Source organism: Capnocytophaga sputigena, assembly GCF_002302495.1.
In the GTDB taxonomy this organism is placed as follows: domain Bacteria; phylum Bacteroidota; class Bacteroidia; order Flavobacteriales; family Flavobacteriaceae; genus Capnocytophaga; species Capnocytophaga sputigena.
In genome coordinates this window covers 461,372-519,042 of record NZ_CP022379.1, presented here as the reverse complement: position 1 = coordinate 519,042, position 57,671 = coordinate 461,372, and the positions used below count along the sequence as shown (strand labels likewise).

Genomic DNA, 57,671 nt, shown 5'->3' with positions numbered 1-57,671 from the left:
TAACGCAATCGGTGTATTACTATATGACTTATCCCACTGCTGAAATAGAGCTTTATATCACAAGTAAAATTTCTGAAATAGAGCACCTTTTAGCAGAAACTGAAACGCTTTTTGAAGTGCTTAACCAACTCAAATCACTCACCGATGAACTGAATACTCTTGCAAAAGATACTCAAAATTGTGAACAACAAAGCCAGAAATACTTTCAGCAGTTGCAAAATTTGCAACTTTCGGCTGCTTGGCTCAATCTTTGGCAAACAGATATTGCACAATTTCAAAATAAAGTTACCACAGCTAAAACCAATTGGGAAACACATTCGGCTTGTCTCGAAAAATACAAAAAACGCCTTGCAGAACTCACACAAGAGCGCACAGAGCTTTCTTCTTCGGCTCAAGCGCTCCAGCAAGAACTCACTGAATTGACAGAACGTATTACTAAAGAGCAAATTCAGTTGCAAAAAATGAAAGAAGAACGTAACAATTTGTTAGAAGGAAAATCGGCTCAAGAGGTAGAGGCTACTTTTGAGAAACAAATAAATGAATTAACATCTCGGTTGGAGCAAAACCAACAGCAATACAATGCTATTTTGCTAAAACTGACAGCTAATGAAAAGACTTTAGAAACCTTAACAACGCAACAACAGCAATCGCAAACTCATATAACTGAGGCAACTCTTACAATAGAAGAATGGCTTACTGCTTACCCTTCTGAGCAAATAGACTTTATAAGAAGAAATATGCTAGAGTGGGCAAATCGCTCTCACGAATGGTTACAATCAGAAAGGCAAGCTCTTCAATCGTTAAACGAGCGCATAGCCCAATACAATACTATTGCTACAGAAAAACAGCAAGCTCTTGAACAATTAAAAGAAAAACGACCACTTGACCTTACAGAAGAAGCTACCATACAGCAATTGGCAGCTCAAACAGCTGAAGAAGATACACTACGCGAGGCTGTAGTTACTCAAAAAAGCAGGCTTCTAACTGATACTCAGCAGCGCGCTACCGCTGCAACATTGCATAAAGCTAAAGAAGAAAAGGAAAAACTCACCCATCGCTGGAGTTTGCTCAACGACCTTATAGGAAGTAGTACAGGTAGCACATTCCGCAAGTACGCTCAGGAATATACTCTTGATATGCTTTTGCAATACGCCAATGTACAAATGCGCTACCTCAATAGGCGTTACACTTTGCAACGTATTCCTAATTCTTTAAGTTTGCAGGTAGTAGATAACGATATGGGTGCTGAGGTGCGCTCGGTTTATTCACTTTCAGGAGGAGAATCGTTTTTAGTATCTCTGGCTTTGGCTTTAGCACTTTCCTCACTCTCATCTACTAAAATGAATGTAGAAACCCTCTTTATAGACGAAGGTTTTGGCTCCTTAGACTCCGAAACGCTTTCTGTAGCCATAGATGCATTGGAGAGCCTACAAAATCAAGGGAAGAAAGTAGGGGTTATCTCTCACGTACAAGAAATGGTAGAGCGCATTGCTGTGAAAGTAGTGGTACAAAAGAAAGGCAATGGAAAGAGCAGTATAGTTGTTACTGTTTAGTTGTTAGAAGGTAAGAAAACTACTTCAAAAATTTTACTCCAATTCTTACCCGTAATGAAAAAAGTTTGACGCTTAGGGTGATAGGCAATGCCATTGAGTACATCCACATCAGGAGTTTGCTCTACTTTGCTTTTAAGTCCGCGTACATCTACTACACCTTCAATAGCGCCATTTTCGGGATTGATAATCATTATGCCGTCCTTTAGGAAAGTATTGGCATAAATCTTTCCGTTAGCAAATTCTAATTCATTAGCATAAGTGTAGAGCGATTTATTAGTGCAGAGTTGTAAACTATCAATCTCGGCATAAGTTTCGGGATGGAGTAACCAAATTTTTTCACTACCATCACTTTTGTAGAGTTTGTCTTCTCCATTATGGCAGAGACCCCAACCTTCTTTACTTTTGCCATAAGTGAAGGTCTTCTGAAAGTTTAAATCTTTGTCATATACCATTCCTACTTGTTCTCTCCAAGTGAGTTGCAGTATTTTACCTTTAAAAACAGTAGCACCTTCGCCAAAGTATGAAGGTTGTAAAGGTACATTTTTATAAACTTCCCCTGTAAACGGATTCCATTTGCGTATAGATGATTCGCCGTATTGCCCTGTACTTTCCACAAGCGTATCACCTATGAATTCTAATCCTTGTGTATAAGCCTTCTTGTCGTGTGCATACTCATTGATGATTTTGTATGTATAGATTTTAGGAGCATCTTTAGCTAATAACAATAGTTGTTTTTGTACGGTGTACTGCTGTCCGTTAGTAGTATGAGCAGTAACTTTTAGTTGCTGTTTGCCTAACGGCAGAAGAGCGTGCAGTACGATAGTATCACCTTGAGCTTCTAAATGCTGTTGATGAAATTGAAAAGAAGTTTTGGTAATTGCCTCACTGAATTTTGGGTGTGTGATTTTCACCACAAGGGTGTCACCTAAGTGGTATTCTTTCTTTTTAGGAAAGATTTCTATGTTAAAATCCTTGCCGTCATTAGGCGTGTTTTTGCAAGCTACCACTGCTATTGTAAGCAGGATGAGGTATAAAAATTGTGGAAATGTAGTCATAAAATGTTATCTTTTGCTCTGGAAAATATAAGTAATAGTACCTGTTTGTTCTTTTTTGCCACTCACCGCATTGAATTTAGCTTTTTGAGCGTAGAGTAATGAGTTTTCTAATAGACAATCATCGGTAGTTGTGGAATTAGCTCTATCAATAGCTGTTTTAGTCACACGTCCTGCTTCGTCCACAGTGATACTTACCACCACTTTTCCATTGCGCTCACAAGTAAACACAGGATTTGGTATATTTCCTACTCTACCAGCTAAGGCGTATTTTACTAAAGTGTTTTTATTTACTTTGTCACTTATTTTAGGAGTATTAGTTGTGCTTTGCAAACTGTGATCGGTGATAATGAGGTCGCCTGCCATTTTTTGGTTGGCTACTAATTCTTCTTTGGCAGCTGCCATCTCCTCGGCAGCTCGTTCAGCCATAATTTCGTCTAAAGTTTTGAAATCATCAGTGTGTTGTAAGGAAGCATCAGTTTGGTTGTAGGCATTAGTAGTGAGTTTGGCATTGTTAGTAGGAACATCAGTATTTTGTTCAGTTTCTTCAGGTTGTGGAGGCTCTTGAGGTAAATCCTTGGGGGTAAGAGCCATTTCAATCATTATTTCTTTCTTTTTCCCGTGTAATTGTATTATTGTAAGAGTGAGTACCGTACAAAAGAGTATGAGCAAAGTGAGAGTAATTGCCTTATCGGTATTAGTAAACATTCTCATAAAAGAACGTATTTCATACTGTAATCCGGAAGTTTTTTGGGCTTTTCTTCTTGGAAATATAACTTCCATATTTAGCTCACCAATAGGGTGAGGGGGAGGTGTATCTTCACGTTCAAACTGACTGTTGATGGTTTTATTGTGATCGGCAAAACGATCGTTGAGAACTTTCTTTTCTTGTGGTTCACCTACCACAGTAGTAAGGATAATAGGAGGAAGGGGGTGTTTCCTAAGGTCAGGAATATGAGCACTTACAAACTCCTCAGGACTTATGGCATCACTTACTGAAAAATCACCTATTTTGGTGCGTCGCAAAGCAGATAGATAGCCTCCAGATCCTAAGGCTTTACCGAAATCGTTTGCTAAAGAACGTATATAAGTACCCTTACTGCATACCACCTCAAAATGCAGTTCAGGAAACTGACTTGCATCAATAGTGAAATTGTGAATGTAAATAGTGCGCTGAGGTACTTCTATTTCTTTGCCATCGCGAGCAAATTCGTAGAGGCGTTTGCCATCTTTTTTGATAGCCGAAAATACAGGTGGGGTTTGCACAAGCTCGCCCATAAACTGTTTTCGAACTTGTTCTATCAGTTCAGGAGTGATATGGTCAGTAGGGTAGCGAGCATCTATTTCGGTTTCCATATCGTAGGAAGGGGTAGTAGCTCCCAAGGTGATAGTACCCGTATAGGTTTTTACAGCATCTTGTATTTCAGTGATTTTTTTTGTAAATTTACCGGTACAAATCACCAATAAACCAGAAGCAAGCGGGTCTAATGTGCCCGCGTGCCCTATTTTTATTTTCTTGAGTTTGTAATGCTTGAGAATTGCCCATTTGATTTTGTTCACCGCTTGAAACGACGACCATTGTAGGGGTTTATCAATAAGCAAGATACGACCTTCTGAAAATTCTTCTGGAGTTATCATACTATTCACTTTTCACGATTCATTTTTCAGTTCCATAGAACTTCTCGCCTATGCGTATTTTCTCTCTACCATTGGCAACGCGCCATTTGTTGGCATCGCGCAATGAGAAAGCACAGCCACAATACTCTTGCTGGTAGAACTTTTCACTTTTACAGATTTCCATATTGCAGGCAGAGCCTCCGTTTTTGCGCCAATTGTAGTCCCAGTAAGTAAGACCTTCATACTTGTTAGCAGCGTTTTTGCCTGCTTCATTCACTTGGTTGAGGTCTTTCCAGCGTGAGATACCTAAAGAAGTAGCAATGGTATCAAAGCCATTTTCGTGAGCATACAAAGCGGTGCGTTCCATACGCATATCAAAACACATTGCACAGCGGCTACCGCGTTCGGGTTCAAATTCCATACCTTTGGCACGAGCGTACCAGTTATCGGTGTCATATTCAGCATCTACAATAGGTACACCATATTTTTCGGCAAAACGAATATTTTCGTCTTTACGGATTTCGTATTCTTTTTTAGGGTGGATATTAGGGTTGTAAAAAAATATAGTAAAGTCTATCCCCGATGCTTGAATAGATAGTATAATTGAGCCTGAACAAGGCGCACAACAAGTGTGTAACAATAATTTTTTGCCATTGTTAGGCAATACAAGATTCTTGTGAACTAATTCCATAGTATTTTGAGTTTTCTTTTAAAGGGCGCAAAAATACAAAGAAATCACAATATATCAAGATTCAGGGGGATACATTTGTTTGAGAGCATTCACATATACTTCTGCACCTTTGCGTTTAAAGCCCTCGTTTTCATAAAGTTTAATGGCAGCTTCATTGGTAGGTGAAGTAAAGAGCAATATTTCGCCTAAGCCCAATTCTTTTCCTTTAGTTATCAGCTGCTGAATGAGTTGTGTGCCTATTTTTTTGCCACGTGCAAATTCATCTACCACTACATCTTCTATCCAACCTTTGTAGCCTGAAATCACTCTGTAGATAGCCATAGAAGCCATTCCGTGTAGGCGACCATCTTCTATATAACCTACTACATAAGGAGCTTGAGCTTCATCATTAAAAAGGTTTGATAAGGGTTGCTGGTAACGCCTGCTCAACAATGAGAACAAGCGAGCGGCATCTTTTTCAATGGTTGGGGTAATGTTGCTTTTGTTTAAAAATGTGATCATACGATTTAGTTTAAAAAATAGGTTCGTCACCATAGTTGAGTTTAAATTCTCGTTTTACTAATTTTGTCTTCCTTTTCTATCTCCTAACCCCTAAGACCAAAGACCTCATTTCTCCTTGCAATTCCTCGGATTTTTCTCCTGCTATTTTAGCAAAGTCTTCACCTTTAGAAGCATAGATAATACCACGTGAAGAGTTGATGAGCAGTCCGTAATGTTCATTCAGTCCATAGTGACAAACTTCTTCTAAGCTACCTCCTTGTGCGCCAACTCCAGGGACTAATAGAAAGTGTTCAGGGATAATTTGGCGTATTTCTTTTAAGAATTCAGCTTTGGTTGCACCTACTACATACATTAGGTTTTGGCTGTTTTGCCAAGTGAGTGAGGTGCGTAATACTTTTTTGTACAATTCCTCATCACTGAGTTTCTGAGTTTGGAAATCAAAAGCCCCTTCATTAGATGTCAGTGCTAAGAGGATGGTGTGTTTGTTTTCAAAAGCTAAAAAAGGTTCTACTGAATCTCTGCCCATATAGGGGGCAACAGTCACACTATCGAATTGCATATCCTCAAAAAAGGCTTTGGCATACATACTTGAGGTGTTGCCTATATCTCCGCGTTTAGCATCGGCAATGGTATATATCTCGGGGTGGTGGCGGTTGAGATAGTCAATTGTTTTTTTTAAGGCGCGCCACCCCATTTCACCATGTGCTTCATAGAAAGCTGTATTAGGTTTATAGGCTACTGTAAAGCGGTGGGTAGCTTCTATAATTGCCTTGTTGAATGCAAAAATAGGATCTTCCTCCTCAAGCAAATGAGGAGGAATTTTAGTCATATCAGTATCTAAACCCACACATAGTAGTGATTGTTTAGCTTTGATTTGCTGGATGAGTTGCTTAATAGTCATTTTCTTCTATACGGGTAATTTCACGTTCATAGAAAGCGATAGCTTCTTCTATAAGGTTCTCACTTTCAGCTTCTAATTCTTTAGTGTCCTCTTCGTCAAACTCTTCAAGCCATTCAACTTCGTCGTTATCTAAATTCAATACGAAGCGTGGATACTCTAAATGCACTACAAACATAGCGTTAGGCATATCGGTGTTGTCACCTAAAATAAATTTTGGGAAGTTACTCATTTTAATTCTTTTATTAGTTCAATAGCTTTAGCTACCCCCTTAGAGGCAACGTCTTTAATTACAGTAATATTATCTTTACTGCTGATACTTGGGCGCGGGTCTACATAATATATAGGAGTGCCTTCTTCAGCACAATTCATCAGTCCAGCAGCAGGATACACTTGCAGTGAAGTCCCTACAATAAGTACTATATCAGCAATTTCAACTTCTTCGGCAGCCTTTACAATCATTGGTACATCCTCGCCAAACCACACGATATGAGGTCGCAATTGAGCTCCACTGGGGCTTAGGTCATCCACTTTGATATCTTTGGTACAGTCATAAAGCGTGTAAGGATCGTCTACCCCACGCATTTTTAAGAGTTCACCGTGCAAGTGGATAATATTGGTGCTGCCTGCACGTTCGTGCAAATCGTCTACATTTTGCGTGATAACTATCACATTATAGTCTTTTTCAAGCTCGGCGAGCAATAGGTGAGCAGGATTAGGTTGCACATCTTTTAGCTGTTTGCGCAAACCGTTGTAGAAGTTCAACACTAATTCAGGGTCTTTCTTAAAACCATAAGGGGTTGCCACTTGTTCTATGTCGTGTCCTTCCCACAAGCCATCGGCATCGCGAAAGGTTTTCACGCCGCTTTCAGCACTGATACCAGCCCCTGTAAGGACTACTATTTTCTTCTTTTTCATTGGTAATGTTAGTTATAAATTATGAAAATACTTCAAACTTCCCGTTTCTAAAAACGAATTTCTTATCACTGATAATATGATCCCCTCCACTATATATATCACTGATAACCGATTCTAGTTTTGCCAAACCTTCTGTATCTTCACTGCCACAAACTACCAATACATCGCGTGCAGGAACTCCTATTACAATCTCTCCTTCTACTGGAAAATTCTCTTTTGTCCATATATCCGTTAGAAGAATAAGGCTTGCTTCATAATTGCCATCTGCTATTAGAAAAATGAGATGTTCATCAGCTTGTGCTTCTATTTCTAAGGTGTTAGCTAAATTGTTGAGAGCCAACTCTCGTAGTGCTTCAATACTCATCCCTAACTCCTCAAAGTCCGAAGTAGACAAAGAGCCTATACTATCCCCATCATCTACCCCGTAAAACACATACAACTCATCGTTATACTTCTCATATACCATTGGTAACTCTTCAGCTTCTGGCACTATACTCTTCAATTTCTTTATATAGATTGTATCTTTGATTGTAGGAAAAATGCAATCAGTGATTGTGGTTGCTTCCTCAGACTTGTATATTCTAATCAATGGAGCGAGATATTTGTCTAAAATATCATTTAAATCATTTGGGTTGCTTAAATATTCATTAAAACAATTATCCAAAAAATGTTTTACTTCTCGCTGGTCATCAGGGGTTGTTGTGCTTACCTCCAATGCCGCTGTGCTATTTATAGTAATATCGGGGAAAGTCTCTCTCAAAGCATCGATATATAGCTGAGTAAACTCTTGTTCGTTCATTAGGTTTGTCATAACAATTAACAGATTAGAAAATTACTAGATAAAAAAAGTCCCTTTCTTATTAAGAAAGGGACTTTTTAGTGCAATTACTTTTTGTTTACTGATTCAGAAAGTTCAGTCCCAGCTTTGAATTTTACTACTTTCTTAGCAGGAACTTTGATAACTGCACCAGTACGAGGATTTCTTGCATCTCTCGCCTCTTTCTTAGTTACTGACCAAGATCCGAAGCCTACGATAGCTACCTTTTTACCTTGTTTAAGGCTCTTTTCAACGTTTGAAAAGAACGCTTCTACTGCTTTTTTAGCATCAGCTTTTGTTAAGCCAGCTTCTGCAGCAATTGCATCGATTAATTCTGTTTTGTTCATATTATAAATTGTATAATATAGTTAACTTGGTACAAAGGTAGTAATATATTTGTTTATGGCAAACATAAAACAAAAAAAAATGCAGTTTTAGTAAAAAATTAACATTTCAAACACTTTTTTCCCTATTTTCTTTGCTCATTGCAGCTTTTTTTCCTACTTTTGCACCCTCAAAAATAAAGTAAATAAGGTTCTTATAAATTATGCTTACACGACGACATATTAGGGCTAAAGTGATGCAATCAGTCTATGCAATGCAGCAAAGCCAAAGTCAGGATTTAGACAAAGAATTGAAATTCTTGCAAAATAGTGCTAATGAGATGGAAAATCTCTATCTTTTGTTAATGGCACTTCTTACAGAGCTTCATTCTTTGGCAGTAAATCAGTATGAAGTAGCACAAAAAAAATACTTAGCAACTCCTGCTGACAAACTGTTGCACCAAAAAATCAAAGACAACGAACTGCTTTCACTGATTGCTACTAACGAGGCGTTACAAAAAACTATAGTCGATGCTCATATAAACTTTTGGAATATCCAAGAAGAATATGTGAGAACGCTCTATAAACGTATTGTGGAAAGCGATATTTACCAAGCCTATAGTAAGCAAAAAGCAAGTTTTGAAGCTGATAAAAAATTTTTAATTGAAATTTTTGAAGAATTCATAGCTCCTGATGAAGGACTTTATGAATATATAGAGGACTATAACCTTACGTGGATGGATGATTTTCCTATTGTAAACACCTTTATAGTAAGAGAATTTAAAAGTTTACGCCCGAATCCTCCCGAAAAGTATTTTACTCCTCCTCTCTACAACAACAGTGAAGAAAAAGAGTTTTTAGTAGATTTGCTAAAGAAAACAGCTCTTAACGATGCTAAACTCAAGAGTTTTGTAGAAGATAAACTCACCAATTGGGACAAGGAACGCGTGGCAGTGTTAGACCTTATTCTTTTGAAAATGGCTATTTGTGAGTTTTTGCACTTCCCAAGTATTCCTGTGAAAGTAACTATCAACGAGTACTTAGAGCTTGCTAAAGAGTATTCTACTGCTAAAAGTAGTTTGTTCATCAATGGGGTACTGAATGTAGTACACAAGGAACTCAGTGAAAAAGAACTTATTAAAAAGATTGGACGAGGACTTTTGTAAGTAATAAAATAAAAAAAAACTAAAATTAAGTATATATGCAAAATTTGATGAGCAACAATTTTTTGATTATCGCATTGATGATTGTGGTAATGTATTTTCTAATGATTCGTCCACAAGCAAAGCGACAAAAACAAGAAAAAAACTTCATACAATCAATGAAGAAAGGCGATAAAGTAATTACCAAAGGTGGTATGCACGGTCGCATTGTAGAACTTACCGACGATACTTGTGTGATTGAAACCCTTGCAGGTAAAATAAAATTCGAGCGTTCGGCTATCTCTATGGAACTTTCTATTAGATTGAGAGACAATAAAAAAGAAGTAGAGAAAAAAGAAGCATAATGCTAAAAAATACTCACAAAAAAGAGTGTATCTATTTTTGTAATAGATACACTCTTTTTTTATACAGTTTTAGGAGTTACAATTAATTTGTAGAGAACAATCTTGCGAAGAAACTTTTGCGTTGCATCATACTTTCTTCTTCAGGATGTTCTTCACTGAAAATTTCATCGGAAATTTCATAGTCACCAAAGTTACCTTCAGTGTGATGAGTATTAGATACAGGTTCAAACACGATATCTTGATGAGAAACACCTTCAGTGCGTCGATTTTCATCTAAAATATCCATTATGTATTCGATGTACGATTTGCCCTGTTTTTCTAAGAATCCTTTCAAATAACGATTGCTAAGTTCCATGCCTCCTATCTTTTCAAGTTTAAGGAGTGTTTGGTATAAAGGTTCTATATGATCCGTAATCACATACTGAGGCACTGCACGACGGCGTGCCATAATAGTTACTACTTCACCCATAATATTTCTACCCACCTCAAAATCGGTGATTACCCAATAGTATTCGCCAGATTTTGCTAAGTTTTTGATGATGCCGTGAAAGTTTCTACCTGCTAAAATATTATCCCAAGTAACCTTAAATATAATTTTTGGCATATCGGGGTGGCGGATAATATTGTGAGGTTTCCCAAGCAATTCATCTGCTGAATAGCCACAAATGTCTATGAACGTTTGGTTTACGTCAGTAATAGTACCATACTTATCAGTTGTACTGATAATAGTCTTTGTCTTGTCCCACACAACTTCTCTGTTGATAGGAGTAGGTCTGTTTGTGATTTCTTCTGACATAATTTCTATAGATTATATTCAACGCCACAAAAGTAAGAAAAAAATATTATAAAACAAAATGCATATCGAACTTTTTTGTGTGAAATATAACGTTTTCTTTGTAAATATTTGATAATCAAATGGTATGTTTTTTTATTCTATAGTAATTTTAGAGCAGATTATTTGTAGTTCACAATTATTTACTATCTTTGCGCCGAATCATTCTAAATAAGCATCTTTTATGAAAAGACTTTTATTTGTTATTGCAATACTTCTAATAGGGAAGATCCACGCACAAGAAAATGTTTTCCTCACTAATGAATATTGGAAACAAAAACCTTCAGTGGCTCAAGTGGAACAGGCTATCAATCAAGGTAATAGTGCTACCGCTTTTAATAGCCGTGCTTTTGATGCAACAACTTTGGCGATCTTAAATGGAGCACCCTATGAAACTATTGCTTATCTTATTGATTTAGAGGGTAATGGAGTAGATAAACTGACTCACGACAAACGCACTTACCTCTTTTGGGCTGCCTATCAGGACAATGTGCCCGTGATGGAATACCTTCTCAAGAAAGGAGCTAAGGTGAATATTACTGAATCACATCAACTTACCCCTTTGTTATTCGCCGCTGTAGGAGGGAGAAGCAATAACGCAATTTATGAATTGTTACTGAAACACGGCGCTAACTTAAAAGATACTAATGCCGATGGTGCAAATGCCCTTTTGCTGTTACTCCCTCACCTCAAAGACCTTAAAGAAGCTGATTATTTTGTAAAAAAAGGACTCAAACTTACTGCTACCGATAACAAAGGTAATAACGCTATTTACTACGCAGCAACAACGGGTAATCGCCCTATAATTGAGGCTCTGATGAAAAAGAAAATTAATGTTAAAAACCTGAATAACAAAGGTGAGAGTGCTATTTTTGGTGCCGCTCGTGGTGCTAAAAGAAATTATAACAAACTTGATACTTTCCTATATTTAGAACAATTGGGGCTTTCACTTAATCAAAAGAATAAAGATGGACTTTCTCCTCTTTTTGTGTTAGCTGAAAAGAACAAAGATGAAAAAGTGATTAATTATTTCTTAGAAAAAGGAAATGATGCCAATCAGCTTGATAAAGAAGGAAATAACCCATTGATGAAATCAGCAATCAGCAATAATATATCTGTAATAACAGCTTTACTCGCCAAGACCAAAGATATCAACACACAAAATAAACAAGGATTATCGGCTTTGACCTTTGCAGTAGAGAACAATACCCTTGAGGTAATAGATTTTTTACTCTTAAAAAATGCCGATGTTCAAGTAGTAGACAAGGAAGAAAATACACTTTATCACTACGCTGTGAAACGCGGTGATATAAAAATTTTAGAAAAACTTTCACTCTATCCTATCAATATCAATCAAAAAAATAGCAATGGTCTTACCCCTCTACAAATGGCTGTGATGACCGCTAAAAATTTAGATGTGGTAAACTTCTTGCTCAGCAAAGGAGCTGATAAAAATCTCACTACCGATTTGGGTGAAACAGTTTACGAATTGGCTCAAGAAAATGAAGCCTTAAAAGGAATGAATGTAGAATTTTTAAAATAAAAGAAAGAAGATGAAAAAGAAACTCTTACTTACTGTAGCTGTGGTAGTTGCCTTGCTTACAGTTTCATTTGTCGCTCAGCAAGCTACTGCTAAAAAATACAAATGCCTTATCCAGCTTACTAACTACAAAGGGGAGGGGGCTTATATAGTAGCTTCACTCATCAATCCACAAGGAAAATATGAGCAAACATTGCAAGTATTAGGTGATGACCCCGAATGGTATGATGATCTTACTGAATGGTGGAAATTTTATGGCAAACGCCAAACAATTGATGGGATTACAGGAGCGACCATCAGTGGGGGAGAACGCGCTGTAAAGGTGCTCACCCTTGATGAGAATAAGTTTGACAAAGGGTATAAAATACGCTTTGAAACAGCAGTAGAAGATGACTATTACTATGCTAAAGACGCTGAAATAGAACTCAAAAAAGAAAACCTTAACACTAAAGTTGAGGGTAAAGGCTATATACGTTACGTTAGACTGATGCCTAATTAGTGACTAAAGTAATATTCGAGTACTTTTAGTTTAAAAATGTACTGATATTTAGCTTTTATCACATCATTTTGAGCATTTTCATATTCGTATTTAGATTGATTGAAGTCAAAAGTATTCATTAAGCCTACATTGTGTCGTTCTCGTGCATAACTAAAAGATTGTTCTTTAGCTTGAGCTGTTTTTTCACTTGCTTCGTATAGTTTTTTGGCATTAGCAGCATCGTTGTAGGCTTGATAGATATTTTTTTCAGTACTCAATTCAGTTTGTTCCTTTGCTAATTGCATTTTCTGTAAGGCTAATTTTTGAGTTTTAACATTACTAAGTACAGAAAAATGATTAAAAATAGGAATATTGAGCGATAAACCAGCGTACATACCTTTGTTAGTATCAAGCTGTTTCCAGAAATCCATTACTTGGTTCTTACTCCATCGCGAACTATAACCCCATTGCGCAGAAAGGCGAGGCCAAAAAGCAGACTGACTTAAGCGCAAACTACTTTCAGCTAATTTCACATTGGCAGTTGCTAATTTCACTTCACCCATTATCTCTTTAGCACTTTGGTAAATTTCTTCAGGAGTTTTGTTTAGTATATCGGCTACGGGAACTTCAAATGTGTTATCAGCTACCTCAAAATCTTTGTAATTCTTCAGTAAAAGCAGTTGAGCTAATCCCATTTTTCCGATGAAAAGAGCGCTTTCTGTTTCTATAATTTTCTGCTCAAGCGAAAATAGTTGAGCTTCACTATCATAAATATCACCTTTGGGTAATGACCCCGCATTGATGAGTTCACGCGTACGTGCAACGCTTTCTTTTGATATTTCTAATTGTGCTTTTTGAATTTTGATCTTTTCTTTGTTGCTCAATACTTCAGTGTAAGCGTTGATAATCATTAAGATAATCTCATCTTTCTTCATATCCAATTGGTATTGAGTTGCCAATTGTTTACATTTTGCTTGTTGTAATTTACGCCAATTTTGTAAGCCTGAGAACAGAGGCATTGACATACTGATACCTCCTGAAGCCGATTCAAAAGTAGTGTTTTCAAACTGATTGCTCACAGGATTGATATTCTTTCCTGTATTCCAATTATAAGCTGCTTCACTGTTGATAGAGGGCAAAAAGTTAGCTTTTGTTTGCCATACTTCTATATCAGTGGATTTCAAGTCTATTTCCGATTGTTTAATAGAAAGGTTGTGCTCTTTGGCATACGCTATGCAATCGTTGAGCGTCCAAAGTTTCTGAGCTACTGTTGAAAAAGGTAGCAAGCAAAGTAAGAAGAGTGTTTTTTTCATCATTTAATATATTCGATAGGTTTAGCCCTTTTACATACAATTACAGCTATGTGTTCCTCGTTGTCTTCATCTTTTCCCGTAAACGAAAGAGTGAGAATTTTACCTTTTATCAGGAAAGTGTTGTTTAAATCACTTTCTTCTTTGCGGATAATGTGATTGCCCTCTACGGTATAGAAATCTTTATTACTGTTGAGAATTACACAATTACCATTGTATTTTTTGTAGTAATTTTCAATAATTTCGTTTTTAGTGAATATAAAAGTACTCTGCTTTTCACAATCGTTGAGGGTAATCTCTAAGTTGTCTAAACTTTGAGATTCAATCGTCCACGAGCCTATGAGATCGTCGTGGCGGATGCTTTCCTCTTGAGAAAAAGCGGGTAAAAAGCTAAAAAGTAGCGAGATAGCAACGAATAGTTTATATATAGTACTCATAGAAATGATATTGTGAGTACAAAACTACAAAATAATTCTGGATTGACAAATTATTTTATATCTTTGTCGCGTAAAATCAGCAAATTGACAAATTGTTAAATCGAAAAATCTACTATGAACAAATATCTTTTAGAACGTTACCCACTTGTGTGGAATACTCGCTTGCTCCCAATGTTAGCTCTTGCGAGCGGTGGACATATCTTCTTTATCTTATTAGGTTGGGCAGCAAAAAATGAAAACTTTAATTACTATGCTTTTAATGCTATAATGGCAGATTTTATAGGGATGCCATTATTGTTACATCTTGTTATCTCTATATTGTTGTTAGTAGTTTGGTTGCTGTATCTCAGTAGAAACAACGCTTTCAAGCATTTCTATCCTTTCTCTGAAGAAAAACTTTTCTTGCAATGGATACTTTATTTTCTTATCGTTTTCGCCTCAGTATCCTTTGTTCTGTCCTATGCGATTGTAAAAGGCTTAGGAAAGTACCCTTTTAGCAATACTTCTGATGTGATATACCTATTGAATTTCCTTTTGATTATTACTTTTGCTATAGCAACACTTGTATACTGTGTGCGTATTACCAATGTACAAATTCTGCTGTTTACTATTGTTTTTATAGGGGTTCTTTCAATTATATTATCTTTTATAGGTAATAAATTGTTGTTTTTATTGGTTTATGCAACACTTGTATATATTTCTGTGAGTAAGGAAATTCACATACCAAAGAAGTTTATAGGCGTTGTGGTAAATACAGTGCTTCTTTTTTCGTTTATGGTAATGTACTATGTAGTTGATAGTATTATGGAGAATATGTTATTAGATAGGTCGCGCGATGGGTTTTCTAACAAAATTTTTTGTATATCCTTCTGTTTAACTTTGGTGTTTATAGGTTGCTACACAAGGGTAATACAACGATGGAAAGCAATAGCAGACTGAAGTAATACTTTTCTATAATTAAAATTACTGACATATTGTCAGTTTTGAAAATAAGTTTGAAAATACTGATAATAAGTTGTTTAATTTAATTTTTGTTTAAAATATAAAGAAGTTATCCCGACAGAAAGTTTTTTGTAGCTGTCATTTTGTCAGTTAAAACTATTTGGCATAACTCTTGTCTTTCTCTTGTTGAAAATGTTTAACCCAAATTGTTAATTGAAAGATATATGAACTTTAATAATTTTACTATCAAAGCACAAGAAGCGGTACAAACCGCTCAACAAATTGCCCAACAATATGGGCATCAGGAATTGCAAAACGAACACTTCTTCAAAGCTATTGAGCAAGTAGATGAGAACGTATTGCCTTTCCTATTCAAAAAATTGAATATCAACCGCGAGCAGCTAAATAAACAGTTGGATGCAGCCTTACAAGGTTTTGCAAAAGTAAGCGGTGGCGATATGGGGATCTCACGTGATGCAAGCACTATGCTCAACGAGGCTGTAAATATCGCAAAAAAATGGAATGACGAATATGTGTCTTTGGAACACCTTATATTGGCTATCTTCAAATCAAACAGTAAAATAGCTCAAGCACTCAAAAACCAAGGCGTGAGTGAAAAAGAGTTGGAGAAGGCTATTCAAGAATTGCGTAAAGGTGAACGTGTAACTTCAGCATCAGCCGAAGATACTTATAATTCACTCAACAAATACGCCAAAAACCTCAATCAGTTAGCCGATAGTGGCAAACTTGATCCTGTGATTGGTCGTGATGAGGAAATACGCCGTGTGTTACAAATCCTTTCTCGTCGTACCAAAAACAACCCTATGTTGGTAGGTGAACCAGGGGTAGGTAAAACTGCTATCGCTGAAGGCTTAGCTCACCGTATTGTAAAAGGCGACGTACCTGAAAACTTAAAAGATAAGGTGATTTACTCTTTGGATATGGGTGCTCTTATCGCTGGTGCGAAGTATAAAGGTGAGTTTGAAGAACGACTCAAATCGGTAGTGAAAGAGGTGACCTCTTCCGATGGTAATATCATTCTATTTATAGACGAAATCCACACCCTTGTAGGTGCGGGTGGGGGAGAAGGTGCGATGGACGCTGCCAATATTCTAAAACCTGCTTTAGCGCGTGGTGAACTTCGTGCTATTGGAGCGACAACCCTCGATGAGTACCAAAAATATTTTGAGAAAGATAAGGCTCTTGAACGTCGTTTCCAAAAGGTAATGGTAGATGAACCAGATACTGAGAGTGCAATTTCTATCCTTCGTGGTATCAAAGAAAAATACGAAACTCACCATAAAGTGCGTATTAAAGATGAGGCGATTATCGCGGCAGTCGAACTTTCTGAACGCTATATCACCAATCGTTTTTTGCCTGATAAAGCTATTGACTTGATGGATGAGGCAGCTGCAAAACTCCGTATGGAAATCAATTCTAAACCTGAAGAGTTGGATGTGCTTGACCGTAAGATAATGCAACTCGAAATAGAAATTGAGGCTATCAAACGCGAAAAAGACGAGGAAAAGCTAAAAATGCTTTATGTAGATTTAGCAAACCTTAAAGAAGAACGCAACGCAGTGAATGCTAAATGGCAGAGCGAAAAAAGTGTGATAGACGAGGTACAAGCAACCAAAGAAGCTATTGAGAAATACCGTTTAGAAGCCGATAGAGCTGAACGCGAAGGCGACTATGGTAAAGTAGCCGAATTGCGCTATGGTAAAATCAAAGAAGCAGAAGATAAGTTAGCGGAATTACAAAAGAATTTAGATAGCAAATCTCACGAAAATGCTCTTGTAAAAGAAGAAGTGACAGCTGAGGATATTGCCGAAGTTGTAGCAAAATGGACAGGTATACCCGTAGCTAAGATGTTACAAGGTGAACGCGAAAAACTCTTGAACTTAGAGAAGGAATTGCACCGCCGTGTAGTAGGTCAAGAAGAAGCTATCGAGGCAGTTTCCGATGCCATACGCCGTAGCCGTGCAGGTTTGCAAGACCCACGTCGTCCTATAGGCTCTTTCCTTTTCTTAGGAACTACAGGGGTAGGTAAAACGGAACTTGCTAAAGCCTTAGCCGAGTATCTATTCGACGATGAAAATGCAATGACGCGTATAGATATGAGTGAATACCAAGAAAAACACGCTGTGAGCCGATTGGTAGGTGCGCCTCCAGGATATGTGGGTTATGACGAAGGTGGTCAGCTTACTGAAGCTGTGCGTCGCCGTCCGTATTCTGTAATCCTTTTAGATGAAATTGAAAAAGCTCACCCCGATACTTTCAACATCTTGTTGCAAGTGCTTGATGAAGGTCGTCTTACTGACAACAAAGGTCGTACTGCCGACTTTAAGAATACAATCATCATTATGACTTCTAATATGGGTAGTCAAATCATTCAGGAAACTTTTGAAAAATATCCTAATGATACTGAGCGTGCTATCGATGAGTCTCGTGATGAAGTCTTACAGCTCCTCAAAGAAACTGTACGTCCGGAATTTTTAAACCGTATAGACGATATTATAATGTTTACACCACTCAATGCTAAGAATATTCGTAGCATTGTGAAGTTGCAATTGCAATCGTTATTCCGTATGGTTGCTAAAGAAGGCATTTTGCTCGATGCTACCGATGAGGCTATTGATTACTTAGCACAAAAAGGATTTGACCCTCAGTTCGGAGCACGTCCTGTAAAACGTACAATCCAAAAAGAAGTGCTCAATAAACTCTCCAAAGAAATATTGAGCGGTACGGTACAACGTGATGCAGTCATCTTATTAGATGCTTTTGATAACCAATTGGTATTTAGAAATCAAAAATCAGAGAATAATTAACAAGGAATTAGGAAATTTAGGAGTTAGTTGTCAGTCATTAGTAGCAATGGCTAACTCCTAAAACCTATCTCCAATCTTTAACTCTGACAATTTGTCAGTTTTTAGTCCTTTGGCACAATCATTGACTAATAACTGATGAAAATATAAATAAATGTTGAACTTAAAAAACGATAATTAATTAATATGAGTAAGATTATAGGTATTGACTTAGGAACCACAAACTCTTGTGTTTCTGTAATGGAAGGTAATGACCCAGTGGTAATTACCAATGCCGAAGGTAAACGCACAACTCCTTCAGTGGTAGCTTTTACCGAAGGCGGTGAAATAAAAGTAGGTGACGCTGCTAAACGTCAGGCTGTTACCAACCCTAAAAACACGATATATTCTATCAAACGTTTTATGGGTAACAAATTTTCAGAATTAGAAAAAGAAATCGCTCGTGTACCTTATAAAGTAGTACGTGGCGACAACGATACCCCTCGTGTGGATATAGACGGACGTTTGTATACCCCACAAGAAATTTCAGCTATGATTCTTCAAAAAATGAAGAAAACTGCCGAAGATTTCTTAGGACAACCAGTAACAAGTGCAGTAATCACTGTACCAGCTTACTTTAACGACGCTCAACGTCAAGCTACTAAAGAAGCTGGAGAAATCGCAGGTTTGAAAGTAGAACGTATCATTAATGAGCCTACAGCTGCTGCTTTGGCTTACGGTTTGGATAAAGACCATAGCGATCACAAAATTGTTGTATTCGACTTTGGTGGTGGTACACACGACGTGTCTATCTTGGAACTCGGCGATGGTGTATTCGAAGTATTAGCTACCGATGGTGATACTCACTTAGGTGGTGATGACGTAGATGAAAAAATCATCAATTGGTTGGCTGAAGAGTTTCAAAAAGAAGAACAAATCGACCTTCGTAAAGATCCTATGGCATTGCAACGTCTTAAAGAAGCTGCTGAAAAAGCTAAGATTGAACTTTCTTCAACTACTGAAACTGAAATCAACTTGCCTTATATCACAGCTACAGCCTCAGGACCTAAACACTTGGTACGTAAACTCTCTCGCGCTAAATTCGAACAACTCATTGATGACCTCGTAAAACGTACTATTGAGCCTTGTAAAAAAGCGTTGGAAAATGCGGGTCTCACTGTAAGTGATATCAACGAAGTAATCTTAGTAGGTGGTTCTACACGTATCCCTGCTGTACAAGATGCTGTTGAGAAATTCTTTGGTAAGAAACCTAATAAGAGTGTGAACCCTGATGAGGTAGTAGCCATTGGAGCAGCTATTCAAGGAGGTGTACTCACCGGTGATGTGAAAGATGTATTGCTCTTGGACGTTACCCCACTTTCTTTAGGTATCGAAACTATGGGTGGTGTGATGACCAAACTCATCGATGCAAACACTACTATTCCTACCAAGAAATCACAAGTGTTCTCCACTGCTACCGACAATCAGCCAAGTGTAGAAATTCACGTATTGCAAGGAGAGCGCCCAATGGCACACGATAATAATACCATCGGTCGTTTCCACTTAGATAATATTCCACCTGCACCACGTGGTGTACCACAAATTGAGGTAACTTTTGATATCGATGCCAATGGTATCATCAACGTATCAGCAACCGATAAAGGTACAGGTAAATCTCACAATATCCGTATAGAAGCCTCTTCAGGTCTTTCTAAAGAAGAAATTGAAAAGATGAAACGCGAAGCTGAAGCCAATGCTGAAGCTGATAAACAAGCGAGAGAAAAAGCTGAAAAACTCAACGAAGCTGATGCGATGATTTTCCAAACCGAAAAACAATTGAAAGAGTTTGGTGACAAAATCCCAGCTGATAAGAGAGGAGCTATTGAAACAGCACTTGGTGAACTCAAAACAGCTTTCGAAAGCAAAGAGCTCCCAGCAGTAGAAGCAGCTCTCAGCAAAATCAACACTGCTTGGCAACAAGCCTCTGAAGATATCTACAAAGCACAACAAGGAGGTGCAGCACAAGGACCAAATCCTAATGCAACCAATCCTTTTGGTGATGCAAATCCATTCGGCGGACAACAAGGTGGCAACAATGGTCCCGATGTCCAAGATGTAGACTTCGAAGAAGTTAAATAATAAAAACAATAATAACACCCCCATTTGATAGAAATTATTAGATGGGGGGTATTTTTTTAGTCTATCAAAATTATATACTTTTACATCACTACACTTTCGTAAAGTCTTGAACTTTGAAGTATGCTCTGTAGGAACGTATCGTATACGCCCAAAAATGTTTGCAAATCACCCTCTCAAAACTTCTTTTTCGTGCAAATTCGTGTGATTCGTGGGCGACTTTCAATTGTTTTTACATTACAAAGGATTGTTTTCCTTCGGGGGAATGGAGGTTTTTTTATACAAATGCGTAATCTAAATTAAAACCGTGCAATATGTAAAAGATTTTTAATCTATATAACTATTTAATTTACAGACTGCTATCTCCTGTCTCCTAACTACTATCTCCTTTTTATTCAAAAAAGTTTTGCTATTTCAAAAAATAGTTATACCTTTGCGCCCTGAATATAAATAACACATTAATAAATAGAGAAAAAATGGCAAGAGTTTGTGACTTAACAGGCAAAAAAGCATTGGTGGGCAACAACGTGTCGCACGCAATGAACAAAACTAAACGTAAATTTAATGTAAACCTCCGTACAAAACGTTTCTTCATCCCTGAAGAGAATCGTTGGATTACCCTCAAGGTTTCAGCAGCTGCAATTAAAACTATTGATAAAAAAGGTATCTATGCAGTGCTACAAGAAGTAGAACGTAACGGATATATTAACTAAATTTTAAAACAATACTAAAATGGCTAAAAAAGGAAATAGAATTCAGGTTATTTTGGAGTGCACAGAGCATAAAGAATCTGGTCTTCCAGGAACTTCACGTTACATCACTACCAAAAACAAAAAAAATACACCCGATAGATTAGAGCTTAAAAAGTTCAACCCTATCCTTAAAAAAGTAACTGTTCATAAAGAAATTAAATAATTAAAACGTTATGGCAAAGAAAACAGTAGCAACCCTACAAGGTAAATCTAAAAAGCTTACTAAAGCTATCAAAATGGTGAAATCACCTAAAACAGGTGCTTACACTTTCGTAGAAAGCGTAATGGCTCCTGAACTTGTTGATGAATTTTTGAAGAAGAAATAATTAAATTTTCTCTATTTTTATCATATCTAAAAAAAGCTGTCGTGAGACGGCTTTTTTGCATATATAAACTTTTTTATTACCTTTGCACTCATATCTAAATATATACAATAAGTTATGGCATTCCAATTTCTAAAAAATATCTTTTCTAAAGAAAAGAAAGAAACCTTAGATAAAGGCTTAGAAAAATCTAAAAATAGCTTCTTCGACCGTTTAGGAAAAGCGGTTATGGGAAAATCTAAAGTAGATGATGAGGTGCTTGATGACCTCGAAGAAGTCCTCATTGCCAGTGATGTAGGTGTGAATACTACACTTAAAATTATCGACCGTATTGAGGCACGTGTGGCTAAAGATAAGTATTTAGGGACTTCTGAACTTAATACCATTCTCCGTGAAGAAATAGCAGGTCTCCTTTCCGAAACACATACCGGTGAAGCAACTGATTTTATTCTCCCAGCCGACAAAAAACCTTATGTGATGATGGTTGTAGGCGTGAATGGTGCTGGTAAAACCACTACTATAGGTAAGCTCGCAAGTCAGTTCACTAAAAAAGGTTTGAAAGTAGTATTAGGCGCTGCTGATACTTTCCGTGCTGCTGCAATCGACCAATTGCAAGTATGGGCTGACCGTACAGGGGTACCGATGATCAAGCAGCAATTAGGGAGCGACCCTGCTTCAGTAGCTTACGATACGCTGAGCTCTGCCGTAAAACAAAATGCCGATGTGGTGATTATAGATACGGCAGGGCGTTTACATAACAAAATCAACTTGATGAACGAGCTTTCAAAAATCAAGCGAGTGATGCAAAAAGTATTGCCAGATGCTCCTCACGAAGTGCTCTTAGTGCTCGATGGCTCTACAGGACAAAATGCTTTTGAACAGGCTAAGGAATTTACGAAGGCTACGGAGGTTACCTCTTTGGCAGTAACTAAGCTTGATGGCACGGCTAAAGGCGGTGTTGTAATAGGTATTTCCGATCAGTTTCAAATTCCTGTGAAATATATAGGAGTAGGGGAGGGAATAGACGATTTGCAAATCTTTAATAAATACGAGTTTGTAGATTCCTTCTTTAAAGAATAATAACTTTCTTTGATAAATAAAAAGAATCATTTTACACAATTCCTTATGAAAGTCTCAAGATTTTCAGAAGATATGTCTAATGTAGAATGATTCTTTTTTAGCTTTAAAAAAATAGACTTTATTTTTTTGTAAAGAATTATTCGTATATTTGTCGCCAATTTAATAAAACTAACTAATATTATTTAGATATGTCAAACGACATCCGCATTCGAAAAGGGTTGGACATACATTTAGAAGGCGAAGCTGATAAAACTACACAACAGCTTCCTCTTGCTGCTTTGTATGGCATTAAACCCAGTGATTTTCACGGTGTTATTCCTAAGCTTTTATTGCGTGAGGGTAATGAAGTGAAAGCAGGTGAAGCACTGTTCTTTTCAAAGAGTGATGAGCGTGTTTTGTTCCCTTCTCCAGTAAGTGGTACTATCAAGGAGATTGTACGTGGTGAGCGTCGCAAAGTGTTGGAAATACACATTGCACCAGCCCAAGAACAAACCTTCAAAGACTATGGAAAGAAAAATGTAAACGAGATGCAGGGCGAAGACATTAAGGCTCACCTCCTTTCTTCAGGTTGCTGGCCTTTTATCAAACAACGCCCTTACGACGTGATTGCCAATCCCGACGGAAAGCCTAAAGCTATTTTCGTGTCGGCTTGCAAAACCAATCCGCTCGCTCCCGATTACGACTATGTGCTGAAAGGCAAAGAACAAGCGCTGCAAACAGCTCTTACTGCCTTGTCTAAACTCACCACAGGTAAAGTACACGTGTCTGTATTTAAAGACAGTTCGTTGTCACCTTTCCGCAACCTTAAGGACATCGTGGTGCATAATGTGTCTGGACCTCACCCTGCTGGGAACGTCAGCACTCAAATCGCACAGATTAGCCCTATTAACAAAGGTGAAGTGGTATGGGTAGTAACTCCTCAAGATTTGGTGGTGATAGGTGAACTCTTCCTCACCGGTAAATTAAACCTTACACGTACAGTTGCCCTTACAGGTGCTTGCATCGAAAAACCTCACTATGTTACAGTACTCGCTGGTGCTCAAATCAGTGGTGTTGTAGGTAGCCAAGTGAAAGATGCTGCTAATACTCGTGTGATCAGTGGTGATGTGCTTACTGGTACACAAGTGAGTGAAACAGGATTTTTAGGTTTTTACGACGATCAAATTACAGCTATTCCCGAAGGAAATGATTATGATTTGTTCGGTTGGGCAAAGCCTATAGCCAACAAAATTTCACTTACACGTTCGCTTACCTTCTCTTGGTTAAATCCTAAGAAAAAATACAACTTGAACACTAATACCAATGGTGAACACCGCGCTTTTGTGGTAACAGGTATGTATGAAGAAGTTTTCCCGTTAGATATTTACCCTATGCAACTGCTCAAAGCCTGCTTGTATAAGGATTTAGACGAATTGGAAAACTTAGGAGCTTATGAAGTAGCACCTGAAGATTTTGCTCTTACTGAATTTGTATGTGTCTCTAAACAGCCACATCAACAAATCATCAGAGATGGACTTGATTTAATGATGGCAGAATTAGGCTAATAGTTTATAAATAAGAATTTTAACTTTTTAACGATGAGATATACAGAAGAACAATACAAAGCGCAATTTGAAGAGACAGACCCAGTAGGGTGGGAGGTTATAGATGAGGCTTTATTGAAGGTTTATCCTGAGCAAGAGCCCCGCCATTATGGTCCTATTCTAAAATATATGTTGGGAGGTGAAGACCCGCTTGATGGTATCAGTATCTACGACAACCACGAGCAAACTTTCCATCGTCATATAGTTTCTTACGGAATGAGTGAGTTGTATTATTCTCCTGAAAGTGCTGAAAATGAATTTAGTGGTTGGGGCTTTGAGTTTACTTTCCGCATTGTACCTTTTGAAGAGGATAAAGATGGGGAAGGAGCTAAAAACGAACCTTCTTGGGCTATGAATGTAATGCAGAATTTAGCGCGTTATGTATTCGAAAGTAAAAAATGGTTTGAAGCCTATCACTTTATTCCAGCTAACGGACCTATACGTTTGGAATGCGACACCAAGTTAGTAGGGATAGCCTTTGCCCCTGACCCTCAGTTGGGCACTATTGAAACCCCTAATGGCGAAGTAGCTTTCTTACAAATGGTAGGGATTACACAAAAAGAATTGGATTGGCTCTATGAAGATCCTACTACTGATAGAGTAGAGGAGCTCATTAATAAAATGAGAGAAGACAATCCATTGCTCATCACAGATTTAAAAAGAGAAAAGTCTTATGTGTAATGGCAAGACCAGCAACGAAACAAGATTTAGAGTTTTTAGCTAAAGAAAATTACCAAAAGTTACTTTCTTTGATAGAAACACTACCTGAGAAGCAGCAAGAAGATTCCTTTCCAGAAGGTACAATGAATAGAAATATTCGCGATGTTATAGGACACTTATATCATTGGCATTTATTATTCCTAAATTGGTATGAGGTAGGAATGCGAGGTGAGAAACCTAAAATACCTAAAGAGGGTTATACTTTTTCTGATACTCCTAAACTCAACCGAGAAATATGGGAACAATGTCAAAAAGTATCACTTGCTGAGATACTCCCTCTTTTTGAAGCTTCTCATAATAAAGTGTTTCAACTTATACAGAAACACTCAGATGAAGAGCTTTTTACCAAAAAGAAGTATCATTGGACGGGTACAACCTCACTTGGCTCTTACTTAGTTTCGGCAACATCAAGTCATTATGATTGGGCTTTAAAACTAATTCGCAAATCAATAAAAAGAAATAATTAACTTATTCATTAAGAAAATGAGTTTAAAAAGTAAATTAAATACATTAAAAGAAAAGTATAAAGGAACCAAAATGGAGACAACTTTCAATGCGCTCCACACTTTCCTCTATACGCCTAATGAGGTAACTCACGGAGGTACCCATATTAAGGCTGCCGACGACCTAAAACGAACAATGAATATGGTGGTTTTAGCACTCATTCCTTGTTTGATTTTTGGTATTTTCAATACAGGTTACCAGCACGAAGTGGCTTTTGGTCACTTAACGCATCCTGCGGAAGGCTTAGCTTTCTGTAGTGGTGATTTTTGGAGCTGGACAAACTTCTGTATTGGTTTTATAAAAGTACTTCCTTTAGTAGTAGTTTCGTATGTGGTAGGTTTGGGCATAGAGTTTATCTTTGCTACCATCCGCGGTCACGAAGTAGAAGAAGGATATTTAGTAACTGGTATGTTAGTGCCTCTTATCGTTCCAGTAGATATTCCACTTTGGATGCTTGCAGTAGCAGTAGCCTTTGGAGTAATCATTGGTAAAGAGGTATTTGGGGGTACAGGTATGAATATCTTAAACCCTGCGCTTACCATTCGTGCCTTCTTATTCTTTGCTTATCCTACTTCAATGACAGGAGATAAAGTATGGGTAACAGGCGTATTAGGTCGTTCAAAAGAAATCGCAGCAGGAGCAAATTTAGATGCGGTTTCAGGAGAAACTATCTTAGGTAACTTGGCACAAGGGCACTCAATTCACTACACCGATTCTGACCTCCTTTTCGGGTTTATTCCAGGTTCAGTAGGTGAAACTTCTACAATTCTTATCCTCTTAGCAGGTTTATTCCTCATCTATACCAAAATCGCTTCTTGGCGTGTAATGGTGAGTATGTTTGTAGGAGCTTGGGTAATGGGATTAATTTTCAATGCTTTATCGCCAAATATGGTAGGCACTTCATTCCACGCTATTTGGAGTATACCAGCTTATCAACACTTGCTCATTGGAGGTTTAGCATTTGGAGCTGTATTTATGGCTACCGACCCAGTAACCGCAGCACAAACCAATACAGGTAAGTATATCTACGGGTTCTTAGCAGGTTTCATTGCTATTGCTATCCGTTGCTTCAACCCTGCTTATCCTGAAGGGGTAATGCTCGCTATCCTATTGATGAACGTACTAGCTCCTACTATCGACCACTTTGTAGTACAAGCTAATGTATCTCGTCGTAAAAAACGTTTAAAAACAGTTACTAAAACCGCATAAATTATGGCAGTAAAAACAGAAAGTAATTCGTATACAGTGATTTTCGCCATTATAATGGTGGTAATCGTAGGAGCTTTGCTCGCTGGTATTTCATCAGCATTGAGCAGTGATATCAGTAACAATAAAAAGTTAGAAAAGAAACAAAACATTCTCTACGCTATGGGCGTAAATCACAACCAAGGTGAGCTTGGAGGAGGTAAAGTAGAGTTTCTTTCTACAACTGATGCTGAAAAAGAGTTCCCTAACTATGTGAAAGAACAATACCTTATCAAAGGAAATACCGCTGAGAAAGTAGAAGGTGCAAACGACCTTATCAACTTCAACGGTCATCGTGAAGGTTTACCTCTTTACGTAGGTGAAAAAGATGGAGCTACCCTCTATATAATTCCCGTAAGCGGACGTGGTTTGTGGGATGCTATTTGGGGATATATAGCTGTAGATAAAGACCTTATCGTACGTGGTGTTTTCTTCGACCACAAAGGTGAAACTGCTGGTTTAGGAGCTAACATCAAAGAACGTTTCTTTATGGACGACTTTATCGGGGAACATTTATTGGATGCCGCAGGTAACTTCCAAAGCATTCAAATTTCAAAAAGCAATGGTGATCCTGAAAATAAACGTAAAGAAGATGGGAAAATTGATGCTATTGCAGGAGCTACCCTTACTGGTAATGGAGTGCAAGCGATGATAAGCGATGGCATAGAGCCTTATATATCCTATATTAAAAGTTTAAACAAATAAGAGACTATGGGACTATCAAAAAAAGATACAAAATTAGTAACTGACCCTCTATGGGATAACAACCCCGTAACGGTACAAGTGTTGGGTATCTGTTCTGCTTTGGCAATTACAGCCCAACTGAAAGCCGCTATCGTAATGAGCCTTTCCTTTACCTTTGTACTTGTAATGGGTAACGTAACCATTTCTTTGCTTAGAAATGTAATACCACCTAAAATCCGTATCATCGCTCAGCTAATTGTAGCAGCTGCTTTGGTAATTGTGGTGGACTTTGTGCTTAAAGCCTATGTGTACGACCTTAGCAAACAGCTATCGGTATATGTAGGGCTTATCATCACCAACTGTATTTTGATGGGACGTTTTGAGGCGTTCGCCTTGGGTAACCCTCCAGGAAAATCGTTCTTAGATGCTATTGGTAATGCAGGTGGTTATTCTATCGCTTTGCTTATCGTTGCTTTCTTCCGTGAACTATTAGGTTCTGGTACTTTGCTTGGCTTCCAAGTATTAGGCGACCCTATCAAAAAAACAGGAGCTTATGCATTAGGCTATGAAAACAACGGTTTTATGTTGTTAGCACCTATGGCTTTGGTAACCTATGGTATAGTAGTTTGGGTACAACGCTCACGCAACAAAGCCTTGATAGAAGACAGTCATTAATCATTTAAAAAGAAAAGAAAATGTTAGAATATTTAACACTGATTTTTAAATCAATATTCGTTGAGAATATGATTTTCGCTACCTTCTTAGGTATGTGTTCGTACTTGGCTGTATCTAAAAAAGTATCTACTGCCATAGGCTTAGGAGCTGCCGTTATCTTTGTACAAACCCTTACTGTACCTATGAACTGGCTACTTAATGAGTACATACTCAAAGAGGGTGCTTTGCGTTGGTTAGGCGAAGAGTATGCTAATTACGATTTGAGCTTCCTTACTTATATCTTGTTCATTGCTACGGTTGCTACAATGGTACAGTTGGTAGAGATTATAGTAGAGAAATTCTCACCATCTTTGTATAACTCATTGGGTATCTTCTTACCTTTGATAGCGGTAAACTGTGCTATCTTAGGGGGATCTCTCTTTATGCAATCACGTGCTGAAGTAATTCACTCATTTGGTCTTTCAGTAGCCTATGGAGTGAGTTCAGGATTAGGTTGGGCTATCGCTATCTTAGCATTGGCTGCTATTCGTGAGAAAATACGTTATTCACACGTGCCTGCACCTTTGCGCGGCTTAGGTATCACCTTCATCACCACAGGTCTTATGGCTATCGGCTTTATGAGCTTTGGTGGTATGCTTACAGGTGGTAGCAGCAAAAAAGAAGAAGCTAAAGAAGCTCCTAAACAAGAGACTACTATCCAACAAGAAGTTAAAACTGATAAATTAGCTCATAACACAAAAGATTTAAGCAATGATATTAGCAAGTGAAATATTAACAACTATTGCAGTAACGGTGATAGGATTATTAGTTGTAATCCTATTGTTGGTTGCTATTTTGCTTTACGTAAAACAGAAACTAACACCATCAGGACCTGTAAAAATTACTATCAATAACGAAAAAGTAGTTGAAGTGCCTCTTGGAGGTTCACTGCTCTCTACTTTAGGTAACGAAAAGATTTTCTTGCCATCAGCTTGTGGTGGTAAAGGGTCTTGTTTACAATGTGAATGCCACGTATACGAAGGTGGGGGAGAAGCACTCCCTACCGAAACTCCTCACTTTACTAAAAAAGAATTGAAAGAAGGAGTGCGTTTGGCTTGCCAAGTGAAAGTAAAACAAGATATGAAAATTGGGGTGCCAGAACAAGTGTTTGGTATCAAGAAATGGCAAGCTACTGTAGTGCGTAACTACAACGTTGCCTCTTTCATCAAAGAGTTTGTGGTAGAAATCCCTGAGGATATGGACTATAAACCAGGGGGATACATCCAAATTGAAATCCCACCTTGTGAGGTAAAATACTCCGATATTGATATCACTGCACACCCTGTAGAACACCCAGGTGAACCCGATAAGTTCAAAATGGAATGGGATAAGTTCAAACTATGGCCATTGGTGATGAAAAACCCAGAACCTGCTGAACGTGCCTACTCTATGGCTTCTTACCCTGCCGAAGGTCGTGAGATTATGCTTAATGTACGTATCGCTACTCCACCATTCGACAAAGCTAAAGGTGGCTGGATGGATGTAAACCCAGGGGTTGCTTCATCATACATCTTCTCTCGCAAACCAGGTGATAAGGTAACCATCTCAGGACCTTATGGTGAATTCTTCATCAACGAGTCTAATGCCGAGATGTTGTACGTAGGTGGAGGGGCTGGTATGGCGCCTATGCGTTCTCACTTGTACCACCTATTCAAAACTTTGAAAACAGGACGTACCGTGACTTATTGGTACGGAGGTCGTTCAAAACGCGAGTTGTTCTATGTAGAACACTTCCGTGAATTAGAGCGCGAATTCCCTAACTTCAAGTTCTTCATCGTACTTTCTGAACCACTACCAGAAGACAATTGGAAAGTGAAGAAAGATGTCAATGATACCGAAGGTGATGGCTTCTTAGGTTTTGTTCACAATGCTGTGATTGAACAATATTTGAGCAAACACGAAGCCCCAGAAGATATAGAATTGTACTTCTGCGGACCTCCAATGATGAACAAAGCTGTTCAAAAAATGGGTCAAGACTTTGGTATGCCCGATGAAAATATCCGTTTCGATGACTTTGGTGGTTAATAACTACCTACATTATACAAAAATCCGACTTAGTAATAGGTCGGATTTTTTTATGATATAGATAAGGTTTCTTTTCGTTCTTTTATAATTGTGGGGTGAGTGATAATCTCTAAACTCATAACTTTATCTGCCAGATTAATACCAACACTTAAAAGTCCTTTTTCTTCATTGATGTAATAATACCATATCTTTCGGTCAGCAAAAAGTTTTTCATCAATACAGAAAGGGTGTCCTAAGGTAGATTCAACAAGATGACTATCATCTCCAAAACGGATAGGAATATACAGTGTTTGCAAAATATGATTAGCTATTTCAGTAAGTTCTTTATGCAGTAAAATATCATCAAAACTGATAGCAGAGAGAATATCACTGTTTCTTTCCTTAAAACAGATAATATAATATCCCAAACAATCCGCGATGCCTTCTACACCAGCATAATCAAAAGGGATAGTTTCAACAGAAGAAATGAAATTAATAAGACTGAAATCTTCAATATTTATATTCATAAAATGAATTATTGTTTCCTATGAGAGGTCTTTTGAGTGCAAAAATAGGAATAATTGTTAGAATTAGAGGGATTTCCCAAAAAATATTGTACCTTTGTCATTATTTTTAAATCATAGTGTTATGAAAAAGATATTTGCAATCCTTGTATGCGCCTTGGTGTCGTGTACCAATTCAGAAGAAGCAATAAAGGCTTATCAGCAACAAAAAGAAGCTATAGGCTTACAATCAGCTGAAAAACAAAATGAACTCTTAGGGCAATCTCCTATGGCTTTTAAACAAAGTATGCAAGCAATAGCCCAACAATACACCGAAATACTCAAGAACTTGCCAGCAGATTTTGCAGCTAAAGAAGAGAAAGCTAATCGCTATCAACAGTTGGTTATAGTATCGGAATATCTGTTGAATCACCGTAAATATACTGAAGAAGAAGCTCCTGCTATCAAAGAGTTACAAGATTTATGTACTGCAGTAGATTTAGACAATGCTACTGATTTTAATGATTATCCCGAGTATCAAACTTTAGTACAGAATATTTTTAAATGGCGCATCTACTCTCGTAAAGTACAATATGAGTTTGATGACCCTTGGGGCAAAATATTAGCCGATTTCAAAGCGCTTAAATCGGAAAATATCAAGCAAGCATTAGCCCCTTTGATTATTGAGGGCGTATCACCTACTTCGGCAACTGCCACTAATGAGGAAATCATTGCTTTAGTGAAACAATTAGTGAAAGATAACGACCTTTTAAATACCCTTTCAAAACATATTGATTTGGTAAATAAACTCAAAGCAGGACAACCTTTTCCCGCTCTTCCTGCTCTTACTGATTTAAACGATAAAGAGGTAAAATATGAGCAATTACCACTCAAAGGTAAATTGCTGTTTATAGACATCTGGGCTACTTATTGTCCTGATTGTCGTAAGGAGTTGCCTGCCTTAGAAGCCTTACAAGAGGATTACAAAACGGAACCTATTACCTTTGTAAGTATTTCGGTAGACCGCGATAAAGAAGCGTGGAAAGCAATGGTAAAGGAAAAGAAACTCCGTGGTATTCATCTATATGCCTCTCCTGAAACAAAGGAATTATTCAAAGAATTATACGATTTGAGAAGCATCCCGCGTTATATGTTGATAGATGAAAAAGGAAATATCATCAATGCTAATCTACCAATGCCTTCTGATAAAAACTTAAAAGAATTGATAACTGCGACGTTAAGAGTTCTTACAAATCCTAAAGCACAATAATTAAAAAAAAATACTAATATATAAGGTTATCTGTTGTAAATCAATAGATAGCCTTTTTTTAATGATTCTAAATTTCCTAAATATTAAAAAAAAATACCCAAGTATCATATAAGATACAATTATCTTCTATATCTTTGTACCCGCAAATAATAAAAAACACTAATATATTTTATTTATGACAGCTAAGAAATTATGGATTTGGCTTGGGGCTACAGTAGCAGCCTCATTCCTCGTGCTGATTTTTTACGGTGTAGAAATATACCGTACTACGCCGCCTTTCCCTGAAAAAATTGTTACTACAGAGGGGGAAGTGCTCTATAATGGACAAGACATCAAAGACGGTCAAAATGTTTGGCAGTCAATAGGTGGGCAAACAGTAGGTAGTATCTGGGGGCACGGTGCTTATATTGCACCCGACTGGAATGCGGATTATTTACACCGCGAATCAGAGATGCTCTTGGATATATTTGCTGCTAAAGATGGTAAGGTATACAAAGACCTTTCTGAAGAAGAGCAGGCTAAATACCAAGTACAGTTGCGCAAAGAACTTCGCACAAACACTTTTAACCAAGAAACAGGAGTGATTACTTTCTCGCCTGAACGTGCGCAAGTAGCTAAAGAGTTGGCAGCTTATTACACTAAACTCTTTATGAACGATCCTTCATTGGATAAAACGCGTAGCCATTATGCAATTCCTAAGAATGCTATCAAAGATTCTGCTCGTATGCAGCAAATGAATGCTTTCTTTACTTGGACTACTTGGGTATGTAGCACCAATCGTCCTAACGACAATGTTACTTACACTAACAACTGGCCTTACGATCCTGTGATTGGCAATCAGCCATCTACTTCATTACAAATGTGGTCAGGATTTAGTGTGCTAATGTTACTTTTTGGGGTAGGAATTTTGGTGTACTATCACGCAAGTAACAAGGAGGAAGAAGAGAGTGAACACCTTCCTGCTGAAGACCCTATGCGCGGTATGAAACCTACACCTTCAATGAAAGCAACCCTCAAATACATCTGGATTGTATCATTACTTATTTTGGTACAAATGCTTGCAGGGGTGATCACAGCACACTATGGTGTAGAAGGTGAAGGTTTTTTTGGTATTCCACTTGATATGATATTACCACAAGCTATTTCGCGTAGCTGGCACGTACAGTTGGCTATTTTTTGGATAGCAACTTCTTGGTTGGCTACAGGTCTTTATATTGCTCCTGCCGTATCAGGACACGAACCTAAATACCAAAAATTAGGGGTAAATATTCTCTTTATCGCCTTATTGATAGTTGTTTTGGGTTCATTAGCAGGACAATGGTTTGGTGTAATGCAAAAATTAGGTTTAGTAGAAAACTTCTACTTTGGTCACCAAGGATATGAATATATAGAATTAGGTCGTTTTTGGCAAATATTATTGCTTGTAGGCTTGTTCTTATGGTTGTTCTTGATGGTAAGAGCTTTATTGCCTGCATTGCGCAAAAAAGATGAAAATCGCCACTTGTTATTGCTCTTTGTATTAGCCTCTGTTGCTATTGCAGCTTTCTATGGAGCAGGCTTGATGTATGGTCGCCAAACTCACATGGCAATTGCTGAATACTGGCGTTGGTGGGTAGTTCACCTTTGGGTAGAAGGCTTCTTTGAAGTATTTGCTACCGTAGTGGCTGCTTTCTTGTTCTCACGTATGGGCTTGCTCAGAATAAAAGTAGCGAGTGCCTCAGTATTGTTTTCAACAATTATATTCTTAGCAGGGGGTATATTGGGTACTTTCCACCACTTGTATTTTAGTGCTACCCCTACAGGCGTATTAGCTTTGGGAGCTACTTTCAGTGCTTTGGAAATTGTGCCTTTGGTACTTATAGGTTTTGAGGCTTATCACAACTATAAAATCTCTAAATCTACTGAGTGGATTAAAGCCTACAAATGGCCTATCTATTGCTTTATAGCAATGTGCTTCTGGAACTTCATCGGAGCAGGTATATTTGGTTTTGCTATCAACCCGCCTATTGCTTTGTACTATGTTCAGGGCTTGAACACTACAGCTGTTCACGGTCACGCTGCTCTCTTTGGTGTATATGGTATCCTCGGTATTGGGCTTATCTTGTTTGTACTTCGCGGTTTATATCCTGATCGCCATTGGAACGACAAGTTACTCGGTTGGGCTTTCTGGCTCATAAACATTGGTTTGATGACAATGTTAGTAGTGAGTGTGCTTCCTATAGGTATTATGCAAGCTGTAGAAGCTATTCAAAACGGCTATTGGTCAGCGCGTTCTGAAGAGTTTATGCATACCGAATTGATGCAAACAGTACGCTGGTTACGTGTGCCAGGGGATATACTATTAGCAGTAGGTGAACTATTGTTAGTATATTTTATCATCGGACTCAAAACCGGTTGGTCACTCAAAGAAAAAAGATAATGTCTTACAAAAATCCCTAAATGAGAAAAGGCTATCTACAGTGTTGTAGGTAGCCTTTTTTTATATGCTCTACTTCTTGTTGCTACTTCAACAAAAAGTTTTTGAGTTCTGATAAATTTTCTATACCTTTGCCCAACATATTTTTGGTTTTTATACCCAATAATATGCTACTTTATTCACTAAATCAGCCAGTTGTTTTACTTACAAAACTTAAAAAACTATATGAAGAAATATTTTTTAGTTACCATATTGATCTTCTGTGGTAAAAATATTAGAGCTCAACAGCTCGATAGTATCTTTGAAAATCCTGCAATACAAGAAATTAATCGCTTGCCTATGCGTGCCTCTTACTTTCCTTTTGAAGAGGCGAGCAAAGCGCAAATCAGCAATCTTACTACTTCTGTGCGCTTTTTGAACCTCAACGGACAGTGGTCTTTTCTTTGGAAAGAAGACTATAAGCAGTTGCCAAAGGATTTCTACAAAACTGATTTCAACGAAAGTCAATGGAAAAAAATAGCTGTACCTGCCAATTGGGAAGTGAATGGTTATGGCATTCCTATCTATGTGAATGCTTCTTATGAGTTCAACCAAAAGAACCCTACCCCTCCTGATATCCCTGATAGTCTTGCTCAAAATGCAGGTCTCTATCGCAAAACTTTCAACCTACCTACTTCTTGGCAAGGAGAGAAAGTATATTTGCATTTAGGGGCTGTAAAATCAGCTTTTAAACTCTATGTAAACGGCAAGTTCGTAGGGGTAGGAAAAGATAGCAAATTGGCTTCGGAATTTGATATTACACCTTACATTGTTCAGGGCAAAAATCTTATTGCTATGGAAGTGCGTCGCTGGACGGATGCCAGCTACCTCGAATGTCAAGATATGTGGCGCTTTTCGGGCATTTCGCGCGATTGCTATCTCTATATGCGCCCTAAAGTGCATTTGTATGACCTAAGTATAACCTCTCTCTTAAGCAAAAACTACGCTGATGGACAACTCTCAACGCTTGTAGAAGTGTGGAATGAAACTCCAGAAGATGCCTCAAAATACCGAGTTGAGGTATCGTTGTATGACAAAGATAAATTGCTGTATACTGAAAAACAAACTACAGATGGGCTGAAACGCTCTTTTGGAAAAACAGAACTCTCATTTCAAGCACTTTTCCCTCAAGTGAAGGCGTGGAGCGCTGAAATCCCTTATCTTTATCGTCTGCAAGTAACTCTATACGATGCACAAGGCAAGGTGAAAGAGGTAGTAAGTAGGTTTGTAGGCTTCAGAACGATTGAAATAAAAGGAAGTGATATATTGGTAAATGGCAAACGCGTATTTTTCAAAGGTGTAAACCGACACGAAACCGACCCCCAAACGGGGCAAGTAGTATCACGGGAAAGTATGGAGAAAGACCTAATGCTAATGAAAGCACTCAACTTCAATGCCGTACGTACTTCTCATTATCCTAATGATCCTTATTTCTATGAACTTTGCGATAAATATGGGCTTTATATAATGGATGAGGCTAATATAGAAAGCCACGGGATGCATTATGAAAAGGATAAAACATTGGGCAACGACCCTAACTGGGAATATGCACATTTGCTTAGGATGCAGCGAATGATACAACGCGATAAAAATCACCCCAGTATATTGTTTTGGAGTATGGGGAATGAATCGGGGAATGGTTGGAACTTCTACAAAGGATATAAACTGATGAAAGGATTAGATTCTACACGCCCTATTCATTATGAATTAGCTCATTACGATTGGAATACCGATATAGAATCGCGTATGTACCGCCGTATTCCTTTCCTTGTAGATTATGCGCTTAGCAATCGTACTAAACCTTTCTTGCAATGCGAATATGCCCACGCTATGGGTAATAGCTTAGGTAACTTTCAAGAGTATTGGGATGTATATGAACACTACCCCAAATTACAAGGAGGTTTTATTTGGGATTTTGTAGATCAAGGTCTTTATAAAACCTTACCCAATGGAAAAAAAGTATTAGCATACGGCGGAGATTATGGCAACAAAAATACGCCTAGTGATAACAACTTCCTCATCAACGGAGTCATTGCTTCCGACAGAAGTTTTCACCCTCATAGTTATGAAGTGCGAAAGGTACAGCAAGAAATAGCCTTTGAGTATAAAGACAAAGTGCTGACTTTGCGTAACAAACATTTTTTTAAAGACCTTTCTAACTATCAAATAGTATGGCGATTGCTCAAAGATGGTAAAGAGGTACAAAGTGGTGCTTTTACAGATTTGGTAGTGCTTCCACAAAATAGTACATCACTTGTTATGCCTGCTTTGCTCACTGATGATAAAGCAGAGTATATATTGCAGTATACCGCTCAGTTAAAGGAAAATGAAGGACTACTTGCAAAAGGCACTCCTCTTGCCTTTGCCGAGTTTCCACTCACTGCCTACACTCCTCAAAAATCTATCATCGATATTACCCCTATAACCATAGAGGAAACGCCAATGTATATTCTCTTACAAAATAAATACTATACAGCCAAAATAGACAAGCAAGCAGGAAAATGGGTATCTTTTAAGGTAAAAAACGAAGAACTTTTTGCTCCTGAAGGATTAGAGGTAAACTTATGGCGTGCTGGCACTGATAACGATTTTGGGGCAGGTTTACCTAAAAAACTACAACACTTGCAAGAAGCTGATAAAAAAGCTGATAGTGTGAGTGTATCGGTAGAGAAGTGTGTAGATGGACGAATAAAAATATGTATTCACAAACGATTAGTAGATGCTACTATTGATTATAGCCAAGAATTGCTATTTGAAGGAAAACCTTCAGTAACAGTGCATAATAGTTTCAAACCTTTAAAAGAGGATAAAACACTTACTTTCAAAATAGGCAATCATCTCACATTACAGCCTTTTCAGCGTATTCAGTGGTATGGTAGAGGTCCTTGGGAAAGTTATTGGGATAGAAAAACATCGGCTATGATAGGTTTGTATGAAGGAACTATTGCCGACCAATATTACCCTTATGTGCGTCCGCAAGAGAATGGCAATAAGAGTGATGTGCGTTGGGCAAGACTTAGCAAGAAGGGCGTAAGCCTTACTATTTACAGTATAGATACTCTATTGAATGTAAATGCCCTGCCTTATAGTCCCGCCCAGTTATTCCCTGGGGTAGAAAAAGGGCAAACTCACGCTGGGGAACTCACACCTTCACCTTACACTCATTTAGACATCGATTTGCAACAATTAGGTTTGGGAGGTGATAACAGCTGGGGCAACTTACCAATGCAACAATATCTGTTGTATCTATATCAGCCTTATAGCTATAGTTATAGAATAGAAGCACACTAATTTATAATTCTGAATCCTAAAACCTGAAACCTAAAACCTAATATGGGGGTATTTCATAGTAAATGCCTCCATTTTTTGTTGTAATTGTGCTAAAAACTGCTGATGACTTTCAGTTTCAGGGTTAAACGGGCGATGAGATAAGCCTTTTTGGATACTATCTACTTGTTTCATATCAGCTTGAGTGGCAGTTTCTATATAGGTAGTAACCAAACGTTCCCAAATATAATTGATAGCCATTTCCGATGGATGCACCATATCATTGGCGTAGAAACGATAGTCGCGCAATTCGTCTAATAGCAATTCGTAAGCAGGAAAATAAAGGTTTTTGCTATCGGTGATAAATGGGTATAAAGCTGCAAAGAGTTGTGATTTACTCACCTGATTTTCAAAGAAACCATCTTTGATATGTCGTACAGGTGAAATGGTGAAAACAACAGTTATTGAAGGGTTGAATTGTTTCAGCAAAGTGATAATATGGCTGAGGCTTTCTGTAATTTCTTCAACAGATAGCAATCGTTTAGAAAAGTGTTGAGAGGGCAATTTGTGGCAATTTGCTACAATAGTATCGGTGCTGTTGTAGATATATACCCAAGCTGTCCCCAAGGTGATAAAACAAAAGCTCGCCTCTTGTAAGGCTTGTTGCAATTGTATTTGCTGGCTGTTAGCCTGCTGTATTGCCTCTTTGAGTGAGGACTGACTCATATCCGAATGAAAATCGAAACTATGCCACAATTCATTGTGAAGAAAAAAATCTTCAGCTGTATAACGAGAATTTTCAATAGTGTGTTGCAATATATTCTCAATAGCCAAAGGGTGAAAGAGCACCCCAAACGGATTTACAGTAATAGGAAATTTGTAATAAGCGAACTTTTGTGCCATATTCACAGCAAAGCACGAGCCTAAACTCACTATAGAGGTATAGTAAGTAATGCTTTCAGTTGTTTTAGAGATAGGTACAATTGTTCTGAAATCCATAGTTATAGTATTAGGAATTACTTTTTTCTAAATTGAGCAAAAACTCCTTTCGGCTAAGACCACCTGCATAACCTGTGAGCGTACCATTACTGCCAATCACACGGTGGCAAGGTACAATAATAGAAAGGCGATTTTTACTATTGGCATTGGCTACTGCACGAACGCCTTTGGGATTTCCTACCGCAATTGCTTGTTCTTTATAAGTGCGTGTTTCACCATACGGAATGGTTTGCAATACCTTCCACACTTCTTCCTGAAAGGGTGTACCTACTAAGGTAATGGGTAATGTAAACTCTTTGCGTTCTTTAGCAAAGTACTCTTTTAGTTGCTTTTCGAGTTCTAAAAGCAAGGCGTTTTCCTGCGCCATATCTTTAGCTTCCAAGCGCAAAAGTACTTCAGCTTGATCTCGATACCAAGTTGTTTGGTCGAAAAAATCTAATACACAAATAGCCTCATCCGTTGCCATTGCTATCATCACTCCTATCGGGGTGATGATTTTCTTCTTGTATAATTTCAGTGTCTTTTTCTTCATTGGTTGCTTCGTTATTAGCATCGTATTCAGTTTCTTCTAAATCTTTAGACTTATTGCCTAAACCTATTTTAGGGTTCTCTTGAGTTCCTGTTATTTTTATAGGAATCCCTATAATTCCCAAAGGAGGTAAGCCTAAACGCATTTTAAAGTTGAGTTTCCCGTCAAAACTGGTTTGTCCTTCAATACGTAAGCGAAATCCTGATACTTTAAATTTAAATCGCTCTATAGTAATGAGGTTGTTTTTAATCTCACTTTTGATATCGATAGTAGAAAGTTTAGAATCTCTTAGCGCATCAGTACCTGTTTTATCGCTAATCACATTGAAAAGTTTAAAACCTTTCATTTGTACATCTTTCACCGAAAGCACGCCTCCTCCTTTAAGTGAAGGGTAGATAGGCAACATCTCATCGTTGAGTTTTCCAGCTACTTTATAATCTAAAGAAACAATACCGTGCGCATCTTTAGCCATTGAAGCCATTTCTCTAAAGAGTTTTACCTCTTTATAAGCGCGTTGCACATCAAAGTTTTCAGCTTTGATATCAAAATTGAAATGAGCGCGTTTAGGGGTTTCGTCGCCGTATTTAGCATTGATTTGAGCGGTAACTCCTATAACCTTGAAGTTTACATTTTTCAAGGATAAAGTACCTCTTTTTAGTTGGGTGCTTCCTCTGAGGTTGAGAATGTCGAGCCCTTGAAAAACTACTTTTTTAAGGTTAGCATTCAGGTTAAAATCAAAAGGTTTAGGAACAATCACTACCCCTTTTTCAGAAGTAACAGTAGGTGTTGAGGTGCTGGTAGTTTCCTCTTTTGCTTCTTTAGTAGGAGCTGTAGGGGCATACATAAACTCATCAACATCAATATAGTTAGAGACTACTGAAAAATTACCTCTCAGTATCTGATTTTTAGAGAATAAAAAGTTAATGACATTGCTCATTCGTCCGTTCATCAAAAAATCGGATTTACCATAAGTAGCACGGAAATTAGTAAAGCGCATATCATCTTGCTGGAATCTAAAAAGTCCTTGCTGAATAATAAATGGTTTTGGTAAATATTCTGATGTTGTTTTGATATTGCGAAGTTCAATGCTACCCTTGTTTTGCAATAAGTGATAACGCCCATTGGTGGCATCACTTTGTGTGCCTTTCAGCGATACATCGGCATTGGCATAACCTTCTAACTCCAAGCCTTTTTGTGAGAATACTTTGTAAATCTTAGCAATATTGAGTTCTCCTTTAGCTTGAATGTCATAGTGAATATCGTCGAAGTTTTCCATTGCTAAATTCACTGTAAAAGGCTTATTTTCAAAAAGGAAATTGAGAGGATTGAGTTGCAATGCCAGCGTTTTCATACTGCCATCGGTATTCTCTACCTTTCCTTTAAAATGTATATTGGTGATAGGATTAGGGTAATAGGGTGTTTTTACATAACCTTCCGAGAATTCTAAATCGCCTTTGGTAATAGGAAATAGCTTTTGTTCTGGGGCATACGTTCCTTTAGATTTTATATTAGCTAAAAGCATTCCTTTTACCTCTAAATCCTTCATATCCAATAAGTGCATTACATTTGCTACATTGATGTTTGCACGCACTTTAGCATCAATCACTGGGGGATTGATACCATTTAAATTCAAGATACCCGAAAAATATTCTTTACCAATTGTAAAATAGATAGAATCAAGTTTACCCCCTACTTTATTTACATCTAAAGAAGGTAGACTCGTCTCTACATTTAGGTAGAGATGTTCGGCTGGTGCTGGTACCCCTTTATAGCCCACATAGCCATCTCTTACCTTCATTTTGAAATAAATATCGGGACTCAGGTTTTGTGAAGCAATATATTTTCCTTTCATCGAAAAGAAAATGTCGGTTTTTCCTTTAAGAGTAGCTTTCTTATGCCATTGGGTAAACTGAGGGGGCAAAGCGGTAAAGAAATCGTTGAGATTGCTATCTTTAGAATTGATTTCGAAATTGAGGTCATAACCATTGCTCAAGAAATCTAACTTCCCTTTGAAGTCTACCGGAAGTTGATTTATTTTCAAATCGTTTTGTTGAAATATAAACGATAATGAATGCGTGTTGATTTGAGTGATGAGTTCTGCATTTACGTGTTTGTCCTTTAGATAAGTTTCACCACCAAAGATAAAATCTAATGACTGTATTTGGGCTTTGGTGCGCAAATCAAAAATAGATTCTTCTAAACCTCCTTTTCCTAAGTAGTTAAAGCCGTTGGCTTGGATGTAAATACCAGTAGATTTATCGTCATAAATTAATCGAGTGTCCTTTAATTCAATACGTTGTAAATCTACGCGAGCGTCATCATCTCCTTCGTCAGTAGTTTCTTCTGATGATTTGTACACATTATAGCTCGCTCCCCCTTGTTTGTCTACTTGGATATGGACAAAAGCATTTTTTAGGTAAATTTCTTCTATATCAATTTTTTTAGAGAAGAGCAATTCCTTCACATCTATCCCCAATGAGAGTCGTTTTACGGATACCAAAGTGTCGTTCTCAAAAGGAGCTGACCCTTTGAGAAGTACATCGTCTAAGTTAAGAGTGAGTGAGGGAAAATGGGTAAAGAAAGTGAGATTTGCCTTAGAGAAGTTGAGTTCACCATTGAGGTTATCATTAGCTAATTTCTTAACTTTCTCAGTTACATACTCGGGGTAGAGCATCGGGAAAACAATCACAAAAGCCAATAGCAATCCTACTAATATACCTAAATATTTCAGTGCTTTAAATATATATTTCTTCATTCAATCAATCAATAAAACTTTGGATTGCCAATTCGTAACTTTTCATCCCAAACCCTACAATTACACCTTCGGCTACTGCCGATAAATAGGAGTGATGACGGAAGGATTCTCGGGCAAAAGTATTGGAGATATGTACCTCTATCACAGGAGTTTTTACCGCCTTTATAGCGTCGGCTAAAGCGATAGAAGTGTGGGTATAGGCGCCTGCATTGAGCACTATTCCCTCAAAAGTAAAACCTATTTCGTGAAGTTTGTCAATAAGAGCGCCCTCGTGATTGCTTTGGAAGTAGTCTAACTCACACTCAGGGAACTTAGTTTGCAACTCGGCTAATAGCGTTTCAAAAGTTTGAGAGCCATAAATTTCAGGCTCTCGTGTACCTAACAAATTGAGGTTAGGTCCATTGATAATCATTATTTTTTTCTTCATAAATACGCCTTATTCTTCTATTTTGATGCGCCCTATACCTTTTACACTTTTCTTAAACACAGGCGGATTTCCTTTTACAGTAATACTTCCTGCTCCTGCTATTGAAGCATCTACATCTTCTGTTACGTGAGCTGAAATGCTTCCTGCACCTGCTATGCGCAAAGTAGCTTGTTTGGCAACGAGCTCTTTAGCATCTATATCGCCAGCTCCTTTTACTACAGCATTGAGGCGTTCTGTTGAGCCTGCAATATCCACATCACCAGCCCCTGCTACTTGCAAATCAAGAGAAGTAGCCTCTACAGTAGCATCAAGGTCTCCACTGCCTTCTATTTTGAATTGCAAGTTACCAACTTTTAGCTTTTCTTGTGTAGATATATCAACAGCTCCTTTTGCTACTATCTTTTTTGAGGAAGTATTAATGGGTACATATACTGTTAATGAAGTCTTTAGTTTGTATTTATTGTCTATACTCACGTAGAGTACTTTGTTTGATACGCTCGTTTTCAAATACGGAAGTACCTCTTTTTGTCCTTTAACTTTCAAAGTACCTACTTCACCTTCAGTGAGCACAAGATGATAAGCCCCTGATACTTCTACTGATTCATAAGCAGCTACTTTTCGGTCTTCAGTTTTGATTTCTTTTTCGCCATTAGTATTTTTTTGGCAATATGCTACTCCTACCAATAGAGCAGTCATCATAAAAGTCATAATTTTTTTCATAATACATTTAATATTTGTTCTACTTTTTCTAATATCATTTCTGCTGAAATAGTTTCTATAGCTTTTTCATAGCCTTTTGGGTATTTTTTTCCGTAAACTGAAGTAGGAATGAGCGGATATTTTGTTCTATCGGCTAAAAGGGCATTCTCCATAGGTTGGGCATACGGATAGAAACCTGCATAAGGGTGCGTAACTCCCCAAAGAGTAATCGTTGGTACCCCATACATCGCCGATAAGTGCGCATTACCACTGTCCATTCCTATCATTATATTTAGATGAGAAATGAGTTCTAATTCTTGTTTAAATGAAAGTTTGCCTACCATATTTTCAGTATTAGGCAATTGTATTTGAGCTACTTTTTGTTCTTCTTCTTTGCCGCCACCGAAGATATAAATCTTACTGTTAGGATAACGTTCAGAGAGTTTTTCAATCACTTGACACATTTTGTCAAAAGGATATTGTTTGCTTATAAACGAAGCAAAAGGAGCAACACCTAAGTGCAAATCACTTCCATTTAGCAAATTTTTTACAGGATCACTCAGTGGGGTAGGAGGGAGCAAATAGTCGTCGCTCAAATCGATAGGGAAACCTAAGGCAGCAAAAACATCGGCGTATCGCTGGAACGAAGGTTTTAGCGGTTCAAAAACTTTAAATTTATAGCGTGTGAGGGCATATTTTTCTCTTCTGCCTTTGTTAATCTGTTTAAAAGGTATTTTAGAGCCTTTAAAATAAAATTTAAGGATTTTTGTACGTAATACATTGTGAATATCGGCTATTCCATCAATGCCTTTTGCTTTTAGCTCTTTGTAGAGTTTGTACAATCCTATTAAGCCACTGTGTTTTCCGTTAAGTTCGGGGGTAAACACCTCTACATTAGGGAGATGAGAAAACATTGGAGCAAATAAGGGACGTGTGAGGTAGGTAATTTTTACATCGGGATATTGCTCAGAAAAAGCCGTTATAACAGGTACACTGATAGCTACATCACCCATTGCCGACATTCTAAATACAGCGATATGTTCCATTTTGTTTTGGTATGAATGTTTTTATTATTATCTTTGGCAGCTGAAATGCTACCATCTCTAACTAAAATCACTGCAAATGTAGTAAATAATTTTTAATATCAACTAAATATGAGGCATTTATTTTTACTTTTTTTTCTTACGCAGTTTATTTTCGCTCAAAATAACACTGTTTTTACTTTTGATAAAAGTTTGAGAATTGACTTTAATTTACTCTCTGATGCTCAAAATACAGAGGTGATTTTTGGTCAGCTGAAGAAAGAACCATATTGGGGAGGTTCGCATTCGCACCTCATTGCCCCTAATTTTGGAAATTTTCGTCTGCAAGTGTTTGATGGTACACAATTAGTATTTTCCAAGGGGTTTAATTCATTAGCTAATGAATGGGCTACTCTTGAAGAAGCAAAAGCTGAAAAACGACTTTTTGCTCACGCAATGCAGTTGCCTTTTCCAACTAAAAAACTCCTTCTGCACCTTGATAAGCGCGATAAACAAGGAGTATTTCACACTATTGCTACAAAAGAATTATCTCCAGATGATTATTTTATTGTTGAAGAAACACAACCCAGTTACCCTATAAAACAATTGCTCAACAATGGTAATGCAGCAAAAAAAGTGGATATTGCGATTTTAGCAGAAGGTTATACCGCTGCAGAAGCTGAAAAATTCTATGCTGATGCACAGCGTATGACTGATTATATGTTCACAATTCCTCCTTTTGATAAACTCAAAAAAGATTTTAATGTCTATGCCATTGCAGTGCCCTCTAAAGAAAGTGGCACTGATGTACCAGGGAAACATATTTATAAAAATACAGCGTTTAACGCGTCTTTCTATACATTTAATCAAGAGCGTTACCTCACTACAAACAGTATGCAAGCCATTGCAGATGCTGCCTCAGCAGTGCCTTATGATCAAATTTATGTATTGGTAAATACGTCTACTTATGGAGGTGGGGCTTTTTACAATCACCTCAATTTAGCATCAGCTGATAATGAACTTTCCGAAAAAGTATACATACACGAGTTTGGTCACGGTTTTGTGGGTTTAGCTGATGAATATTATTACGATTGGGATCCTACTTTTCAAGAAACTTATGATTCTAAGATAGAGCCTTGGGAAGAAAATATCACTACTTTAGTGAATTTTGAGAGCAAGTGGAAAGATATGGTGAAAAAAGGAACTCCTATTCCTACTCCTCGCACTTCAAAATACAAAAATACCCTCGGCGCTTTTGAAGGCGGAGGGTACACTAGTAAAGGGGTTTATAGCCCTATGCAAGATTGCCGAATGAAATCTAACGATCCGAAAGGTTTTTGCCCTGTATGTGAACGTGCAATTCGCAGAATAGTTGATTTTTACACTAAATAGGAGGTTAGCAACTCAATAAAAAAGTTTTGACAATAGAAGCTGAAATACGTCCTGCTTCCTCTACAAACTCGTTATAGGAAATAGCGTTGCCTTCACCTGCCTTATCAGATATAGCACGTAACATCACAAAAGGTATATTTAGCATATAGCAAGTTTGGGCAATGGCAGCAGCTTCCATCTCTACAGCTTTAGCTTGAGGAAAGTTAACTGAAATTTCATCAAAACGTTTAGGGTCTGAGATAAATGAATCACCACTTACTACTTGTCCATAATGTAAAATGTATTGATGAGTAGAGGCTACATCTTTCAATTTCTCATTCCACTGAGCATCAGCTTTGAAAGCAGGGGGCATTTGAGCTTGTTGCCCTATTTCGTAACCAAAAGCGGTTACATCTACATCGTGGTGTCTCACTTCGGTAGCTAAGATTAAATCGTGCACAGAAATATCACCTAATCCTCCAGCAGTCCCTGTATTGATAATAAGTGATGGATGGTAATGCTCTATAAGTAAGGTAGTACCTACAGCAGCACTTACTTTTCCTATTCCTGATAGTAAAACTACTACATCTTTGCCACAAAGGATTCCCTGATAAAAGGCAAAACGCCCTATTTTTGTTTCTTTACAATTTTCAATGGCAGCTTTTAGGGTGTTGATTTCAAGCTCCATTGCACCTATAATTCCAATCATATCAATTAATATTTAATATTAGAAGGGGACTGTTTGAGTTGTCAAGCAGTCCCCTTCATTTCTATTTTACTTTCAATTAATTTTGTGCTATAGTTACAATAAGAGGTTCTATGTTTTGAGTTTTATAAGTTTTAACCTCATTGTTTTGGTCACTATATACTAATAGAGCTTTTAGCTCAGGGTGTTTAGCTAAGAACTCTTTGCTTTTTTCAAGACCTATAATCATAAACATAGTAGAGTAAGCATCTGATTCTACAGCTGTTTTAGCAATTACAGTGGCACTGAGCATTTCTCCTGTCATTGGGTAACCAGTGAAAGGATTGATAATGTGTACAAAGCGTTTACCATTTCCGTCAATCCATACTCTACGATAGTTCTCATCAGTAGAAACAGATTCGTTATTTAGGTGAAGGATAACCTCTTTGTAATCGTCGTTTAGTTCATAAGGATCTTCAGCTTCTACTTTCCAAGGTGTGTTGTTTACTACATCTTTTCCTTCAACAATGGTTTGACCATCCACTTTCACTGAGAAATTTTCAATGCCTTTAGATTTCAAGAAGTCTGAAATTACATCAGCGGTATAACCTCTTAGTACAGAAGTTAAGTCTAATTGGATAGCAGGATTTTGTTTTTTCACATAGTCATCATCACTAATGTGTACTTTTTCAAAACCTACATATTTTTTCAAACTGTCAATTTCGTGTTCAGTAGGTAACTTAGAAACAGGCTGGATAAGTTCTTTACCAAATCCCCAAGCATTCACAAGAATTCCCACAGTTGGATCATAAAATCCTCCACTTTCTTTCCATACTTTTTGTGCAGTGGCAAATGCTCTCTTAAAGTGATCATTTGCTTTAGTAGCTACTAAGCCTTGGTTGATTTTAGCTACAATAGATTCTTTATTGTAAGAAGAAATAGAGTGATCTACTACTTTTACAAGAGAGTCAATAGCAGGTTTTAAGTCGGTACTATCGGCAGAGATGTATTTCACGCGATAGGCTACACTACCACCTTTACCTTCTACTTCGTAGAGTTTAGAAGTTTTCTTTGTGTTGTTGTCACAAGAAAACAAGAGCAAAGCTCCTAAGCATAATGTTAAAAATTTTCCGTTCATATTTGCTTCTATTTAAAAATTGATAATTTAGTTAGTTTATTTTTTCTCTTCTAATTTTTTAAAAGGGTATGTTTTAAAAGTGATTTCTTGATTTTGTTCATTACTATACACTAAAAGTACAGCTAGGTTAGGGTGTTTAGCTAAGAAATCTTTACTCTTTTCCATTCCCATTACCATAAACATTGTAGCATAACCATCAGCATACATTGTAGAAGGAGCTACTACAGTGGCACTGAGTACATCACTTTGGGTAGCACGCCCTGTTATGGGGTTGATAGAGTGCACGTATTTGCGCCCATTGCTATCAGTCCATACTTTGCGATAATTACCTGAAGTTGCTAATCCTTGATTTTCAAACTGTATAGTGGTGATTAATTCTTTTTCATCTAAGGGTTTAATAGGGTTTTCAACACCTATTGTCCAGGCTTTGTTTTCTATAGTATTCTTTCCTTTTAAGAACATTTCACCAGCTATTTCAACAATGTAGTTCTCAATGCCTTTAGAACTAAGAAAAGAGGCAACTACATCAGAGGTATAACCTTGAGCAATAGCATTAAAATCAAAAAGTATAGAGGGATTTTCCTTTCTTATAGTTCCATTTTCTGTAAGATGTACTTTGTTGAAACCTACATACTTTTTAAGTTCAACTACCTTTTCATCAGTAGGAAGGTTTTTCTCCTGTATTTTTTCTTTCCCAAACCCCCAAGCATTTACTAATACCCCCACAGTAGGATCAAACAACCCCTCACTTTCCTGCCATATTTGTTGTGAAGCTTCAAAAACCTTTCTAAAATGCTCATCAACTACTACTGTAGTATCCCCTGCATTGATTTTAGAAATGTCAGAATCGGGTTTGTAGGTAGACATTGATTGGTCTATCACCTGCAAAATTGAATCAATAGCAGGTTGTAAGTTTTCATTACTGCTGCTTATGTATTTGATATGATAAGTAGAGCCCTGCGCTTCACCTTCTATAAAGTGTAATTTTTCAGTTTGACAGCCTACAAAAAGTAGGGAGATACTCAATAATATTTTTTTCATTTTTTTTATGAATAAACGGCAAAGATACTGCTATTTTTCAAATCTACAAGTATTTTTGTAATTATTTTTTATGTTTTTATTAACATTTTTAACAACTCTTTAATAGTAAGATAGTTATGTATTATTATTTTTCTATCTATAACTTCTTTTTACACAGAGGTATAATTTCATTTGCTACAATACGATATTTTTCAATTTCTTCAGTGGATAATTTGGAAGCATAGTGTATTTCTTCCACCTCAAAACCTATGCCACGAAGTTTGTTAAAATAATCCATTCCATACACTCTAACGTGGTCGTACTGACCAAAGATACGGGTACGCTCTTCAGGGTCAGTAATACTATTGTCTTCAAAAGTGACAGCTCGGTTATAGTCTTGTGGTATTTGGAAGATACCCCAACCACCTTTTTTTATCACGCGATAGAGTTCTCGCATTGCTTGAGTATCATCGGGAATGTGTTCTAATACGTGGTTGCAAAATACTACATCAAAACTTTCATCTTCAAAGGGTAAAGCGCACAAATCAGCTTTTACATCGGCTAAAGGCGAATAAAGGTCGGTTGTGAGGTAATCGAGGTTAGCTTGTTTTTTAAATCGCTTGTAGAAGGCTTGCTCGGGAGCCACGTGTAGTACTTTTAAGGGTTTGGTAAAGAAGTCTGTTTCGCGGGTAAGATAAAGCCATAATAACCTATGGCGTTCTAATGATAGGGTAGAGGGGGAGAGTACATTGGGACGTGCTTTGCCATAGCCATAGGGTAAGAATTTTCTAAAAGTCTTTCCGTCAATGGGGTCTTGATATTTTTTACCTCGTAGATAGAAAGATAAAAAGGGGCGCACCCAATAGCTCAATTTGATGAGCCAAGGTCGGGGAACTTTGTTTAAAATAGTGGTAATAATTGCCATTAGAAGCTATTTTTTTTAGTGGAATAGGGTTAGCCCTACACCTTTCATTTCATCAGAATAAACGGGGTAGATAGCCATTTGTACGGATGATTTTTCTTTACGTTTAAGCAGTTTTGAAGTATAAGGAAAGAGCCAATAAGCTGCTTTTGCACTAAGGATACCTATCCCCGCTCCTCCTAATACATCACCTATCCAATGGCGGTTGTTGTACAAACGAAGGGTTGCCACGGTAGTAGCAATAGCATAACCACTGATACCTACCCACACATTTTCATCTTTGTACTCTTGCCATAGGATTTCCATTCCTGTGAAAGCAGTTGCTGTATGTCCTGAAGGAAAGGAGTTGAAAGCACTACTATCAGGGCGTTGTATTTTGGCAGTATATTTTACTCCGTTTACCAAAGCTCCCATTATAGCATAGGCAGTAGCCCCTATAATCAATCGTTCTTTTACGCTGTGTTTAGCTTTTACACCTAAGTTGCTAAAGGCAAAAACACTTGCAATGGGAGCGTATTGCATATAGTCATCAATACGCAACTTATGTCCACCAGAATAATTATAAACGTGGCGCTGTACGTAGCGGTTTATGTAGGTAGCATTAGAGATTACTCCAAAGGTAATGAGAGAAGCAGGTAAAATTACTTGTTTGAGTTGTGGTTTCTCAGCATCACTGCGCAGAGTGTCGGCTACAATTCCTTGCTCATCCATTACTGATAAACTATCTGTTTGAGCTTTTATAGAGTGAATGAGCAGACAAACAAAAGCTATTGTCAGAAATAATATTTTCATTTTAGGTATATCAGTAGTTAGTTTATAGAGAAATAGATTAGTAATGCAGTACCGATGATGATGCGGTAGATACCCCATACTTTGAAGCCGAATTTTGTGAGGATATGGATGAAGAACTTTACAGCTATCATAGCCACTACAAAGGCTATTACATTACCTATAATAAACAACCAAAAACTTTCATTAGTTTTCATTATTAACTCGTAACCTTTTTCTTCGGCAACTCCCCATTTCTTCAAGAAAATAGAATATACAGTTACGGCAAGCATTGTAGGGACAGCTAAAAAGAAGGAGAACTCGGCAGCCGCTTTACGTGTGAGTCCTTGGGTCATCCCACCTATAATAGAAGCAGCTGAACGTGAGGTGCCTGGCATCATTGCTAAACATTGCCAAAAGCCAATGGTTACTGCTTTCTTTACACTGATTTGTTTCTCATCGTGAATGTTAGGATTTTTAAACCAGTTGTCTACAAACAATAGGATTATTCCTCCTATGATAAGTGTAATAGCAATGGCTTTTTGGTTACCCAAAACAGCTTCTATTTTATCATCGAATAGTTTGCCAAGAATAAGAGCAGGAACTACAGCACAAGCTAATTTGAGATAAAATTGCCATTGAGTAAAGTTGAAGAACTTACGCCAATATAGTACAACAATTGAGAGAATAGCCCCAAATTGTATAGATACCTGAAACATTTTCAAATATTCGTCATCGGGTATTCCCATAAGAGTTGCTGTAAAGCCCATATGAGCAGTAGACGAAATAGGAAGATACTCAGTAAGCCCTTCAATAATGGCAATTATAATAGCTTGTAGTGTGTTCATTGTTAATTATTTTTAACTATTTTATAAAGTTTATCTGATAATCGCACTCTGAAATCAGTTTTAATGGTACACGAATCCCCTTTTTTAGCACGATCAGCAGGCACATCGTTCACCATCATACTAGTAAGTTCAAGTTCTTGTACCCCTGTAGAGGGACCTGTAATGAGGAGTTTATCGCCTATTTTTATATCAAAGGCTTCAATAGCAAATTCAGCGATACCTGTTTTAGGGAAGTAGTGCTTGCCTTGCCCAATATACACTTTCTTTTGGGTAGCGTTAGAACCAGGGTTTTCGCTCCATTCACCCAATTTTTGTCCTAAGTAATAACCTCCCCAGAAGCCACGATTATACACTGTTTTGAGGGTTTCTATCCATCCTTCAAACTTATCTTTGGAGTAAGTGCCTGCGTAATAGGCATCAATAGCTTCGCGATAAGTGCGAATTACTGTAGCAACGTACTCAGGAGCTCGCCCACGACCTTCAATTTTCAATACTTTTGCGCCAGTATCAATTACTTGGTCGAGGAAGTCGATGGTGCAGAGGTCTTTAGGCGACATCATATATTCGTTGTCGAGTTCTATTTCAAAACCACTTTCTTGGTCGATTACAGTATATTTTTTACGGCAATTTTGTTTGCAAGCGCCTCTATTGGCTGAAGAATTATGAGAGTGCAAACTCAAATAACACTTGCCTGATACTGCCATACAGAGTGCCCCGTGCCCAAATATTTCTACTTCTACCAAATTGCCCGAAGGACCTTTGATTTGCTCTTTTTCTATTTGTTCACATATTTTTTTTATTTGTCGTAAACTGAGCTCACGACTCATCACCATTGTATCGGCAAACATAGCGTAGAAGCGCACAGTTTCGATATTGGTGATGTTGATTTGGGTAGAGATATGCACTTCCATTCCTATTTGTCGTGCGTAGGCTATAACTGCTTGATCCATTGCAATCACAGCAGTAAGTCCTGCTTTTTTTGCAGCATCAAGTAGTGTTTTGATGATAGAAAGGTCGTGGTCGTAGATGATTGTATTGAGGGTGAGGTAGGTACGGATACCTTTAGGAGCACAGCGGCGAGCAATTTCGTCAAGGTCGTCAATAGTGAAGTTAATGCTTGCCCTTGCGCGCATATTAAGCTGGTCTACCCCAAAGTATACTGAATCAGCACCGTTGTCTATAGCCGCTTGTAGCGACTCGAAGTTTCCGGCAGGTGCCATTAGTTCAATTTTTCCTGTATTTGTCATTATTATTTATAGTGATTGAGGGCGCAAAGGTACGAATAATTTGTCAATTAGCCAATTACAAACCGATAACAATTCCTACATTGGGTATAAAGCCAGTGCTGAAAATGCTCTTGTCTTTTTTGTAGAGTAAATTGTAACTTGCACCTATTTGCACATACACATTGCCTCCTATATTCTGCATATAACCTCCACCAATGTAAAGAGCGTCCTCTTCAGTATTGTATTTTATATCAGTAGTTTTGTGTTTTTGAGAGATGAAATAATGCTGATAACTAGTGCTTACATAGGCTGCTCTTCCTATATAATAAGATAATGCAGGACCTACAGACACCGAGAGACTGCGATAATACTGACTGTGTTGTAGTGAACCATTTACAATGGCTGCTAATTCTAAATCATCAGTGATTTTATATCCCACACGTGGAGATATATCAACTCCTAAGCCATAAGTATAGCTCAAGCCTATATTTCCTCCGTATGTCCAGCGATTTGAATGACTATTTTGATAATCGGGGTCTAAAATATTAGGGCTTTGTGCCATTGCTAAAGTTGCTACTGAAAAAAGTGCTAAAGTTAACAAAAAGTGTTTCATATAGATTATAATTAATTAAGTTTAGAAATTAAGAGTTAGAGAATTAGAAACTATGAGAATTTCATCGATTTAGTAGGTGATATTTTGGTAATCACATAGGTAGGGATGAGTAACATTAGTAAACACAACAATAAAACTCCTATGTTGAGCAATATTACCCACAAGGGAGTGAAGGCAATAGGTACTTCACTTACATAATAGGTTGCTGGATCTAACTTGATAATACTATAACGCTGTTGTAACCACAATAGTAAGAAACCTAAAATGTTACCCCACAAAAGCCCTAATCCTATAATATAAGTAGCATTGTATAAAAAAATCTTGCGAATACTACGGTCAGAAGCTCCTAAACTTTTTAAAGTTCCTATCATTGGTGTTTTCTCTAAAATGAGTACTAGGATAGCGGTAATCATATTAAATCCACCAACAACTATCATTATCCCTATGATGAGATAAATATTAAAATCAAACATTCCTAACCATTCAAAAATAAAGGGGAATCTTTGAATAATTGTTTGTGAATCGAGGAAAGTACCGATTTTGCCGTATACTTGTTTGCCTACCACCTCAATACGATCAAAATCTTTGATAAAAAGTTCAAAATTGCCTATCTCATCAGCTTTCCATTTGTTGATTTTTTGAATATGACGAATATCAGTGAAGATATACGATGCATCAAACTCTTGAAAGCCACTGTTGTATAAACCTACAATTTTAAAATTGCGCTGGTTAGGAGCTTGAGCAGCTTCGTCTTTTAAGAAGATAGCTTGGCAGCGGTCACCGAGTTTAAGGTGCAGCCTGTTAGCTAAATAGGTAGACATCAGTATCTCATCAGTCAGTTCTTCACTTGATACATTAGGAGTGCGCCCTTCGGTAATAAAATCGTGAATGAGTGACCAATTGTAATCTTGTCCTACACCTTTAGCGAGAATGGATTCGTAAGTATTCTCGGTACGGATAATTCCGCCTTTAGTTGCTACTGCTTGAATATGAGTAACTTCGGGCACTGCCGAAAATTTAGGGTAAAAATCCTGTTGTATACTAATAGGTTTGGTAGTAACTTGTGAAGCATTGCTGCCGTAATCGAAAATTTGTATGTGACCGTGGAAAACTACCAATTTTTCTCTAATCTTTTGTTGCAAACCAATACCCGTAGCAATAGCGATGAGCATCATCACCATTCCTACAGCAATAGCAGCTATTGCCATTTTGATAATTGGAGAAGAAATTGTACCTTTGTCCCCTTTTGAGAAAATAACTCTTTTTGCTATGAAATATTCAATATTCAAAACAATAATGCCTTTTAGAAGTGCCAAAATTACACTTTTTTTCTTATGTACGTTCATTTCGTGCAAAAATAATGGACAATCACAAGACTACTCTTCTGCGCAAAAAGCTGAAAAACAGACAAAAGAAGTAGTTGTAGGTGCAAACCGAATGTATCTTTATATTAAGGATTTGCGTGCAAAAAATATAGCTGTAGTTACTAACCAAACAGGAATTGTGAAGACTGAAAAAGACAATTATGTACATTTAGTAGATACACTATTGAAGAAGAAAATAAATATCAGCAAGGTTTTTGCTCCCGAACACGGATTTAGAGGAGAAGCTGATGCAGGTGAAGTGGTAAAAGATGGTAAAGACTCTAAAACGGGCTTGCCTATCATTTCACTCTATGGTAAAAATAAAAAGCCTACCCCTGAACAGCTAAAAGGGGTAGACCTCGTACTCTTCGATTTACAAGATGTAGGTGTGCGTTTCTATACTTATATTTCTACTTTGCACTATGTGATGGAGGCTTGTGCCGAACAACATATTCCTATAATAGTGTTAGATCGCCCTAATCCTAATGCTCATTATATTGACGGTCCTGTGTTGAAACCGCAATTTAAAAGTTTTATAGGGATGCACCCTGTACCTGTGGTCTACGGAATGACTATTGGTGAATACGCCCAGATGATTAATGGTGAAAAGTGGTTGCACGAAGGTATTACAGCTGATTTAAAGGTGATTCCATTAGCAAATTATACTCACCAAACACCTTATAGTTTACCAGTAAAACCATCACCTAATTTGCCTAATGATGTATCGATAAACTTATATCCCAGCTTGTGTTTTTTCGAGGGGACTAATGTGAGTATGGGGCGTGGTACTTCTCAGCAGTTTCAAATTTATGGTTCACCTTATTTTGTGAAAAGTTCTTTTAGTTTCACACCTCATCCTAATGCTGGAGATAAAAATCCAAAGTTTAATGGGAAATTGTGTTATGGTGAAGATTTGAGCAAAATACCCCGCTTAAATCAACTCAATTTTTCTTGGCTTAAAAAGGCTTTTGAAGAAAGTAAAGGGGTGAAAACGCCTTTCTTCACTTCCTCTTTCAATAGAATAGCAGGTACTGATGCTCTCAAAAAACAAATTATAGAAGGTAAAACTGAAGCTGAAATACGTCAAACTTGGCAAAAAGAGTTAGAAAAATTCAAAGAAGTAAGGAAAAAATACCTGCTATATTAAAAAAAACAAGATAGGGTTTAAGGTGATACTTGTTAATCCTTAAAACCTATCTTCTAATTAACTAATATATTCGTAAGTCTAAAAACGTACGCCTACACCCACTTGAATTTGTTGGGTAGTGGCTTTCTCTTTAAGGGCATTACTAATATCAGAAAAGCCCCATACATAACGACCATAAGCAAAGAGCGGACCTAAATTCACTTCGGCACCAGCGACTAATGAGAAGTCGGTATCTTTGAAAAGTTTTTTTCCATTTTCCCAAGTGCTATCGTCTTTATTAGCAAGGAAACTAAATTGCGGACCTGCGTGCAATGAAATCAACCCATTAGGGTTGTATTTAAAGAGTAAAGGTACACTCACATAGTTCAAAGTTTTATTTTTATCAAACTTTTCATCCCATACTGATTGATAACTATCACGGAACTTTGTGTTAGTTTGGCTAAATAGCACTTCGCCTTGTAGTCCCCATTTGTCATTGAAGTCATATTCTACAAAACCGCCCAATTGGTATCCCAATTTGAAGCCTTTACTGTAGGCAACGCCATCTAATTTTCCTAAGTTAGCACCTGCTTTAGCTCCTAAGTGAAACTCTTGAGCATAGGCAGTAGTTGTGAGTAGCATTATAGCAATAAAAGCTGTTAATTTAGTGATTGTTTTTTTCATACGCTTAATTATTGTTTAATGTTTCGTAGTGATTATCCCAAATAGCGTGCCAAAAAAATAAAATAGCAAATTAGCAAATTTGGAAATTAGCAAATTATATACTACTTTTGTGGCTTGAAAATATTAAAGTTACCACACCAATGATTATACACCATTTAGGCGAAGAGCCCTCTGTATTAAACCGATTTATCGCCCAATTGCGCGATGTAAATATTCAAAAAGACCGTATGCGTTTTCGTAAAAATTTGGAACGTATAGGCGAGGTCTTATGTTATGAAATGAGTAAATTTCTACACTATAAAACCGAAGTGATAACTACTCCTTTGGGTGAAAAAAAGGTACAATTACCCAAAGATGAGGTAGTGATTTGCTCTATTTTGCGTGCAGGATTAGCACTACATCAAGGTTTGATGAATTATTTTGACAATGCCGATAACGCCTTTATATCAGCTTATCGTAAACACACTTCCGAAACCGATTTTGATATAATGGTAGAGTACCTTGCCTCTCCTTCTTTAGAAGGCAAAATTCTTTTCTTAGCCGACCCAATGCTGGCTACGGGTCGTTCGTTTGCTAATGTGTTCAACGCTTTGAAGCCTTTGGGAACACCCAAGGAAATACACTTATTTGCTGTAATTGGGGCGCAACAAGGAATAGAATATTTAGAAGATAAATTCCCTGAAACCACTCACTTGTGGATTGCTACTATCGACCCACTTCTCAATGATCACGGCTATATAGTGCCAGGGTTAGGGGATGCCGGAGATTTAGCTTTTGGTAATAAAATGGAGTAAGAGCACTGTAGCAGGTAGTGATAATAATATCCATAGTACAGTTTCTTTTAGCCACCATACTCGTATTTTTTCTATATACAAAGCAAAAAGTATGGCTATGGGGGCAAAAATATAGATAACTTCTTTTGATAAAAATGCTACAAGTAAGCCCACCCATAAGAATTGCACCACTACTATTGAACTGATGCTATGATAAGTACTTCTGAAGTAATACACTCCTACTGATACTAAAAACAACAAAACTAAACTGACTAAAGCAACTGTTGTAGCAATAGGGTAGGAAGGGAGTTGTAACAAGTGGGCTATATCGTTACTAACTAAAGTGTAATAACTATCAAAAGGGAAGGGCATTTGCAAAACTAATAATATAGCACCTCCTAACAAAGCAATTACTAAAATAGCCAAGAGAGGGATAAACCAATAACGACGCTTTTCAGCCCCGTAAAACAATAGTGAAATCCATACATTTAGCAAGAAAACCAATGCCCAAGGATGTAATAAACTTGCACAGATAATAAGTAAAGAGGTGTCTAATAATTTTTGTGGAATCTCTTCTCCCGTTTTGAGGGTAAGTACTCTCCATAATGCTACAATGATAAGTAAGTTAGCACCTACTAATTTCATATTGTCAAAAAGAGTAGGAAAGAGCACTACTAAAATGCTAAAAAAGGCGATAGAATAGCTGTTTTTAGTTTCGGTGAGCTCATTCCATCTATCTATTTGGTGCAGTAATACTAAGGAAAATAGAAGTAGTGTGAGGCTGATAGACAAAAATATAAGATGTGTTCCAACCTTTAAAGGCTGTTGTAATATCTCAAATTGATATAGCCCATCACCTATCAAGAGTGCTAATAGCACTATGATAAAGGTGATGGGCTTTGTATTTTCAAAGTATTTTGAGAGCATTAGTTACTGATAGTTAAAGAGCTTCCTGAAACTGAAACACGATAGTTGAGTAGAGGATAAGGTTTGGCAATATCACCAATAGTAATAGGAGTGCCATTTCCTAAAAGATAAACAGTTTTATCACAAGAGCATCGCACATAAACGTAATTATGTAGTTTGGTATTCTCGTAATTTTCCTCATCAACTTGAGTTTTTACACCATATAACCTGCTAGAGCAGCCATCTAAACTGTGGTTAGGACAAGCAGCCTCCCAAGCATAATAGGAACTTCCATTATAAATTACAAAAAAACCTCTAATACCTCCATAAGGTACG

General features: G+C 37.5%; 57 protein-coding genes (2 of these 57 running past the window's edge). 26 read left to right on the top strand and 31 right to left on the bottom strand.

What is annotated here, in order from left to right; translation table 11 throughout:
* On the top strand, nt 1-1,553 hold the 3' end of the coding sequence (locus CGC57_RS02525) for an AAA family ATPase (protein ID WP_095897831.1). 1,999 nt of this gene lie to the left of the window's left edge; 1,553 of the gene's 3,552 nt are visible here — the last part of the coding sequence; its start codon lies beyond the left edge, outside the window; it ends in the stop codon at nt 1,551-1,553.
* Here CGC57_RS02525 and CGC57_RS02520 read toward each other — a convergent pair.
* The 9 genes from CGC57_RS02520 to CGC57_RS02480 all read right to left on the bottom strand — a co-directional run bounded on the left by CGC57_RS02520 (nt 1,550) and on the right by CGC57_RS02480 (nt 8,394).
* Nucleotides 1,550-2,608: a glutaminyl-peptide cyclotransferase gene (locus CGC57_RS02520; protein WP_095897830.1), complete on the bottom strand. Its 1,059-nt coding sequence runs from the start codon at nt 2,606-2,608 to the stop codon at nt 1,550-1,552. The two genes, CGC57_RS02525 and CGC57_RS02520, sit on opposite strands and share 4 nt — an antisense overlap.
* Before the next feature lie 6 nt (nt 2,609-2,614).
* Nucleotides 2,615-4,243: a tRNA pseudouridine(55) synthase TruB gene (gene truB, locus CGC57_RS02515; protein ID WP_095897829.1), complete on the bottom strand. Its 1,629-nt coding sequence runs from the start codon at nt 4,241-4,243 to the stop codon at nt 2,615-2,617.
* A gap of 19 nt (nt 4,244-4,262) precedes the next feature.
* Nucleotides 4,263-4,913, bottom strand: a complete 651-nt coding sequence (locus tag CGC57_RS02510) for an epoxyqueuosine reductase QueH (protein ID WP_002680856.1) — start codon at nt 4,911-4,913, stop codon at nt 4,263-4,265.
* Nucleotides 4,914-4,967: 54 nt separating this feature from the next.
* On the bottom strand, nt 4,968-5,414 hold the full coding sequence (locus tag CGC57_RS02505) for a GNAT family N-acetyltransferase (RefSeq protein ID WP_002680907.1): 447 nt from the start codon (nt 5,412-5,414) through the stop codon (nt 4,968-4,970).
* Nucleotides 5,415-5,490: 76 nt separating this feature from the next.
* The gene (pyrF, locus tag CGC57_RS02500; RefSeq protein WP_095897828.1) at nt 5,491-6,315 is read right to left on the bottom strand and encodes an orotidine-5'-phosphate decarboxylase; all 825 of its coding nucleotides are present in this window, start codon (nt 6,313-6,315) and stop codon (nt 5,491-5,493) included.
* On the bottom strand, nt 6,305-6,544 hold the full coding sequence (locus tag CGC57_RS02495) for a DUF8828 family protein (protein ID WP_002680954.1): 240 nt from the start codon (nt 6,542-6,544) through the stop codon (nt 6,305-6,307). The genes pyrF and CGC57_RS02495 overlap by 11 nt, the downstream gene beginning before the upstream one ends.
* Nucleotides 6,541-7,230, bottom strand: coding sequence for an SIR2 family NAD-dependent protein deacylase (locus CGC57_RS02490; protein WP_095897827.1), 690 nt, complete (start codon nt 7,228-7,230; stop codon nt 6,541-6,543). The genes CGC57_RS02495 and CGC57_RS02490 overlap by 4 nt, the downstream gene beginning before the upstream one ends.
* Nucleotides 7,231-7,249: 19 nt before the next feature.
* Nucleotides 7,250-8,041 (bottom strand): DUF1444 family protein, encoded by a 792-nt coding sequence (locus tag CGC57_RS02485; protein ID WP_095897826.1) that lies wholly within the window; start codon nt 8,039-8,041, stop codon nt 7,250-7,252.
* 74 nt (nt 8,042-8,115) lie between these two features.
* A complete protein-coding gene (locus CGC57_RS02480) occupies nt 8,116-8,394 on the bottom strand; it encodes an HU family DNA-binding protein (protein WP_002680877.1) in 279 nt (92 codons plus the stop codon).
* A 200-nt stretch (nt 8,395-8,594) separates the two neighbouring features.
* Here CGC57_RS02480 and nusB point away from each other — a divergent pair, with 200 nt between their 5' ends.
* Both nusB and yajC read left to right on the top strand, forming a co-directional pair.
* Nucleotides 8,595-9,536 (top strand): transcription antitermination factor NusB, encoded by a 942-nt coding sequence (gene nusB / locus CGC57_RS02475; RefSeq protein WP_095897825.1) that lies wholly within the window; start codon nt 8,595-8,597, stop codon nt 9,534-9,536.
* A 35-nt stretch (nt 9,537-9,571) separates the two neighbouring features.
* Nucleotides 9,572-9,877 carry a preprotein translocase subunit YajC gene (gene yajC, locus CGC57_RS02470; protein ID WP_002680820.1) on the top strand — a complete coding sequence of 102 codons (306 nt, stop codon included), beginning with the start codon at nt 9,572-9,574 and terminating at the stop codon, nt 9,875-9,877.
* Between the two features lie 82 nt (nt 9,878-9,959).
* Here yajC and CGC57_RS02465 read toward each other — a convergent pair whose 3' ends face one another.
* Nucleotides 9,960-10,673: a PAS domain-containing protein gene (locus CGC57_RS02465; RefSeq protein WP_095897824.1), complete on the bottom strand. Its 714-nt coding sequence runs from the start codon at nt 10,671-10,673 to the stop codon at nt 9,960-9,962.
* Between the two features lie 220 nt (nt 10,674-10,893).
* Here CGC57_RS02465 and CGC57_RS02460 point away from each other — a divergent pair, with 220 nt between their 5' ends.
* The gene (locus CGC57_RS02460) at nt 10,894-12,252 is read left to right on the top strand and encodes an ankyrin repeat domain-containing protein (protein ID WP_095897823.1); all 1,359 of its coding nucleotides are present in this window, start codon (nt 10,894-10,896) and stop codon (nt 12,250-12,252) included.
* Nucleotides 12,253-12,262: 10 nt separating this feature from the next.
* Complete coding sequence (locus CGC57_RS02455) at nt 12,263-12,748, top strand: DUF2271 domain-containing protein (RefSeq protein ID WP_009413876.1); 486 nt, start codon at nt 12,263-12,265, stop codon at nt 12,746-12,748.
* Here the strand turns inward: CGC57_RS02455 and CGC57_RS02450 are convergent.
* Together CGC57_RS02450 and CGC57_RS02445 are read right to left on the bottom strand one after the other, a co-directional pair.
* Complete coding sequence (locus tag CGC57_RS02450; protein ID WP_095897822.1) at nt 12,745-14,043, bottom strand: TolC family protein; 1,299 nt, start codon at nt 14,041-14,043, stop codon at nt 12,745-12,747. The two genes, CGC57_RS02455 and CGC57_RS02450, sit on opposite strands and share 4 nt — an antisense overlap.
* A complete protein-coding gene (locus CGC57_RS02445; protein WP_095897821.1) occupies nt 14,040-14,474 on the bottom strand; it encodes a lipocalin-like domain-containing protein in 435 nt (144 codons plus the stop codon). Before CGC57_RS02445 ends, CGC57_RS02450 begins: the two co-directional genes overlap by 4 nt.
* A gap of 114 nt (nt 14,475-14,588) precedes the next feature.
* Between CGC57_RS02445 and CGC57_RS02440 the strand changes: the two genes are divergently transcribed.
* The 15 genes from CGC57_RS02440 (at nt 14,589) to nqrF (ending at nt 29,986) form a co-directional block, all read left to right on the top strand.
* Nucleotides 14,589-15,413, top strand: coding sequence for a hypothetical protein (locus CGC57_RS02440; protein WP_095897820.1), 825 nt, complete (start codon nt 14,589-14,591; stop codon nt 15,411-15,413).
* A 227-nt stretch (nt 15,414-15,640) separates the two neighbouring features.
* Entirely contained in the window at nt 15,641-18,244 is a 2,604-nt protein-coding gene (gene clpB, locus CGC57_RS02435) for an ATP-dependent chaperone ClpB (protein WP_095897819.1), read from the top strand.
* Between the two features lie 183 nt (nt 18,245-18,427).
* Nucleotides 18,428-20,359, top strand: a complete 1,932-nt coding sequence (gene dnaK / locus CGC57_RS02430; protein ID WP_095897818.1) for a molecular chaperone DnaK — start codon at nt 18,428-18,430, stop codon at nt 20,357-20,359.
* 473 nt (nt 20,360-20,832) lie between these two features.
* On the top strand, nt 20,833-21,069 hold the full coding sequence (gene rpmB / locus CGC57_RS02425) for a 50S ribosomal protein L28 (protein WP_002680811.1): 237 nt from the start codon (nt 20,833-20,835) through the stop codon (nt 21,067-21,069).
* 19 nt (nt 21,070-21,088) lie between these two features.
* The gene (gene rpmG / locus CGC57_RS02420) at nt 21,089-21,271 is read left to right on the top strand and encodes a 50S ribosomal protein L33 (protein WP_002672545.1); all 183 of its coding nucleotides are present in this window, start codon (nt 21,089-21,091) and stop codon (nt 21,269-21,271) included.
* Between the two features lie 10 nt (nt 21,272-21,281).
* The gene (locus CGC57_RS02415; protein ID WP_002680984.1) at nt 21,282-21,434 is read left to right on the top strand and encodes a DUF4295 domain-containing protein; all 153 of its coding nucleotides are present in this window, start codon (nt 21,282-21,284) and stop codon (nt 21,432-21,434) included.
* A 114-nt stretch (nt 21,435-21,548) separates the two neighbouring features.
* Nucleotides 21,549-22,511, top strand: coding sequence for a signal recognition particle-docking protein FtsY (gene ftsY, locus CGC57_RS02410; RefSeq protein ID WP_095897817.1), 963 nt, complete (start codon nt 21,549-21,551; stop codon nt 22,509-22,511).
* Between the two features lie 188 nt (nt 22,512-22,699).
* A complete protein-coding gene (locus tag CGC57_RS02405) occupies nt 22,700-24,055 on the top strand; it encodes a Na(+)-translocating NADH-quinone reductase subunit A (protein WP_095897816.1) in 1,356 nt (451 codons plus the stop codon).
* Between the two features lie 33 nt (nt 24,056-24,088).
* Entirely contained in the window at nt 24,089-24,775 is a 687-nt protein-coding gene (locus tag CGC57_RS02400) for a suppressor of fused domain protein (protein WP_095897815.1), read from the top strand.
* Complete coding sequence (locus CGC57_RS02395; protein ID WP_095897814.1) at nt 24,775-25,281, top strand: ClbS/DfsB family four-helix bundle protein; 507 nt, start codon at nt 24,775-24,777, stop codon at nt 25,279-25,281. Before CGC57_RS02400 ends, CGC57_RS02395 begins: the two co-directional genes overlap by 1 nt.
* Nucleotides 25,282-25,297: 16 nt before the next feature.
* A complete protein-coding gene (locus tag CGC57_RS02390) occupies nt 25,298-26,527 on the top strand; it encodes an NADH:ubiquinone reductase (Na(+)-transporting) subunit B (protein WP_095897813.1) in 1,230 nt (409 codons plus the stop codon).
* 3 nt (nt 26,528-26,530) lie between these two features.
* Nucleotides 26,531-27,268 carry a Na(+)-translocating NADH-quinone reductase subunit C gene (locus CGC57_RS02385; protein ID WP_002680897.1) on the top strand — a complete coding sequence of 246 codons (738 nt, stop codon included), beginning with the start codon at nt 26,531-26,533 and terminating at the stop codon, nt 27,266-27,268.
* Nucleotides 27,269-27,274: 6 nt separating this feature from the next.
* Nucleotides 27,275-27,922 carry an NADH:ubiquinone reductase (Na(+)-transporting) subunit D gene (locus tag CGC57_RS02380; protein WP_095897812.1) on the top strand — a complete coding sequence of 216 codons (648 nt, stop codon included), beginning with the start codon at nt 27,275-27,277 and terminating at the stop codon, nt 27,920-27,922.
* Between the two features lie 20 nt (nt 27,923-27,942).
* Complete coding sequence (gene nqrE, locus CGC57_RS02375; RefSeq protein WP_002680873.1) at nt 27,943-28,689, top strand: NADH:ubiquinone reductase (Na(+)-transporting) subunit E; 747 nt, start codon at nt 27,943-27,945, stop codon at nt 28,687-28,689.
* On the top strand, nt 28,673-29,986 hold the full coding sequence (gene nqrF, locus CGC57_RS02370) for an NADH:ubiquinone reductase (Na(+)-transporting) subunit F (RefSeq protein ID WP_002680904.1): 1,314 nt from the start codon (nt 28,673-28,675) through the stop codon (nt 29,984-29,986). The genes nqrE and nqrF overlap by 17 nt, the downstream gene beginning before the upstream one ends.
* 50 nt (nt 29,987-30,036) lie before the next feature.
* Here nqrF and CGC57_RS02365 read toward each other — a convergent pair whose 3' ends face one another.
* Nucleotides 30,037-30,492 carry a hypothetical protein gene (locus CGC57_RS02365; protein WP_095897811.1) on the bottom strand — a complete coding sequence of 152 codons (456 nt, stop codon included), beginning with the start codon at nt 30,490-30,492 and terminating at the stop codon, nt 30,037-30,039.
* Nucleotides 30,493-30,613: 121 nt separating this feature from the next.
* On the opposite strand from CGC57_RS02365, the gene CGC57_RS02360 reads away from it, so the two are divergent.
* The 3 genes from CGC57_RS02360 to CGC57_RS02350 all read left to right on the top strand — a co-directional run bounded on the left by CGC57_RS02360 (nt 30,614) and on the right by CGC57_RS02350 (nt 37,484).
* Complete coding sequence (locus tag CGC57_RS02360; protein ID WP_095897810.1) at nt 30,614-31,738, top strand: TlpA family protein disulfide reductase; 1,125 nt, start codon at nt 30,614-30,616, stop codon at nt 31,736-31,738.
* Between the two features lie 175 nt (nt 31,739-31,913).
* Nucleotides 31,914-34,157, top strand: coding sequence for a nitric-oxide reductase large subunit (locus CGC57_RS02355; protein WP_095897809.1), 2,244 nt, complete (start codon nt 31,914-31,916; stop codon nt 34,155-34,157).
* A gap of 222 nt (nt 34,158-34,379) precedes the next feature.
* Entirely contained in the window at nt 34,380-37,484 is a 3,105-nt protein-coding gene (locus CGC57_RS02350; protein WP_095897808.1) for a glycoside hydrolase family 2 TIM barrel-domain containing protein, read from the top strand.
* A 30-nt stretch (nt 37,485-37,514) separates the two neighbouring features.
* On the opposite strand, the gene CGC57_RS02345 is transcribed toward CGC57_RS02350, so the two are convergent.
* The 6 genes from CGC57_RS02345 to CGC57_RS02320 are packed head-to-tail and all read right to left on the bottom strand — an operon-like array spanning nt 37,515 to nt 43,915.
* Nucleotides 37,515-38,459 (bottom strand): GSCFA domain-containing protein, encoded by a 945-nt coding sequence (locus tag CGC57_RS02345; protein WP_095897807.1) that lies wholly within the window; start codon nt 38,457-38,459, stop codon nt 37,515-37,517.
* Between the two features lie 10 nt (nt 38,460-38,469).
* On the bottom strand, nt 38,470-38,934 hold the full coding sequence (locus CGC57_RS02340) for a methylated-DNA--[protein]-cysteine S-methyltransferase (RefSeq protein WP_370684735.1): 465 nt from the start codon (nt 38,932-38,934) through the stop codon (nt 38,470-38,472).
* Nucleotides 38,912-41,743, bottom strand: coding sequence for an AsmA family protein (locus CGC57_RS02335; protein ID WP_095897805.1), 2,832 nt, complete (start codon nt 41,741-41,743; stop codon nt 38,912-38,914). Before CGC57_RS02335 ends, CGC57_RS02340 begins: the two co-directional genes overlap by 23 nt.
* A gap of 4 nt (nt 41,744-41,747) precedes the next feature.
* On the bottom strand, nt 41,748-42,170 hold the full coding sequence (aroQ, locus tag CGC57_RS02330) for a type II 3-dehydroquinate dehydratase (protein WP_002680875.1): 423 nt from the start codon (nt 42,168-42,170) through the stop codon (nt 41,748-41,750).
* 9 nt (nt 42,171-42,179) lie between these two features.
* Nucleotides 42,180-42,890 (bottom strand): head GIN domain-containing protein, encoded by a 711-nt coding sequence (locus tag CGC57_RS02325; protein WP_095897804.1) that lies wholly within the window; start codon nt 42,888-42,890, stop codon nt 42,180-42,182.
* Nucleotides 42,887-43,915 carry a glycosyltransferase family 9 protein gene (locus CGC57_RS02320; protein WP_095897803.1) on the bottom strand — a complete coding sequence of 343 codons (1,029 nt, stop codon included), beginning with the start codon at nt 43,913-43,915 and terminating at the stop codon, nt 42,887-42,889. Before CGC57_RS02320 ends, CGC57_RS02325 begins: the two co-directional genes overlap by 4 nt.
* Nucleotides 43,916-44,023: 108 nt before the next feature.
* Between CGC57_RS02320 and CGC57_RS02315 the strand changes: the two genes are divergently transcribed.
* The gene (locus CGC57_RS02315; protein WP_002680966.1) at nt 44,024-45,283 is read left to right on the top strand and encodes a M64 family metallopeptidase; all 1,260 of its coding nucleotides are present in this window, start codon (nt 44,024-44,026) and stop codon (nt 45,281-45,283) included.
* Between the two features lie 4 nt (nt 45,284-45,287).
* Here CGC57_RS02315 and CGC57_RS02310 read toward each other — a convergent pair whose 3' ends face one another.
* From CGC57_RS02310 to CGC57_RS02270, 9 genes are all read right to left on the bottom strand, one after another.
* Nucleotides 45,288-45,971, bottom strand: coding sequence for a 5'-methylthioadenosine/adenosylhomocysteine nucleosidase (locus CGC57_RS02310; RefSeq protein ID WP_095897802.1), 684 nt, complete (start codon nt 45,969-45,971; stop codon nt 45,288-45,290).
* A gap of 76 nt (nt 45,972-46,047) precedes the next feature.
* Complete coding sequence (locus tag CGC57_RS02305) at nt 46,048-47,085, bottom strand: FAD:protein FMN transferase (protein ID WP_095897801.1); 1,038 nt, start codon at nt 47,083-47,085, stop codon at nt 46,048-46,050.
* Between the two features lie 36 nt (nt 47,086-47,121).
* Nucleotides 47,122-48,126, bottom strand: coding sequence for an FAD:protein FMN transferase (locus CGC57_RS02300; protein ID WP_095897800.1), 1,005 nt, complete (start codon nt 48,124-48,126; stop codon nt 47,122-47,124).
* A gap of 136 nt (nt 48,127-48,262) precedes the next feature.
* Entirely contained in the window at nt 48,263-49,030 is a 768-nt protein-coding gene (locus tag CGC57_RS02295) for a class I SAM-dependent methyltransferase (protein ID WP_002680879.1), read from the bottom strand.
* Nucleotides 49,031-49,045: 15 nt separating this feature from the next.
* A complete protein-coding gene (locus CGC57_RS02290) occupies nt 49,046-49,819 on the bottom strand; it encodes a phosphatase PAP2 family protein (protein WP_095897799.1) in 774 nt (257 codons plus the stop codon).
* Nucleotides 49,820-49,836: 17 nt separating this feature from the next.
* Nucleotides 49,837-50,643 (bottom strand): undecaprenyl-diphosphate phosphatase, encoded by an 807-nt coding sequence (locus CGC57_RS02285; protein WP_095897798.1) that lies wholly within the window; start codon nt 50,641-50,643, stop codon nt 49,837-49,839.
* Nucleotides 50,644-50,645: 2 nt separating this feature from the next.
* Nucleotides 50,646-51,890: a peptidase U32 family protein gene (locus CGC57_RS02280; protein ID WP_095897797.1), complete on the bottom strand. Its 1,245-nt coding sequence runs from the start codon at nt 51,888-51,890 to the stop codon at nt 50,646-50,648.
* 55 nt (nt 51,891-51,945) lie between these two features.
* Nucleotides 51,946-52,482 carry a hypothetical protein gene (locus tag CGC57_RS02275; protein WP_095897796.1) on the bottom strand — a complete coding sequence of 179 codons (537 nt, stop codon included), beginning with the start codon at nt 52,480-52,482 and terminating at the stop codon, nt 51,946-51,948.
* 50 nt (nt 52,483-52,532) lie between these two features.
* Nucleotides 52,533-53,690: an ABC transporter permease gene (locus CGC57_RS02270; protein WP_095897795.1), complete on the bottom strand. Its 1,158-nt coding sequence runs from the start codon at nt 53,688-53,690 to the stop codon at nt 52,533-52,535.
* A 61-nt stretch (nt 53,691-53,751) separates the two neighbouring features.
* On the opposite strand from CGC57_RS02270, the gene CGC57_RS02265 reads away from it, so the two are divergent.
* Nucleotides 53,752-54,993, top strand: a complete 1,242-nt coding sequence (locus CGC57_RS02265) for an exo-beta-N-acetylmuramidase NamZ family protein (protein ID WP_370684726.1) — start codon at nt 53,752-53,754, stop codon at nt 54,991-54,993.
* 78 nt (nt 54,994-55,071) lie between these two features.
* Here the strand turns inward: CGC57_RS02265 and CGC57_RS02260 are convergent, their stop codons facing one another.
* The gene (locus tag CGC57_RS02260; RefSeq protein ID WP_095897794.1) at nt 55,072-55,656 is read right to left on the bottom strand and encodes a porin family protein; all 585 of its coding nucleotides are present in this window, start codon (nt 55,654-55,656) and stop codon (nt 55,072-55,074) included.
* Between the two features lie 140 nt (nt 55,657-55,796).
* Here CGC57_RS02260 and upp point away from each other — a divergent pair, with 140 nt between their 5' ends.
* The gene (gene upp, locus CGC57_RS02255) at nt 55,797-56,450 is read left to right on the top strand and encodes a uracil phosphoribosyltransferase (RefSeq protein ID WP_095897793.1); all 654 of its coding nucleotides are present in this window, start codon (nt 55,797-55,799) and stop codon (nt 56,448-56,450) included.
* Here the strand turns inward: upp and CGC57_RS02250 are convergent.
* Both CGC57_RS02250 and CGC57_RS02245 read right to left on the bottom strand, forming a co-directional pair.
* Nucleotides 56,424-57,356 (bottom strand): hypothetical protein, encoded by a 933-nt coding sequence (locus CGC57_RS02250; RefSeq protein ID WP_095897792.1) that lies wholly within the window; start codon nt 57,354-57,356, stop codon nt 56,424-56,426. The genes upp and CGC57_RS02250 overlap by 27 nt on opposite strands.
* On the bottom strand, nt 57,356-57,671 hold the 3' portion of the coding sequence (locus tag CGC57_RS02245) for a hypothetical protein (protein WP_095897791.1). It continues 164 nt past the right edge of the window; only the last 316 of its 480 coding nucleotides appear in the window; its start codon lies off the right edge, out of view — the gene reads right to left on this strand; it ends in the stop codon at nt 57,356-57,358. The genes CGC57_RS02250 and CGC57_RS02245 overlap by 1 nt, the downstream gene beginning before the upstream one ends.

Excerpts from the sequence above, each read along its gene's own strand:
- CGC57_RS02520 (WP_095897830.1), bottom strand. The coding sequence starts at position 2,608 with ATGACTACATTTCCACAATTTTTATACCTCATCCTGCTTACAATAGCA.
- truB (WP_095897829.1), bottom strand. The coding sequence starts at position 4,243 with ATGATAACTCCAGAAGAATTTTCAGAAGGTCGTATCTTGCTTATTGAT.
- CGC57_RS02510 (WP_002680856.1), bottom strand. The coding sequence starts at position 4,913 with ATGGAATTAGTTCACAAGAATCTTGTATTGCCTAACAATGGCAAAAAA.
- CGC57_RS02505 (WP_002680907.1), bottom strand. The coding sequence starts at position 5,414 with ATGATCACATTTTTAAACAAAAGCAACATTACCCCAACCATTGAAAAA.
- pyrF (WP_095897828.1), bottom strand. The coding sequence starts at position 6,315 with ATGACTATTAAGCAACTCATCCAGCAAATCAAAGCTAAACAATCACTA.
- CGC57_RS02495 (WP_002680954.1), bottom strand. The coding sequence starts at position 6,544 with ATGAGTAACTTCCCAAAATTTATTTTAGGTGACAACACCGATATGCCT.
- CGC57_RS02490 (WP_095897827.1), bottom strand. The coding sequence starts at position 7,230 with ATGAAAAAGAAGAAAATAGTAGTCCTTACAGGGGCTGGTATCAGTGCT.
- CGC57_RS02485 (WP_095897826.1), bottom strand. The coding sequence starts at position 8,041 with ATGACAAACCTAATGAACGAACAAGAGTTTACTCAGCTATATATCGAT.
- CGC57_RS02480 (WP_002680877.1), bottom strand. The coding sequence starts at position 8,394 with ATGAACAAAACAGAATTAATCGATGCAATTGCTGCAGAAGCTGGCTTA.
- nusB (WP_095897825.1), top strand. The coding sequence starts at position 8,595 with ATGCTTACACGACGACATATTAGGGCTAAAGTGATGCAATCAGTCTAT.
- yajC (WP_002680820.1), top strand. The coding sequence starts at position 9,572 with ATGCAAAATTTGATGAGCAACAATTTTTTGATTATCGCATTGATGATT.
- CGC57_RS02465 (WP_095897824.1), bottom strand. The coding sequence starts at position 10,673 with ATGTCAGAAGAAATCACAAACAGACCTACTCCTATCAACAGAGAAGTT.
- CGC57_RS02460 (WP_095897823.1), top strand. The coding sequence starts at position 10,894 with ATGAAAAGACTTTTATTTGTTATTGCAATACTTCTAATAGGGAAGATC.
- CGC57_RS02455 (WP_009413876.1), top strand. The coding sequence starts at position 12,263 with ATGAAAAAGAAACTCTTACTTACTGTAGCTGTGGTAGTTGCCTTGCTT.
- CGC57_RS02450 (WP_095897822.1), bottom strand. The coding sequence starts at position 14,043 with ATGATGAAAAAAACACTCTTCTTACTTTGCTTGCTACCTTTTTCAACA.
- CGC57_RS02445 (WP_095897821.1), bottom strand. The coding sequence starts at position 14,474 with ATGAGTACTATATATAAACTATTCGTTGCTATCTCGCTACTTTTTAGC.
- CGC57_RS02440 (WP_095897820.1), top strand. The coding sequence starts at position 14,589 with ATGAACAAATATCTTTTAGAACGTTACCCACTTGTGTGGAATACTCGC.
- clpB (WP_095897819.1), top strand. The coding sequence starts at position 15,641 with ATGAACTTTAATAATTTTACTATCAAAGCACAAGAAGCGGTACAAACC.
- dnaK (WP_095897818.1), top strand. The coding sequence starts at position 18,428 with ATGAGTAAGATTATAGGTATTGACTTAGGAACCACAAACTCTTGTGTT.
- rpmB (WP_002680811.1), top strand. The coding sequence starts at position 20,833 with ATGGCAAGAGTTTGTGACTTAACAGGCAAAAAAGCATTGGTGGGCAAC.
- rpmG (WP_002672545.1), top strand. The coding sequence starts at position 21,089 with ATGGCTAAAAAAGGAAATAGAATTCAGGTTATTTTGGAGTGCACAGAG.
- CGC57_RS02415 (WP_002680984.1), top strand. The coding sequence starts at position 21,282 with ATGGCAAAGAAAACAGTAGCAACCCTACAAGGTAAATCTAAAAAGCTT.
- ftsY (WP_095897817.1), top strand. The coding sequence starts at position 21,549 with ATGGCATTCCAATTTCTAAAAAATATCTTTTCTAAAGAAAAGAAAGAA.
- CGC57_RS02405 (WP_095897816.1), top strand. The coding sequence starts at position 22,700 with ATGTCAAACGACATCCGCATTCGAAAAGGGTTGGACATACATTTAGAA.
- CGC57_RS02400 (WP_095897815.1), top strand. The coding sequence starts at position 24,089 with ATGAGATATACAGAAGAACAATACAAAGCGCAATTTGAAGAGACAGAC.
- CGC57_RS02395 (WP_095897814.1), top strand. The coding sequence starts at position 24,775 with ATGGCAAGACCAGCAACGAAACAAGATTTAGAGTTTTTAGCTAAAGAA.
- CGC57_RS02390 (WP_095897813.1), top strand. The coding sequence starts at position 25,298 with ATGAGTTTAAAAAGTAAATTAAATACATTAAAAGAAAAGTATAAAGGA.
- CGC57_RS02385 (WP_002680897.1), top strand. The coding sequence starts at position 26,531 with ATGGCAGTAAAAACAGAAAGTAATTCGTATACAGTGATTTTCGCCATT.
- CGC57_RS02380 (WP_095897812.1), top strand. The coding sequence starts at position 27,275 with ATGGGACTATCAAAAAAAGATACAAAATTAGTAACTGACCCTCTATGG.
- nqrE (WP_002680873.1), top strand. The coding sequence starts at position 27,943 with ATGTTAGAATATTTAACACTGATTTTTAAATCAATATTCGTTGAGAAT.
- nqrF (WP_002680904.1), top strand. The coding sequence starts at position 28,673 with ATGATATTAGCAAGTGAAATATTAACAACTATTGCAGTAACGGTGATA.
- CGC57_RS02365 (WP_095897811.1), bottom strand. The coding sequence starts at position 30,492 with ATGAATATAAATATTGAAGATTTCAGTCTTATTAATTTCATTTCTTCT.
- CGC57_RS02360 (WP_095897810.1), top strand. The coding sequence starts at position 30,614 with ATGAAAAAGATATTTGCAATCCTTGTATGCGCCTTGGTGTCGTGTACC.
- CGC57_RS02355 (WP_095897809.1), top strand. The coding sequence starts at position 31,914 with ATGACAGCTAAGAAATTATGGATTTGGCTTGGGGCTACAGTAGCAGCC.
- CGC57_RS02350 (WP_095897808.1), top strand. The coding sequence starts at position 34,380 with ATGAAGAAATATTTTTTAGTTACCATATTGATCTTCTGTGGTAAAAAT.
- CGC57_RS02345 (WP_095897807.1), bottom strand. The coding sequence starts at position 38,459 with ATGGATTTCAGAACAATTGTACCTATCTCTAAAACAACTGAAAGCATT.
- CGC57_RS02340 (WP_370684735.1), bottom strand. The coding sequence starts at position 38,934 with ATGATAGCAATGGCAACGGATGAGGCTATTTGTGTATTAGATTTTTTC.
- CGC57_RS02335 (WP_095897805.1), bottom strand. The coding sequence starts at position 41,743 with ATGAAGAAATATATATTTAAAGCACTGAAATATTTAGGTATATTAGTA.
- aroQ (WP_002680875.1), bottom strand. The coding sequence starts at position 42,170 with ATGAAGAAAAAAATAATGATTATCAATGGACCTAACCTCAATTTGTTA.
- CGC57_RS02325 (WP_095897804.1), bottom strand. The coding sequence starts at position 42,890 with ATGAAAAAAATTATGACTTTTATGATGACTGCTCTATTGGTAGGAGTA.
- CGC57_RS02320 (WP_095897803.1), bottom strand. The coding sequence starts at position 43,915 with ATGGAACATATCGCTGTATTTAGAATGTCGGCAATGGGTGATGTAGCT.
- CGC57_RS02315 (WP_002680966.1), top strand. The coding sequence starts at position 44,024 with ATGAGGCATTTATTTTTACTTTTTTTTCTTACGCAGTTTATTTTCGCT.
- CGC57_RS02310 (WP_095897802.1), bottom strand. The coding sequence starts at position 45,971 with ATGATTGGAATTATAGGTGCAATGGAGCTTGAAATCAACACCCTAAAA.
- CGC57_RS02305 (WP_095897801.1), bottom strand. The coding sequence starts at position 47,085 with ATGAACGGAAAATTTTTAACATTATGCTTAGGAGCTTTGCTCTTGTTT.
- CGC57_RS02300 (WP_095897800.1), bottom strand. The coding sequence starts at position 48,126 with ATGAAAAAAATATTATTGAGTATCTCCCTACTTTTTGTAGGCTGTCAA.
- CGC57_RS02295 (WP_002680879.1), bottom strand. The coding sequence starts at position 49,030 with ATGGCAATTATTACCACTATTTTAAACAAAGTTCCCCGACCTTGGCTC.
- CGC57_RS02290 (WP_095897799.1), bottom strand. The coding sequence starts at position 49,819 with ATGAAAATATTATTTCTGACAATAGCTTTTGTTTGTCTGCTCATTCAC.
- CGC57_RS02285 (WP_095897798.1), bottom strand. The coding sequence starts at position 50,643 with ATGAACACACTACAAGCTATTATAATTGCCATTATTGAAGGGCTTACT.
- CGC57_RS02280 (WP_095897797.1), bottom strand. The coding sequence starts at position 51,890 with ATGACAAATACAGGAAAAATTGAACTAATGGCACCTGCCGGAAACTTC.
- CGC57_RS02275 (WP_095897796.1), bottom strand. The coding sequence starts at position 52,482 with ATGAAACACTTTTTGTTAACTTTAGCACTTTTTTCAGTAGCAACTTTA.
- CGC57_RS02270 (WP_095897795.1), bottom strand. The coding sequence starts at position 53,690 with ATGGCAATAGCTGCTATTGCTGTAGGAATGGTGATGATGCTCATCGCT.
- CGC57_RS02265 (WP_370684726.1), top strand. The coding sequence starts at position 53,752 with ATGAAATATTCAATATTCAAAACAATAATGCCTTTTAGAAGTGCCAAA.
- CGC57_RS02260 (WP_095897794.1), bottom strand. The coding sequence starts at position 55,656 with ATGAAAAAAACAATCACTAAATTAACAGCTTTTATTGCTATAATGCTA.
- upp (WP_095897793.1), top strand. The coding sequence starts at position 55,797 with ATGATTATACACCATTTAGGCGAAGAGCCCTCTGTATTAAACCGATTT.
- CGC57_RS02250 (WP_095897792.1), bottom strand. The coding sequence starts at position 57,356 with ATGCTCTCAAAATACTTTGAAAATACAAAGCCCATCACCTTTATCATA.